Source organism: Flavobacterium collinsii, assembly GCF_902804485.1.
Lineage (GTDB): Bacteria > Bacteroidota > Bacteroidia > Flavobacteriales > Flavobacteriaceae > Flavobacterium > Flavobacterium collinsii.
In genome coordinates this window covers 1-55,321 of sequence record NZ_CADCST010000068.1, presented here as the reverse complement: position 1 = coordinate 55,321, position 55,321 = coordinate 1, and the positions used below count along the sequence as shown (strand labels likewise).

At 36.7% G+C, this 55,321-nt stretch carries 44 protein-coding genes; 25 read left to right on the top strand and 19 right to left on the bottom strand.

Annotated elements, in window-relative coordinates; all coding sequences use genetic code 11:
* Positions 1–786 precede the first annotated feature (786 nt).
* Entirely contained in the window at positions 787–1,020 is a 234-nt protein-coding gene (locus FLA105534_RS06275; RefSeq protein ID WP_173965181.1) for a hypothetical protein, read from the top strand.
* A 101-nt stretch (positions 1,021–1,121) separates the two neighbouring features.
* Here the strand turns inward: FLA105534_RS06275 and FLA105534_RS06270 are convergent, their stop codons facing one another.
* The 3 genes from FLA105534_RS06270 to FLA105534_RS06260 are packed head-to-tail and all read right to left on the bottom strand — an operon-like array spanning position 1,122 to position 6,887.
* Positions 1,122–2,528: an efflux transporter outer membrane subunit gene (locus tag FLA105534_RS06270; protein WP_173965180.1), complete on the bottom strand. Its 1,407-nt coding sequence runs from the start codon at positions 2,526–2,528 to the stop codon at positions 1,122–1,124.
* Positions 2,529–2,546: 18 nt separating this feature from the next.
* Positions 2,547–5,717, bottom strand: coding sequence for an efflux RND transporter permease subunit (locus tag FLA105534_RS06265; protein WP_173965179.1), 3,171 nt, complete (start codon positions 5,715–5,717; stop codon positions 2,547–2,549).
* A gap of 6 nt (positions 5,718–5,723) precedes the next feature.
* On the bottom strand, positions 5,724–6,887 hold the full coding sequence (locus tag FLA105534_RS06260; protein WP_173965178.1) for an efflux RND transporter periplasmic adaptor subunit: 1,164 nt from the start codon (positions 6,885–6,887) through the stop codon (positions 5,724–5,726).
* Between the two features lie 267 nt (positions 6,888–7,154).
* Between FLA105534_RS06260 and FLA105534_RS06255 the strand changes: the two genes are divergently transcribed.
* The 3 genes from FLA105534_RS06255 to FLA105534_RS06245 are packed head-to-tail and all read left to right on the top strand — an operon-like array spanning position 7,155 to position 9,244.
* Complete coding sequence (locus FLA105534_RS06255) at positions 7,155–8,204, top strand: sensor histidine kinase (protein WP_173965177.1); 1,050 nt, start codon at positions 7,155–7,157, stop codon at positions 8,202–8,204.
* Positions 8,201–8,932, top strand: coding sequence for a LytR/AlgR family response regulator transcription factor (locus tag FLA105534_RS06250; protein WP_173965176.1), 732 nt, complete (start codon positions 8,201–8,203; stop codon positions 8,930–8,932). The genes FLA105534_RS06255 and FLA105534_RS06250 overlap by 4 nt, the downstream gene beginning before the upstream one ends.
* Positions 8,933–8,950: 18 nt before the next feature.
* Positions 8,951–9,244 carry a DUF3861 domain-containing protein gene (locus tag FLA105534_RS06245; protein WP_173965175.1) on the top strand — a complete coding sequence of 98 codons (294 nt, stop codon included), beginning with the start codon at positions 8,951–8,953 and terminating at the stop codon, positions 9,242–9,244.
* A gap of 113 nt (positions 9,245–9,357) precedes the next feature.
* Here FLA105534_RS06245 and FLA105534_RS06240 read toward each other — a convergent pair whose 3' ends face one another.
* A complete protein-coding gene (locus FLA105534_RS06240; protein ID WP_173965174.1) occupies positions 9,358–9,621 on the bottom strand; it encodes a DUF2024 family protein in 264 nt (87 codons plus the stop codon).
* Between the two features lie 38 nt (positions 9,622–9,659).
* Positions 9,660–9,893: a thioredoxin domain-containing protein gene (locus FLA105534_RS06235; RefSeq protein WP_173965173.1), complete on the bottom strand. Its 234-nt coding sequence runs from the start codon at positions 9,891–9,893 to the stop codon at positions 9,660–9,662.
* 183 nt (positions 9,894–10,076) lie between these two features.
* Between FLA105534_RS06235 and FLA105534_RS06230 the strand changes: the two genes are divergently transcribed.
* Entirely contained in the window at positions 10,077–10,808 is a 732-nt protein-coding gene (locus FLA105534_RS06230) for a YggS family pyridoxal phosphate-dependent enzyme (protein ID WP_173965172.1), read from the top strand.
* A gap of 30 nt (positions 10,809–10,838) precedes the next feature.
* Complete coding sequence (locus FLA105534_RS06225) at positions 10,839–11,585, top strand: AAA family ATPase (RefSeq protein WP_173965171.1); 747 nt, start codon at positions 10,839–10,841, stop codon at positions 11,583–11,585.
* 1,331 nt (positions 11,586–12,916) lie between these two features.
* On the opposite strand, the gene FLA105534_RS06220 is transcribed toward FLA105534_RS06225, so the two are convergent.
* Both FLA105534_RS06220 and FLA105534_RS06215 read right to left on the bottom strand, forming a co-directional pair.
* Complete coding sequence (locus FLA105534_RS06220; protein WP_173965170.1) at positions 12,917–13,531, bottom strand: thioredoxin family protein; 615 nt, start codon at positions 13,529–13,531, stop codon at positions 12,917–12,919.
* A gap of 3 nt (positions 13,532–13,534) precedes the next feature.
* Positions 13,535–14,008, bottom strand: a complete 474-nt coding sequence (locus FLA105534_RS06215; RefSeq protein WP_173965169.1) for a TlpA family protein disulfide reductase — start codon at positions 14,006–14,008, stop codon at positions 13,535–13,537.
* A gap of 170 nt (positions 14,009–14,178) precedes the next feature.
* On the opposite strand from FLA105534_RS06215, the gene FLA105534_RS06210 reads away from it, so the two are divergent.
* Positions 14,179–14,607: a DUF6326 family protein gene (locus tag FLA105534_RS06210; protein WP_173965168.1), complete on the top strand. Its 429-nt coding sequence runs from the start codon at positions 14,179–14,181 to the stop codon at positions 14,605–14,607.
* A 51-nt stretch (positions 14,608–14,658) separates the two neighbouring features.
* On the opposite strand, the gene FLA105534_RS06205 is transcribed toward FLA105534_RS06210, so the two are convergent.
* The gene (locus FLA105534_RS06205; protein WP_246253175.1) at positions 14,659–15,057 is read right to left on the bottom strand and encodes a hypothetical protein; all 399 of its coding nucleotides are present in this window, start codon (positions 15,055–15,057) and stop codon (positions 14,659–14,661) included.
* A 52-nt stretch (positions 15,058–15,109) separates the two neighbouring features.
* Complete coding sequence (locus FLA105534_RS06200) at positions 15,110–15,427, bottom strand: winged helix-turn-helix transcriptional regulator (protein WP_173965167.1); 318 nt, start codon at positions 15,425–15,427, stop codon at positions 15,110–15,112.
* A 166-nt stretch (positions 15,428–15,593) separates the two neighbouring features.
* On the opposite strand from FLA105534_RS06200, the gene FLA105534_RS06195 reads away from it, so the two are divergent.
* Positions 15,594–16,511: a DsbA family protein gene (locus FLA105534_RS06195; RefSeq protein ID WP_173965166.1), complete on the top strand. Its 918-nt coding sequence runs from the start codon at positions 15,594–15,596 to the stop codon at positions 16,509–16,511.
* A 503-nt stretch (positions 16,512–17,014) separates the two neighbouring features.
* On the top strand, positions 17,015–17,284 hold the full coding sequence (locus tag FLA105534_RS06190) for a PrgI family protein (RefSeq protein WP_173965165.1): 270 nt from the start codon (positions 17,015–17,017) through the stop codon (positions 17,282–17,284).
* A gap of 160 nt (positions 17,285–17,444) precedes the next feature.
* On the opposite strand, the gene FLA105534_RS06185 is transcribed toward FLA105534_RS06190, so the two are convergent.
* The gene (locus FLA105534_RS06185; protein WP_173965164.1) at positions 17,445–17,816 is read right to left on the bottom strand and encodes a SpoIIAA family protein; all 372 of its coding nucleotides are present in this window, start codon (positions 17,814–17,816) and stop codon (positions 17,445–17,447) included.
* 337 nt (positions 17,817–18,153) lie between these two features.
* Here FLA105534_RS06185 and FLA105534_RS06180 point away from each other — a divergent pair, with 337 nt between their 5' ends.
* Together FLA105534_RS06180 and FLA105534_RS06175 are read left to right on the top strand one after the other, a co-directional pair.
* Positions 18,154–18,528, top strand: a complete 375-nt coding sequence (locus tag FLA105534_RS06180; protein ID WP_173965163.1) for a YdeI/OmpD-associated family protein — start codon at positions 18,154–18,156, stop codon at positions 18,526–18,528.
* A gap of 204 nt (positions 18,529–18,732) precedes the next feature.
* Positions 18,733–19,902 carry a DUF4861 family protein gene (locus FLA105534_RS06175; protein WP_173965162.1) on the top strand — a complete coding sequence of 390 codons (1,170 nt, stop codon included), beginning with the start codon at positions 18,733–18,735 and terminating at the stop codon, positions 19,900–19,902.
* A gap of 86 nt (positions 19,903–19,988) precedes the next feature.
* On the opposite strand, the gene FLA105534_RS06170 is transcribed toward FLA105534_RS06175, so the two are convergent.
* Positions 19,989–21,005 carry a LacI family DNA-binding transcriptional regulator gene (locus FLA105534_RS06170; RefSeq protein WP_173965219.1) on the bottom strand — a complete coding sequence of 339 codons (1,017 nt, stop codon included), beginning with the start codon at positions 21,003–21,005 and terminating at the stop codon, positions 19,989–19,991.
* Positions 21,006–21,436: 431 nt separating this feature from the next.
* Here FLA105534_RS06170 and FLA105534_RS06165 point away from each other — a divergent pair, with 431 nt between their 5' ends.
* The 14 genes from FLA105534_RS06165 (at position 21,437) to FLA105534_RS06100 (ending at position 45,433) form a co-directional block, all read left to right on the top strand.
* Positions 21,437–21,886, top strand: a complete 450-nt coding sequence (locus FLA105534_RS06165) for a YhcH/YjgK/YiaL family protein (RefSeq protein WP_173965161.1) — start codon at positions 21,437–21,439, stop codon at positions 21,884–21,886.
* A 200-nt stretch (positions 21,887–22,086) separates the two neighbouring features.
* Positions 22,087–22,899, top strand: a complete 813-nt coding sequence (locus FLA105534_RS06160) for an SDR family oxidoreductase (RefSeq protein ID WP_173965160.1) — start codon at positions 22,087–22,089, stop codon at positions 22,897–22,899.
* Positions 22,900–22,963: 64 nt separating this feature from the next.
* A complete protein-coding gene (uxuA, locus tag FLA105534_RS06155) occupies positions 22,964–24,148 on the top strand; it encodes a mannonate dehydratase (protein ID WP_173965159.1) in 1,185 nt (394 codons plus the stop codon).
* 188 nt (positions 24,149–24,336) lie between these two features.
* Complete coding sequence (locus tag FLA105534_RS06150; RefSeq protein WP_173965158.1) at positions 24,337–25,977, top strand: pectate lyase family protein; 1,641 nt, start codon at positions 24,337–24,339, stop codon at positions 25,975–25,977.
* A 255-nt stretch (positions 25,978–26,232) separates the two neighbouring features.
* Positions 26,233–30,324: a two-component regulator propeller domain-containing protein gene (locus FLA105534_RS06145; protein ID WP_173965157.1), complete on the top strand. Its 4,092-nt coding sequence runs from the start codon at positions 26,233–26,235 to the stop codon at positions 30,322–30,324.
* Positions 30,325–30,537: 213 nt separating this feature from the next.
* Positions 30,538–33,540 carry a SusC/RagA family TonB-linked outer membrane protein gene (locus tag FLA105534_RS06140; protein WP_173965156.1) on the top strand — a complete coding sequence of 1,001 codons (3,003 nt, stop codon included), beginning with the start codon at positions 30,538–30,540 and terminating at the stop codon, positions 33,538–33,540.
* Between the two features lie 333 nt (positions 33,541–33,873).
* Positions 33,874–35,385, top strand: a complete 1,512-nt coding sequence (locus FLA105534_RS06135; protein WP_173965155.1) for a RagB/SusD family nutrient uptake outer membrane protein — start codon at positions 33,874–33,876, stop codon at positions 35,383–35,385.
* Between the two features lie 576 nt (positions 35,386–35,961).
* Positions 35,962–37,143, top strand: coding sequence for a glycoside hydrolase family 88 protein (locus FLA105534_RS06130; RefSeq protein WP_173965154.1), 1,182 nt, complete (start codon positions 35,962–35,964; stop codon positions 37,141–37,143).
* 3 nt (positions 37,144–37,146) lie between these two features.
* Positions 37,147–39,564, top strand: a complete 2,418-nt coding sequence (locus FLA105534_RS06125) for a glycoside hydrolase family 2 protein (RefSeq protein WP_173965153.1) — start codon at positions 37,147–37,149, stop codon at positions 39,562–39,564.
* A gap of 183 nt (positions 39,565–39,747) precedes the next feature.
* A complete protein-coding gene (locus FLA105534_RS06120) occupies positions 39,748–40,875 on the top strand; it encodes a T9SS type A sorting domain-containing protein (protein WP_173965152.1) in 1,128 nt (375 codons plus the stop codon).
* 10 nt (positions 40,876–40,885) lie between these two features.
* Complete coding sequence (locus FLA105534_RS06115) at positions 40,886–42,700, top strand: glycoside hydrolase family 2 protein (RefSeq protein ID WP_173965151.1); 1,815 nt, start codon at positions 40,886–40,888, stop codon at positions 42,698–42,700.
* A gap of 170 nt (positions 42,701–42,870) precedes the next feature.
* Positions 42,871–43,434 carry a DUF2911 domain-containing protein gene (locus FLA105534_RS06110; RefSeq protein ID WP_173965150.1) on the top strand — a complete coding sequence of 188 codons (564 nt, stop codon included), beginning with the start codon at positions 42,871–42,873 and terminating at the stop codon, positions 43,432–43,434.
* A gap of 98 nt (positions 43,435–43,532) precedes the next feature.
* On the top strand, positions 43,533–44,933 hold the full coding sequence (locus tag FLA105534_RS06105; RefSeq protein WP_173965149.1) for a serine hydrolase domain-containing protein: 1,401 nt from the start codon (positions 43,533–43,535) through the stop codon (positions 44,931–44,933).
* A 167-nt stretch (positions 44,934–45,100) separates the two neighbouring features.
* Positions 45,101–45,433 carry a YegP family protein gene (locus FLA105534_RS06100; protein ID WP_173965148.1) on the top strand — a complete coding sequence of 111 codons (333 nt, stop codon included), beginning with the start codon at positions 45,101–45,103 and terminating at the stop codon, positions 45,431–45,433.
* 127 nt (positions 45,434–45,560) lie between these two features.
* On the opposite strand, the gene FLA105534_RS06095 is transcribed toward FLA105534_RS06100, so the two are convergent.
* The 8 genes from FLA105534_RS06095 to FLA105534_RS06060 form a co-directional block, all read right to left on the bottom strand.
* Complete coding sequence (locus FLA105534_RS06095; protein ID WP_173965147.1) at positions 45,561–46,460, bottom strand: carbohydrate kinase family protein; 900 nt, start codon at positions 46,458–46,460, stop codon at positions 45,561–45,563.
* A 236-nt stretch (positions 46,461–46,696) separates the two neighbouring features.
* Complete coding sequence (locus tag FLA105534_RS06090; protein WP_017495627.1) at positions 46,697–46,873, bottom strand: histone H1-like protein Hc1; 177 nt, start codon at positions 46,871–46,873, stop codon at positions 46,697–46,699.
* 436 nt (positions 46,874–47,309) lie between these two features.
* Entirely contained in the window at positions 47,310–47,843 is a 534-nt protein-coding gene (locus FLA105534_RS06085) for a hypothetical protein (protein ID WP_173965146.1), read from the bottom strand.
* 309 nt (positions 47,844–48,152) lie between these two features.
* The gene (locus tag FLA105534_RS06080; protein ID WP_173965145.1) at positions 48,153–48,899 is read right to left on the bottom strand and encodes a rhamnogalacturonan acetylesterase; all 747 of its coding nucleotides are present in this window, start codon (positions 48,897–48,899) and stop codon (positions 48,153–48,155) included.
* 55 nt (positions 48,900–48,954) lie between these two features.
* The gene (locus FLA105534_RS06075) at positions 48,955–50,304 is read right to left on the bottom strand and encodes a glycoside hydrolase family 28 protein (RefSeq protein ID WP_173965144.1); all 1,350 of its coding nucleotides are present in this window, start codon (positions 50,302–50,304) and stop codon (positions 48,955–48,957) included.
* A gap of 55 nt (positions 50,305–50,359) precedes the next feature.
* Entirely contained in the window at positions 50,360–52,384 is a 2,025-nt protein-coding gene (gene pelA / locus FLA105534_RS06070; RefSeq protein ID WP_173965143.1) for a pectate lyase, read from the bottom strand.
* A gap of 5 nt (positions 52,385–52,389) precedes the next feature.
* On the bottom strand, positions 52,390–53,610 hold the full coding sequence (locus FLA105534_RS06065; RefSeq protein ID WP_173965142.1) for a glycoside hydrolase family 88/105 protein: 1,221 nt from the start codon (positions 53,608–53,610) through the stop codon (positions 52,390–52,392).
* 22 nt (positions 53,611–53,632) lie between these two features.
* On the bottom strand, positions 53,633–54,835 hold the full coding sequence (locus FLA105534_RS06060) for a glycoside hydrolase family 88/105 protein (RefSeq protein WP_173965141.1): 1,203 nt from the start codon (positions 54,833–54,835) through the stop codon (positions 53,633–53,635).
* Positions 54,836–55,321: the final 486 nt, after the last annotated feature.

Below are 55,321 nucleotides of genomic sequence, written 5' to 3'. Positions count from 1 at the left end.
AATCCTCTACCACAATTGCATCAAATCTTTAAATTTTTAACTTTGTAAAAAAAAAATAATCCGGGTAATTTTTTTAAAAACCGAACAATTTCAACGTATTGGATAGATGAGAGGAATTCAAAAAAAAATGAAATAAATTATGCCTATTATAACGAAATAGAGAAAATAGATGCTGTATTAAATGCTGGAGCAAGTTATACTCCCTACATTCTTATAACTAAAATTAACGGAAAAACCTTTAAAGTTAGTGTTGATGGTGATAAGAAAGAAATTAAAGCTTTTATTGAAGGTGCACTTAGGGAGTGGAAAATAAAAAGGTAAATTTTAGTAATAATATAGTAGTATTTCGGTAAGAATAAATCTATTTAAAAAATAATATTTTGATAGATATAAATCGCTCATTTTTTTTGGCTAAAGTATATAAGTTAGCAGCTGTTTTCTTTTGTACTTTAATATCTTTTTTAATGTTTTCATGTAATTTTTTTGTTGAAAATGGAGGTTTAGGAACTAGTTTAAATATTGAAGATTCTAAACAAGAAAGGTATTTATTAGTGAATATAAAACAAATCTGAATCCTTATAAAATTAATGATAGTCTATCAATAATTGTAAAATCTATATGGCTAGAATATCAATGGCGATATGCGGGAGAAAAAAGTAGTGAAGCAGAAATAATAAAAAACGATTATCAGTTAATTATAATTACAGATAAAGGTGAACAATCAAAGAGTTGTATGGTTTTATTACTCCCTTATTGGTTCTACAACAGCCTATTTTGTACTCCTTTATGATCAAAAGGAAAAGGTTGATAATTGTAAAATCGACAAATATAAAAGATGTTAATTTTTCTAAAAATACTGTAACGTTATTACTTCGTGGAAAACCTGAAATCTATGATGATCCTATCATCCTAAAAAAGAAGGTAAATGGATTAAATATAAAAGTTGATACAACAGCTGTTTCAACTGGTCCTACTTTTAGAAAATTCTATAAAAGAAACAATGAAGGAAAACTATATTAGATAAAAGGAAGCACTACATCAAATATATGCCCATAAAAAAAGCGCCTCATCAACTGAGGCGCTTTTCGTTTTAAAATTTAAAATAATAGAAGCCGCGAAGACTATTTCCATCCTCCACCTAAAGCACGATACAAATCAACAACAGCTTGCAATTTTTGCAGGTTATCAGTGATTCCGCTTAATTGCGCGGCCAATAGGTTTTGCTCTGAAGTTAATACATCCGTATAATTCGTAGCCGAGCTATATTCTAAAAGCTGCTGTGTAAAATCAACTGCTTTTTCCAGGGCCTTAATTTGTTTTTCTCTTGAATCTTCTTTTTCGACAGCCATTTCATAAGCATACAAAGCATTCGATACTTCCTGTCCTGCTTTTAAAAGACTTTGCTGGAAATTATTCAGTGCCTGTACTTGTTTGGATTGTGCTGTTGTAAGCCTCGCTTTATTCAGTCCCTGATTGAAAATAGGCTGTGTCAACCCACCTATCAAAGAGTAAAAAACAGAATTAGTAAAGAAATCCGTTAGTTGCAGGTTCGAGAAACCCCCACTTGCGGTAAGAGTCAAGCTTGGATAAAAATAAGTTTTAGCCATATTAGTTGTCTCGAACGCTGTTCTGAAATCAAACTCAGCCTGACGAACATCTGGACGGTTCTCTAGCAATTGTGCCGGTAAACCTACAGCCAGATTTTCTGGAATCGTTTGAGTTCCTAATGTACCTCTTTCGATTGCTCCCGGAGCCTGTCCTAACAAAATATTAAGCGCATTCTCGGTTTCGCGAATACTTCTTTTTAAGTCCGGGATCAATACTTCGGCTGCATGTTGATTGGCTTCACTTTGCACTACTGCTGCTCCGGTTACTATTGCACCTTCTTTTAAAGCTTTAATCGTTTCCACATTTTTAATACGACTTTCTAAGGTAGCCTTGGTGATTTCTAATTGCTTGTCATAGGCCAGCAATAAAAAATAGTTGTTAGCAATATCGGCAATCAATTGTGTCTGAATGGCCTGTTTTGCTGCATCAGTAGAAAGATAGGTTGCCAAAGCCGCTCTTTTTGAACTGCTTAATTTCCCCCAAATATCTGCTTCCCAAGAGGTACTCAAACCTAATTTAGAAGTTGTTGTTAAAGTATTGATGTTAATTCCCGGCGGGAAGTTTAGTCCGGCCTTTGATTGTTTGTTATGCGTTACATTGGCATCAATATTCAGCGTTGGGTAATAGGCCAGTTTTGCCTGTTGCAAAGAGGCTCTGGACTGTACTATATTTTCAATCGCATTCTTTAAATTCAGGTTCTGATCCAATCCCTTCTGAATTAAAGCATTCAGTTTTTCATCTTTAAAAACGGTTTGCCAGGGCATACTCGCCATAGTGGTCGAGTCGGCAGCAGCCTGATCCCTATATAACTTATCTGTCGAAATAGTCGACGGACGTTCGTATTTCTTAGTAATCGAGCAGGCACTCAACAGTGCGGCCGCTAACATTACAAGAATATATTTATTTGAACTATGAGTCATTTTTTTTGAATTAAATTATTACTCTTTATGAGCTTCTACCAATTGTACTTCCTCGTCATCGTCACCTTCATCATCATAATTTTCTTTTGGCGGACCACTCACACGCTCCTGCAAACTTTGGAAAATGATGAACAATACCGGAATAACAAATACTCCTAAAATGGTTCCGATTAACATCCCTCCTACGGCTCCTGTTCCAATGGATTTGTTTCCAACTGCACCGGCTCCCGAAGCAAACATTAAAGGAACAAGTCCTAAAATAAAGGCAAAAGAGGTCATCAAAATCGGACGTAAACGTGCTACCGCTCCTTCAATGGCTGACTGAACAATGGGCAATCCTTTTCGGCGTCTCTCGAGGGCAAATTCGACGATCAGAATACCGTTCTTAGCTAAAAGTCCAATTAACATGATCAGCGAAATCTGTAAATAAATGTTACTGTTCAATTTGAAAATAATCGAGAACAAATAGGCTCCTGCCAGTCCAAACGGAATCGAAAACAATACGGCAAAAGGCAAGATATAACTCTCATATTGTGCACTCAACAGGAAGTAAACAAACACCAAACACAATATAAAAATAAAGATGGTCTCACTTCCTGACGCTAATTCTTCACGTGTTAAACCAGAAAATTCATAACCATAACCCGCAGGCAAACTCTCTGCTGCTACTTCCTGAATCGCTTTAATAGCATCACCGGAACTATAACCCGGTTTTGGTGCTCCTGTAATCGAGATCGACGTAAACAAATTAAATCTTGAAATCGATTCCGGCCCGAATACCCTGGTCATTTTTACGAACTCGGTAATAGGTGCCATGGTTCCGGCACTGTTGCGTACAAATATTTTATTCAGCCCCTCGGTATTGGTTCTAAACTCCGGAGAAGCCTGAATCATTACACGATACTGTTTACCGAATTTATTGAAATTAGATGCGTACAATCCTCCATAATATCCCTGCATGGTTGACAAAATGGTATTGACCGAAACTCCTGCATCTTTGGCTTTCGCCAAATTAATATCCATCATATATTGAGGGAATCCCGGATTAAAAGGAGTCGTCGCATATTGTATCTCCGGACGTGCCGAAAGCTTGGCCAGAAATTCATTGTTTACTTTATAGAATTCAGCCGTACTGTGGCCTCCTTTGTCTTGTAACTGGAATTCAAATCCCCCACTTTGTCCAAATCCCTGAATAGTTGGCGGTGAAATAAAGAAGATATTAGCTTCGCGAATTCCGCTTGTTTTAGCAAACAACTGTCCAATTACATCATCGACACTCAGTTCACGGTCTTCCCAGCTTTTCAGCCTCACAATTACCATACTATAAGCACTACCTGCACCCGCTGTAAAGTTCTGACCAACGATACGAAGGGTATTTTCTACTCCCGGAATGGTGTGCGCTATACTGTCTACTTTTTTCGCCACTACATCTGAACGTTCCATAGAGGCTGAAGGCGGTAAACTAATGTTTGCAAAAACTACTCCCTGATCTTCTGCCGGAACGAACGCTGACGGGGTTGTTTTCATCATATAAAACAAGGCTCCCGCAGCAATAAGTATAGAAGCCAGTACGATCCATTTTTTAACAGAAAGGAACTGAACAGAACGTTTGTACTTTTCGGTTACATTGTCAAATGCAACGTTAAATGAAGTATAAAATCTCTGAATGAAGCTCTGATGTTTATGATCGTCAGCATGTGGTTTTAAAAGCAAAGCACATAAAGCCGGACTCAAAGTAAGGGCATTGACTGCCGAAAGAATAATTGCAACCGCCAGTGTAATACCAAACTGCTTGTAGAAAACTCCTGTAGAACCTGTAATAAAAGTTACGGGAATAAATACCGCCGCCATTACCAACGTGATCGAAATAATGGCTCCCGAAATCTCGTTCATGGCGTGAATCGTAGCTTTCTTAGCCGATTTATAACCATTATCGAGTTTGGCATGCACCGCCTCGACGACTACAATCGCATCATCGACCACAATACCAATCGCCAGAACCATCGCAAATAGCGTCAGCAGGTTAATCGTAAATCCGAATAAATTCAGGAAGAAAAATGTACCCACAATCGCAACCGGAACGGCAATCGCCGGAATTAAAGTCGATCGAAAATCCTGAAGAAAAATAAATACAACTATGAAAACCAGAATAAAAGCTTCTATCAAAGTATGGATTACTTTCTCAATTGAGGCATCCAAATTCTCATTAACATTGATCAGTACGGTATATTTTACTCCTTTAGGGAAGGTCTTTACGGCTTCGTCAATAAGCTTTTTAGAATTGTTAATTACGTCACGTGCATTCGAACCCGGCGTCTGACTAATTGCAATACCAACAGACGGACGTCCGTTTGTTGTACTTGTAGAAGAATAACTTAAAGAACCCAATTCTACTTTTGCCACATCTTTTAATCGCAGCAATTGTCCGTTTCCGGCTGATTTGATTACGATATCTTCAAATTCTTTTGCGCTTGTTAAACGACCTTTGTATTTGATTACATATTGAAAAGCCTGATTTCCGTTTTCCCCAAATTTACCCGGTGCAGCCTCAATATTTTGTTCTGCTAAAGCTGCCGAAACATCACTTGGAATCAATTTGTACTGCTGCATCACATCCGGTTTTAGCCAGATACGCATCGAATAATCCCTTGAACCGAAAACCGTAACATCTCCTACCCCTACTACACGTTGAATTTGTGGTACCAGGTTGATCTTAGCGTAATTTTGAAGAAACGTTTGATCGTAAGCTTTATCATCACTATATAAGGAGAAAATTAATAAGTTACTACTTTGGCTTTTGGTTACAGTTACCCCGGCCTGAGTTACCTCAACAGGCAATAAACTAGTAGCTCTGGAAACCCTGTTTTGTACGTTTACGGCAGCTAAATCAGGGTCTGTACCTACTTTAAAGAAAATTTTTATAGAAGCATTACCATCATTAGTCGCCGTAGAAGTCATGTAGGTCATGTTTTCTACACCGTTAATTTGCTCTTCAAGCGGAATTACGATACTTTTTAGTACCACATCTGCATTGGCTCCGGTATAACTTGCCGCTACATTTACGGTCGGTGGTGCAATGTCCGGATACTGCGCAATAGGAAGTGCTGCCAGCCCCAGTATACCCAGGATTACGATAATAACCGATATTACCGTAGAAAGTACTGGTCGTTGTATGAATATTTTAAACATTTGTTGTTATTTTAAGTCCGCGTAAACAGTTTCTGCATTTTGGTTCAGAGCTTTAATCTCCGTTCCGTCTTTAAGTGCTGCCACTCCTTCCAGAACAATCTGATCTCCGGTCTGCAAACCACTTTTTACGACATAATAATTTCCTGCCGTATTTTCTAAAACTGTAATATTTGTATTTTTCGTTTTACCATCTTTTCCAACTACCACAGCAAACAATTTATCCTGAAGTTCAAAAGTGGCGCTTTGAGGAATGATTATCGCTTCGTTAACTTCATTCGGAATTCTGACTGTAGTACTGTTCCCGCTTCTTATGATGCTTTTCGGATTGGAGAAACGTGCTCTGAACGTAACCGAACCTGTTTCTGTATTGATTAATCCGTTTACCGTTTCGATACGTCCTTTTTCGCTGTAAGCCGTACCATCGGAAAGAAGCAATGAAACCGGAGGCATTTTTTTAATTTTGGCTGCCAGTGAAATTCCCGGATCTGTGTTTTGAGTAAAATTTAAAAGTTTTTTTTCATTAACCGCAAAATAAGCATACACGTTTCCGATACTTGAAACTGTTGTCATAGGGTCAGTCGTGTTTGAGCTTACTAAGCTTCCCAGACGAAACGGAATAGATCCCACAACTCCGTCAACAGGACTGGTTACAGTAGTATATCCCAAATTCGTTTTCGCATTTACCAGACTGGCATTGGCCTGCGCCAGTGTTGCCAGAGCCGATTCATAAGTATATTGTGCCGATTCCAAATCGTACTTACTAATGATTCCTTTTTCAACCAATGGTTTTACTTTATTTACAGCCAGTTTTGCTGCACTTAAGTTTGCCTGAGCGCTTTTTATACTTGCGGCTGCTGTACGAACTTCCTGCTCATATTCCGGAGCACTTATTTTAAACAAAGCTTGTCCGGCTCGAACCACCGCACCTTCATCAACAAAAATCTTATCAATGTACCCTTCAACCCGAGGGCGAATTTCTATATTTTGCTGTCCCTGAATACTGGCAGGATAATCTGTATATAAAGTCGCCGATTTAGGTTCTAAAGTCAGCGTTTTATACTCTTTAACTTGTGGTGCACCTCCGGCCTGAGCCGCTTTATCATTTTTGTTTCCACACGAAGTGATGATAATAGATGCTGCTAGAATACTTAAAAAAGATTGCTTGTTCATTTTTATGGAATGTATGATTATCTATTTATTAAGGAACAAAAGAACTGAAATAGTACATGCAAAAATTTTACAATAGACGAAAAGCCTGCTGCAATCGATAAAGATTAGATGAGAACCGATGGAAGATGTTCCCTTATAAATAAGTATTTTTGTAATAGTCTCGTCGGCTCTAAAATGGTTTTTACGGATTGTGAATCTGTTTTGGGCGATTGGTTTTATCAACTGTTCAAATAAAATGTAATATTGCCCTTAAAATCACAACTTACAATGGCAACCCACTTTTTTAAACCCTTTATGTCTACCGGATTACACATCCTGGCCTGGGTATTATTAGGATATATGCAACTGTTTTACATACCACTTACCTGGAATATTGCACTTCCTCAAATATTCTGGTTTTGGCAATCTATTGTCCTGGTCTTTATTCTTGCGATTTTCTACTACAATGCCAAGGTAATTGTTCCTAAAACAATCATTAAGGACAAGATAGGCCCATTCTTATTGTGGGTTCTCTGCATCATTTTTGCTATGCAGCTACTGTCCTATTTTTATAACCTGAATACCGATTTACATAATAAACTCGCAGCGCTTATACGATTTAAAAGATACAGAAACACTTATTTCGATAACTATATTTTTAGTCTCACCTTATTAGTTTTAGCAATCAGCACCAGTTACGCTATGCTGCTACATTGGCAAAGAGCTGCACAGCACAAGCAAAAATTGGAACAGGATAAAACAATGGCCGAACTGGCAATGCTGAAAGCGCAAATTAATCCGCACTTTTTCTTCAATTCGCTTAACAGTATTTACTCACTTACCTATACCAATATCGAGGATTCTCGTAGTGCCCTCCATACTTTAAGCCGAATGATGAGATACCTTCTTTACAGTACCGAAGGCGAACGAACGACCTTATTAAAAGAAGTTGATTTTATGAAGGATTTTATTGCTTTGATGAAACTCCGTGCCAATAGTAAACTGACTATCACAGGAGATATTCCGGAAAAAATTCATGACTATCCGATTGTTCCGATGCTGTTATTACCTTTGGTTGAAAATGCCTTTAAACACGGTGTACATGCGACAGACAAAAGTGAAATTCATTTTATACTGAAGCAAAATAAAACCCATCTTGAATTTGAAGTCGAAAATACCTTTTTTGAAAAAACAGCTTCTACAGAACAGGGAGGAATCGGGTTAACCAATACCAAACGTAGATTGCACCTGATCTATCCCAACAAACATACTTTGACCGCCGGTATTGACCAAAACGGAAAGTATAAAGTAAACCTGCAAATAACTTTAGAACAATGATTGTATTAAAATGTATCGCAGTAGATGACGAACCGCTAGCTTTAAAACTGGTGGAAACCTTTATAGAACAGACTCCTTTTTTACAACTGGCTTGTAGCTGTGATAATGCCGTAGAAGCCATGAGTTTGATACGGGAACAACAGCCGGACATTGTTTTTCTGGATATCAATATGCCGAATTTAACCGGTATGGAACTCGCCCGCCTTTTACAGGAACAACCTGGCTCCTTACCCAAAATTATTTTCACGACAGCTTACAACCATTATGCTATTGAAGGTTATCGTGTAAATGCTGTTGATTATCTTTTGAAACCCTTTAGTTATGAAGAATTTTTAAGGGCTGCCAACAAAGTTTTACAACTGTCAGAAGAAGCATCCGGTCAATTTCAAACGATTACAGCCGATGATGAATTTATTTTTCTGAAAGTTGAGTACCAGTGGGTTCGAATTTCATTAAAAGACATATTGTATATCGAAAGTCTGAAAGATTACGTAAAAGTACATCTCGAAGATTCTCAAAAAGGATTAATGTCTTTGATCTCCTTAAAAGCGTTGGAAGAAAAATTACCTTCCTTAAAATTTATGCGAATCAATCGGTCTTTTATTGTTGCACTCGATAAAATAAATGCCATAAGCAAGAATTCAATATTTATCAATAAAACCGAAATAACAGTTGGTGAGCAATACAAAGAAGCCTTTAAAACCATAGTAGACAAATGGTTGAAATAAATTAAAAAAAATAATATCATGCAAAAAAGATCCAACAAATATTATCTGACTCTAAGCTTAAAGGAATATGCAAACGGTGAAACTGAACCTGCAAGAGAACTGGGGATAGAATTTGATAACCACGATGAAATATTTGGTATCATCGAAAAAATAAAAGAAAAAAACTTGTTTGAAAATCCATACGAAGCCACACAATTTGCACTTGGTCTGAAACTATTTAGCGAAATCAAACTGAAGCATCGCAACAACCCTCTCTTTGATGAACTGAATGAAGTATTTCCTGTTTTTATGAAAAAGCTAAAAAGTTTGTAACTTAAAGTATCACGAGTAATTTATTTTAACACATAGAAACATAGATACTATATCTATAAAAAAGGCTGAAACTTTATTGTTTCGGCCTTTTTTATACAAAACTAAAGAATCAATTAATTACAGTTCTCCATTTCGATAATCGAAAATCCCTGTTTAAGAATCTGACTTTCCACAGCCTCAGGAGCTTTGTCAATATGACAAAATTTACATTCTTTCGAGGTCAGCGGCTGACCGTCCTGTGCAACTGTTTTAAGATACATTTTGCCATATTCAAAAATCTGACTTTCATCAACGGTACGTTCGTCAACCAGAATATCAAAATGCATTACTGTTCCGTCTTTTCGGGTTACATAGGTATCCCACACTGCTATCTTCATACTTATTTACGTTTTACAAATCACATCTCACAGTGGATCTATCCAATCACATCCGCAATAGAAGCACCAAAATTAATATGAAGCACATTCCCGTTTGGTGTGACCAAAGCCGGAACCGATTGCAATCCTGCTTTTTGAGCTTCTGCAATTCTGGATTTATCGATACCCAGATTAACAACTTCAACCTCAGTAGGATTAATTAAACTTAAAATATCTTGTTCTGCACTAATACAAACCGGACAGCCGGCATGATAAAAAATTGATTTACTCATTTTAATTTGTTTTAAATTTGACTTTATTGTCCGTACAAAATTACTGCGCTTCAGGATCAGCTAAATAATCCAGTTTTTTCATTTATAGTCCTAATCTGGTCCAGTTTACATCCAATCTGGACTATTACTTATACTAAAAACTGGATCTTTTAAATAGATTTCCGTACCTCTACTTTTGTCCTCATGAAAGAAGATGTGATATTTAATTTGAAACAGGTACATCAGCGTATTGAAAATGCCTGTAAAAGTTCTGGCAGAAATGTGTCAGATGTCAGACTATTACTAGCTACTAAAACTGTTACAGCAAATAACATTCAAATTGCGATCAAAGCGGGAGAAACACTTATTGGTGAAAATAAGATGCAGGAATTACGCGATAAGAATCCGGTATTGAAGGATTTAAAAATAGAGCGTCATTTTATTGGTCATCTTCAAACCAATAAAGTAAAAGATGTTCTTAAGTACGTAACTTGCATTCAGTCTCTTGACCGATTAAGTTTAGCCAATGAACTAGACAAACAATTACAAAAGGAAGGGCGAACGCTTGATGTTTTTATTCAGGTAAACACTTCTTTTGAAGAAAGTAAATTTGGTTTACCTCCAACAGAAGTGATTTCATTTATTCAAAAAATAAAACGTTACGAAACCCTAAAAATAAAAGGTCTAATGACCATTGGATTATTAGATGTAGAAAAAGAAAAAATGCGTCCGTCTTTGCGTTTACTGCGAAAAATCAGGGATGAAATTTATGCCGCTGAACTTGAAGGGATCCCTAATTTACAACTTTCAATGGGAATGTCGCAGGATTTGGAACTGGCTATTGCTGAAGGGTCAAATATAATAAGGGTTGGAACTGCAATTTTCGGGAATCGCTTTTTAGGAAAAGAAATCTGGAACGAAAATATTGCAGAATAAAGTCTAATTTTGCATCAAATAAAATCTCAAATGAATCTGTACGAACTTGTTGTAAACGATACTGAAAAAATAGCACTGGATGATTTACTTTTCAGCCCGGAGAATAAAGCTACACTCCTTCAGACCATAAAAGAACATAAATATATCGAGGAATTAAAAAAGTACAATCTAAAAGTAGATCATAAAATACTATTGCACGGGCATTCTGGCTGTGGCAAAACCACTACTGCAAAAGCCATTGCCAATGCTTTAAATAAGAATATCGTAATCGTTAACCTGAGTACTATCATCGATTCGAAAATTGGTGAAACCTCCAAAAATGTAAAAGCCATATTTGATAAAGCAATTCGTGAAAGAGCCGTTTTATTTTTGGACGAATTTGATCAGATTGGTAAAAGCCGCGACAGTCAGGACAAAGATGTTGCCGAAATGAAACGCCTTGTTAATACTATAATTCAACTGATTGATTATCTTCCGACAGACAGTTTACTTATTTGTGCAACTAACTATTACAGTAGTATCGATACAGCTTTGCTTAGAAGGTTTCAAATCAAACTGAAATTTGAAATGCCAAATGAAGAAGAACTGAATCGCTATTATAATAAATTACTTACCGATTTTCCAGTTCATCTTCAGGAAATTCCACTTAAATACAACATATCCTATGCCGAAGCCAAAGACTATGTTCATACCACAATGAAAAAACAAATCATTGCCGGACTGGAGCTACAGGAGCAGCAAAAAACAGAATCAGTAGAGAATATTGTGGACTGTTAAAAATCATTCCGTTTATTAACGATAGCAACTCCTCAGTTTTCAAACATTGTATTGCAAATAGAAGCATCATTTTATTATAGGTGTTCGCAACGAATAAAAATGGGTTTAAAGCCCAAAAGCACCAACATAGTGCAACGCACTATGATCTAAACCAATGCTACCTATAGCCCTGAAAGGGAGTGGGCAAGCAGGGATAATATTAAGGTTTTAACGATAGAACTTCTACTTTAGAAAATTCTTTGCAAAATTAAGATAAGTGTTTTTTTTCTTTTGGGGGTCTTGGCTTACGCCCTTTCAGGGCTTGGGCATTCATCTCCATTAGTCATGATGCTTTCGCAACATGCTTTTGCTAAGGCTCTTTCAGAGCAATAGGTTTCGAATACTTAGGATTGGTTATTTTTTTAGAGCAACTAGGCTTTCATTCTTTCAGGGCTTAAACAATCATCATCATTAGTCATGATGCTACGCAACATGCTTTTGCTAAGGCCAGAGCGAACGGTTTCGAATACTTATGTCTTAAAGATCGTACTATATTTCGTAGGCTACTAAAAATTATTCTGGTTATCGAAGTTCGTAACTCCATAGAATTCTAGCGTTTTATTGAAAACAGAAGTATCATTTTATTACTTCTTATTTATAAAATTATTTCATTCTAATATAAACACTTGAAACAGCTAAAAATGGGCTGAAAGCCTAAAAGCACCAACATAGTGCAACGCACTATGATCTAAACCAATGCTACCTATAGCCCTGAAAGGGAGTGGGCAAGCAGGGATAATATTGAGTTTTTAATAAAGAACTTCTACTTTAGAAAATTCTTTGCAAAATTAAGACAAGTGTTTTTTTTCTTTTGGGGGTCTTGGCTTACGCCCTTTCAGGACTTGGACATTCATCTCCATTAGTCATGATGCTACGCAACATGCTTTTGCTAAGCATCTTTCAGAGCGAACGGTTTCGAATACTTATCTCTTAAAGATCGTACTATATTTCGTAGGCTACTAAAAATTATTCTGGTTATCGAAGTTCGTAACTCCCTAGAATTCTAGCGTTTTATTGAAAATAGAAGCATCATTTTATTACTTCTTATTTATAAAATTATTTCATTCTAATATAAACACTTGAAACAGCTAAAAATGGGCTGAAAGCCCAAAAGCATCAACATAGTGCAACGCACTATGACCTAAACTAATGCTATCTATAGCCCTGAAAGGGCGGAAGCAAACAGAAAATAATATCGCGTTTTTAATAAAAACCTACCACTTTAGAAATACCATAAAAAAATACCTCAGTAAAAATGAGGTATTTTTTTATGAGTGTGGAATCCTTAAAAATTAAGCTTTCACTTTTCTTTTTACGGTACAGCCAATTTCTTTGGTTTGTGTAATTGCCGGTTTTTGATTACTTTTTAATGCAGTAATCACATCTTCGGCATATTTTGTTTTTTCGGTTTTAGTTCCTTCGGGATCGTTATCGATTGCTCCCACATACTCTACAACATTTCCTTTAGCGGTTTTAGAAACAATAAAAAGATGTGGGGTGCGCTTTGCTCCGTATTGATCGGTAATTTTTTGTCCGTCATCAAATAAATAAGGAAATGGATACTTTTTATCTTTCGCTAAGTGTTGCATTTTCTCATAAGAATCCGCTTTTGAAGCTTCCGGATCATTTGGATTAATCGCAATTACAGGATAACCTTGTGCTTTGAACTTTTTATCCAGTTCAATTATTCTTTGTTCATAAGCCACTGCATACGGACAGGTATTACAGGTAAAAACAACGATATATCCTTTTGCTTTTGGAAAACTTGCAAAAGAAACTTCTTTTCCGTCTACGTTTTTCAATTTGAAATCCGGAGCGGTCTCCCCGGCTTTAAGTGTTGTGGTCTGAGCCTGAGAAAGCATAAGACTAAACAAAAACAAAGTGACAGTGATAATAAACTTATTCATAATTTACAGTTTTTTATATTCAGTTAATAATTGGTCATAGGTAAATTCAGATTCTATAAATTTTCTTTTATCTTCTTTAATAAATAGTGTTGCCGGAATACTTCCCGACCAACCAGGATCAATACGATCAATATATTCTTGTGGACTGCTTTCGTTTAACAGAAAAACTTCATTTTTCAGGTTTTTCCTTTTGACAAACGGAATTACGTTCGAATTTAATTTTGATTTGAAATCGACACTTACCAATAAAACAGCTAATTTATCTGATTTATAATCAGCTTTCAGCTTTTCAAAATGAGGCAGTTCTTTAATGCAGGGAGCACACCAGGTGGCCCAGAAATTAACGACATAAGTACTGTCTTTTCCGTTCTTAATTCTTTCGTTTAACTGATCTATATTCAACAGTTTTACATTTTGACTATAACCACTCACTGACAAAACAAATAAAACAAGAATTCTTAAGACGTTGATTTTCATATCCGTTAGTACTATTTTTATTTTTGTCTTACAAATATAAACGAATGCCAATTTACTTTTTGTTAATAAAAGTTTAATGATTCCGGCAAAATTTTCTTTTGGTCAAATTCACAAAGCTGTAAATTGTAACAAAACAGTAAAAAATTCGTCATACCACAAAACCAAAACCTATGGATACCAATCAGAATACCAGAAACTTAAAAGATTTCGAAGTCAATATCAGAATAAAACTTGCCTTTCTCTGGACAGCAGTAACTTTGTGTTATTTGTATGGAGATTATTTTGAATTGTACATCCCCGGAAAAACAGCCGGACTTGCAAGTGGTGACAATTTGCTAAACAGTCCAATGAAATTACTTTCTGCAGCTGTTTTACTCGCTCTGCCTCCTCTAATGATATTATTATCTATCTTTTTAAAACCAAAAATAAATAGATTTCTCAATATTTTATTTGGAATATTCTTTACCTTGATCATGCTGCTTATTGCAACTAGCTCACTAACAGCGTGGAAAAGTTTTTATGTTTTTCTGGCCCTTTTTGAAAGTATCGTTACGACCATAATTGTAATTCTGGCGTGGAAATGGCCAAAGGCAAATTAATCAAAAAAAAAATTAGAAGTCTTATAATAAATTGGGAACTATAGAAGTGTACTACTTTCTTATTGTTAAATTTACATCGTTAACAAACAGAAGTGCCTCCATATTACTCATATTCGTCATTGATAAAACACCGTTTTTATTCTCGTTTACCCCATTAATTCTAAAACAATACTCATCTCCGTCCTTATCCATCAAGGTCAAAAATTCAACACTATCATCAGAATTATTCTGACAGCTGTTTGAAATAGTGTATCGGTACATTACTTTGAAGGTATTTTTATCGTAGTTAAAAACTTTTCCGTCTGCGGTAAATACCCATCTTGTATTTCTATTTGCGTCGGCAAACCAGGTTCCTACAATTCGTTTAGCCGAAGAATCCTGACTTTGATTGTTCCCGGAGATTGTAGGGATTTGCAATAACAACAAAAAAATTAGTAATAGCTTTTTCATAATTTATATCTTTTAGTAGTTTGCTTTGAGTAGACTTTCAAAATACCCTGAACTATCCTTGAGAAAAAACCTCCAATTGCTTAAAAACCGGAATTAAAGATGCTCCTTTCTCAGATAAATTATATTCTATATGCAAAGGTTTTAACTGAATTACCTTTTTATCTAAAATTCCAAAATCTTCCAGTTCACGAAGTGCTGTCGCAATAGATTGTTTATTAGCTCCTTTTATTTCTCTTAAAAGTGCATTGAAACGTAAAGGACCATTAACAGCCAACAAAAAAATCTGTGGTTTCCATTTGCCGGAAAGCAATTTTAGAAGCCCTTCTGCAGGACATTCCTTCTCTATTTCTGATTTATTTTGTGTAGTCATATTTTTTAGACTAATTGACTTGTGATTATAGATGAGCGAACTTTACAGTAAAATTATAAAAATTTAAAACTGAAGCGTAAATTTAAAACAGTTATTTATGAAAAGACTGTCGCTATTACTAATTCTGATTTTCAGTACGAACTGTCAATCGCAAATAAATTCAAAAATGAGTGCAAGCAAAACAAATCCTCTATTATGTGATCCCGAAACCGGAACATGCGAAATGCCCGCTAATGAAAAAACATATGAAAACAGCGCCATTCCGACAGAAAATAAACCTGTAAAAATTATTTATTACACAGATCCGATCTGTTCTTCCTGCTGGGGAATTGAGCCTCAATTGAGAAAATTAAAACTCGAATACGGTACTTATATTGATATTGATTACCGAATGGGCGGTTTACTCCCGGATTGGTCCTACAATAGCGGGGGCATAAGTAAACCGTCAGATGTAGCACATCATTGGGATGCCGCAAGTTTACATTACGAAATGCCGATCGACGGAAATGTATGGATCGAAGATCCGCTCGATTCTTCTTACCCGTCTTGTATCGCTATGAAAGCAGCACAAATTCAGAGCAAAGATAAAGCTGTAAAATTCATGCGAATTCTTAGGGAAAAATTATATCTGGAAAAGAAAAACATCGCTAAATGGGAAAACATTTCTGAAGCTGCCAGTCTTGCCGAACTCGATACGAAAAAGCTAAAATCAGACTATGAAGGTGATGCCAAACTTCTTTTTCAGGAAGACCTGAATTATGCAAGAACCCTTGGCGTAAGAGGCTTTCCTACCCTGTTTTTCTCTGACGGAACTAACAATCAGCTAACGGTTTACGGCTCTAAACCTTACGCTTCTTATGAAAATGCGCTATTAGCTTTGTACCCCGAAGCCAAAAAGAAAAAAATTGCCAATGAAAATCCATTATCCCTTTTTGAAATTTATCCGACTCTTGCTCCAAAAGAATATGCAGTCCTATTGGATATTTCTTATGACGAAGCGAAAGACATTTTAGAAAATTTATTTAAAAATGGAGAATTGAATAAAAAGTCTATCAAAAACGGAGTGCTTTACAGTAGAAAATAGCTCCTTTAAAAACCAATAATCCGAATGGCGATAATGATCGGGACAACCACTTAAGACAAAACTTGACACAATCCTTTTATGGGTATAGCCCCCTTAAAACTCTAAAATTTTTGCCAAATATACCCCCTAACCGTTAAGAAATTAAACTTAACGGTTATTTTTGTAAATTAATATCTGTAATGAAATTGTATAATAAAAAAGTAAAACTATATAATTGTAGTAAACAGAATTGCAGTAATTTTAAATCATCGGGTATTGTCATATAAAATATACGACAGATATTATTTTAGCCATTATATCACAATTTCCTTATAGTCCTTCTATAATTATAAAATTTTGCTAAATGATGGGCACGGTTATAATCTGGCAGGATTTTCGCTTGTTTTTTGAACAAGTATTTGCGGGAGTCTTTTTTGATTGCAATTAAAATAAAAAACGAAACGGATAGTAAAAGTTATCTGCATAAATAACAAACAAGTTTAATTAAATAAATTAGTATAATCATGGAAAAATTAAATTTTATAGATCCTCTATTACACGGAATTACCCCAAAACCAGCCTCTAAGCTTTCTGTAAAAAATTTGATTTTCGCAGGTGTAGGAACACTTTTAGCAGGTGCTCTTTTAAAAAAAGCGGGACAAAATAAAACCGCAGCCGTAGTTGGAAGCCTTGCTGTACCCTTATTGGCAACAGCTTGTTACAAACAAATTTCGAAAACTACTAAAGCCAAAAGAGATCGTAACGTAAGTAGTGGTATCGAATACAATCATTAGGTTTCGTTTGTTTCAGGTTTCGATCCTGATAACTATCGAACTTATTTCAATATATATAAAAGTTTAGCCACGAATTCATGAATATTGCTTTGTTTCATCAAACAATCTTTCATGAATTCCGGGCTACTTTTTTTTAGCTTAAAACCGACACAAAATTCTACTATATATTAATATTCCCTTCCACCCAATTTAGTGCTTTATTAAAGGATTCTCTTTTAAAACCATGAAATTCACCCGGAACGATATGACTAAATCCATTAGTAAAAGAAATAATCTCTTCAGAATCTGAAATAATAGCGGCTCTATTCCACTTTCCAAGATGTTTTAATCCCAGTAAAGCTTCTTGCAGCCATTCGCCTGATGTAAAATTTTCGATATCAGTATCCAATACCAGTAAAAAGTTGATTTCGTTGGTTTGCTTTACTAAATGCTCTACTGCGGGAATCACTACATTTAAAAAATCTCCTGTTGTTAGCGCTGCCAATGCCCGAAAAGCGACAATATTGTCTGTTGTATCAATTTGATGTATCATACTATTTTGTTTTGAATGGTTATTAATCCTGACTTGTTATCTTTCTCACATCTGAATAAGAGATCTTTCCAAAATACTTACAGCTTACATTTCAAATAGCATATACTCCCATCTCTCTATACTTTTCACATGCCAAAATCTCCTAAACAACAAAGGTACAAAGGTTTACAATGTGCACCACAATTTACAATCTAAAACCTTGACAGCCATTGCATTTATTTCTCCTAAGATGCTGAAGATACTGACTGTTTAGAAAACACCATTCGGATTCCCTAAAACTTTCCTCGATTTGCGATTTAAATTCATTAAATTTAGTTCCATTTTCAATTCTTAACTTATGGAAACAAAAGACGGAAGAATAGCAGTTTATGCCAAAACCCGAAAAGAATGGCGTGATTGGCTGCAGGAAAACAGTCAGATCGAAAAATCAGTCTGGTTGATTTTATACCACAAAAAAAGTAAAACCGAAAGTGTAAATCTTATCGAAGCTACAGAAGAAGCCTTGTGTTTTGGATGGATAGACAGTTTATGCAAAAAACGGGATCCCGAAAGTTACTACTTAACTTTTACGCCAAGAAATCCTAAAAAAAGCAAATGGAGCCAACCCAATAAAGACCGGGCAGAACGAATGATTGATGAAGGGTTAATGACCGAATACGGTCAGCTTTGCATTGATCTCGCCAAACAAAATGGCAAGTGGGAATCCGTTTAAAAAGATAAATAATCCATTAAATTATAATTAATAACTTTCCAACGAAAGAAATCTATGTTTCTATGTGTTCAAATCAGCATGCCCAACAAATAACTGATTAACAATAATTTGTATATTATTACTCCTAATCTGTATTTTTAAGTTCGATTTCATTTGTAAATTTATATTTCAAAAAACATCTCAGAACATTAAAAAAATTAAATCTTGAAAAAATACATTCTCTTTACCGCGATTCTAACAAGTAGTATCACCATTCATTCCCAAAATAAGATTATCACGGTTACCAACTCTCTACCTATGGATCGTGAATTTGAAACAATTGACCTGACCCAAAAAATTCTCGATTTCCCTACCGGAGTTAAACTGGAAGATTGTGTTATTAAAGAGATTGGCAGCAATACACTCTTAACAACTCAGACTGTTGATAACGATGGTGATGGGACAATAGATGTATTGTTGTTTCAACCCAAAATAAAAGCTTCATCCCACAAAGATTTTGAAATTTTAATATCCGAAAATCCATCAAAAGAAGCAACGGTAAGTTGTTACTCAAGATTTGTTCCGGAACGGACGGATGATTATGCCTGGGAAAATAACAAAGTCGCCTTTAGAACGTATGGTCCTGTCGCCCAGAAAATGGTGGAAGACAAGATTCCCGGTGGAACGCTAACCAGCGGAATCGACGCCTGGCTCAAAAGGGTTGAATATCCCATCATCAATAAATGGTACGAAAAAGCAACTAACGGAACCGGAACGTATCACAAAGATACCGGCGAAGGTTTAGACAATTTTCATGTAGGCGACAGTCGCGGTGTAGGCGGAATAGCAGTTAAAGTCGATGGCAAATACTATTATTCTAAAAACTTCATCAGCTGGAAAACCATTACTACAGGCCCACTCAGAACCAGTTTTATACTGACTTATGCCAATTGGGATGCGAAAGGCAACAAAATTACCGAATCGAAACTCATTAGCCTGGATTACGGGAGTTACCTATCTCGCTTTGAAATTAGCATTACAGGAACGAAATCCGTGGCGGCAGGATTAACACTACACGATAAAAAAGGAACGATAGGAACCAATACTAAAGAAGGTTGGATAAGTTACTGGGAGCCTATTGACGATTCTGAAATCGGAACCGGAATTGTAACTCCAAAGAATACGTTGACAAGTTTTGATCATCATGTTACCAATGAAAAAGATTTGAGCAACCTTTATGGAAATATCGAGATAAAAAACAATAAAGCGATTTACTATGCGGGGTTCGGATGGAAAAAAGGAAGCCCTTTTCAGACGGAAAAAGAATGGGAAGCTTATTTGAGTACGTTTGCCCAAAAAATAAATAATCCGCTTTTGGTGAAGGTCAAAAAATGATTTTTTTTCTAAAGGTTTAACCTATTTTCGAACCCGACAGGTTTTTGAAACCTGTCGGGTTTGCTAAAAAATCTACAGAATCGATCTTAAGAACCTTTCCGGTTTGTTGGTACATAATTTTCTTTTAAAATAATTTCTAACGGAATGTAATGCGTGTCTTCTACCGCTTCCTGTAAGACCAATTTTTTATACAAATAATGAATTCCCATGTACCCTTGCTCTTCCGGCCTTTGGTTGATCAAAAAGTCAATTACACCTTTGTTCAGGTATTCGATATTTTTTTCCAATAAATCATACCCAATTATCCGAACGCCTTTTATATTGTTTTCTTCTAAAAATTGGGCAACGATGTGCGCTCTCGAATTCGGTACAAAAACACTGTTGATTCCTTCAAACATATTCAAATTCAATTGATCGATTCCGGAATCTTTTAGGGTCACTTCTGAAAATTTAAAATTCTTAAGGTGCTCCTGCCCCTTAAAAAACGAATGAAATCCAGCAATGCGCTGCAAATATACCGAGGTACTTTCGATCTCTCTGGTAATCTTAAAAATCAGAACCTGTCTTTCATTTTTTACAGCAAAACTAATTAATCTTCCTGCTAGATAACCACTCTGAAAAGCATCCTGCCCTATGTAAGCATGAGCTGTACCGGAATCAATATTAGAGTCAATCATCACTACGGGAATACTTGTCTTCTTATATGCTGTCAGGAACTGAATAGACTCTTCATAGAAAATAGGAGCAAACAATAAACCGTCACATTCAAAATCCAATACTTTCTTAACAGCCTCTTTGAACGAAGTCGTATTAAAATCATATAAGAAATAGTCCAGAACAATGCCAAATTTACCGAACTCTACAGCTGCCTTTTCTATACCCGCAATCTGACTTTTCCAGTATTCCAGATTTTCATATTGAGGTAAAAATACTGCAAAATGAAATTTTTTATTCAACGCCAGATTACTGGCCAAAATATTTCGTTTGTAGCCATACTCCTCGATAATAGCATTTACTTTATCTACATTTTCCTGAGCAACCTGCCCCCGATTATGGATGATTCTGTCAACAGTTCCTGGGGAAACGTTAGCCAGTTCCGCGATTTTTTTTATAGTTATGATATTGCTGATTTTTAAGTTAAATGATTTTGCTAATCACTTCAAATTAATATTTTTTTTATCAAAAACGAGTTGTTTTACCTAACTTTTTATATACATTTGTAAAATACCGTGTGCGCACACGCAAATATACACATGTGTATTAAAAAATCATAGCATTAAGTAAAAATAATAGTATGATTTGCATTTTTAACGGATTTAAGAGTATTTCTCTGATCTGTTAAAAAGTAAGGTTGGTAGTTAAAAAAAAAGCTTTTGACCTTTACTGACATCAGAATCAAAACAGAGCATAACAATATAATTACCAGTATTTTACAACAAACTACATAAAGCAAAAAACAAATTAGTAATCGCTTCTAAATCAATTCAATCAAGGATGAATCCAGGAGCTTAAAAAACATAAAAACCAAATAACAATGATTGTAGATTCATTACAAAGCGCGGCAAAATATTTCAGCCTGCATCCTAATTTTAAAAAAGCATTCGACTATGTAAACCAAAATAACATCAGTACTCTTGAAGAAGGTACTTTTGAAATTGGCGAGGGCTTAAAAGTAATTGTGATAGTTGGCGAAGGCACAACCAAAGAAGAAAGCATAAAAGGATTTGAATGTCACGATAAAAATATTGACATCCAGATTTCGATCAAAGGACCGGAGACTTTTGCATGGAAACCCAGAGAAAAATGTATTAGTCCAAACGGAGATTATAATGACGAACGCGATGTTCGTTTCTTTTATGACAAACCGGATATGTTTTTTGAATTACAGGAAAAACAGTTTGCGATTTTGTTTCCCGAAGATGTTCATGCGGCAATGATTGGCGAAGGAACACTTAAAAAAATTGTGATTAAAGTAAAAATTTAGAACAGGAGTATTATTCAAAACATCATTGATGTTATTGCTGAACAAGGGGGCATTTGTTGTATTCCTCATCAGAATTATGAAGTAATCGAAAAAAGCTCTCGAAATAATCCAAACGATCAGACGGTAACAAATAACCTCATCCCTATTTAAAAACACTTTTTTGTTCACCGGACAAAAATCTATAAATCATAAAACTTTACATGGACTCAATATTTAATCTAAAAGGAAAAATTGCATTAATTACAGGTGGTGCCGGAGTATTGGGAAGTAATTTTGCCAACGTTTTGGCCAAGCAGGGCGTTATTACTGGAATAGTCTCCCAATCTATCGAAAAAGCCAATGCCACCGTAGCCGCAATAGAAAGTAATGGCGGAAAAGCTTTTGCCATTCAGGCGAATGTTTTAAACAAAGAAGAACTGGAAAAAGCCAGAGATTTTATTGTAGAAAAATACGGCCGTCTCGATATTCTTATCAATGCAGCGGGAGGAAATATGCCGGGAGCTACTATTAGACCTGATCAGGCAATTTACAATCTACAGACCGAAGATTTACAAAAAGTAATCGACCTGAATATTATTGGAACGATGTTACCATCACAAGTCTTTTCGGAACTTTTTGCCCAACAGAAACAAGGAAATATCATTAATATCTCATCGGCATCAGCACAGCGACCTTTAACGAGAGTGGTGGGATACTCCGCTTCAAAAGCTGCGATCGACAATTTTACGCAATGGATGGCAGTAGAACTGGCGTCTAAATATGGCGAAGGAATCCGTGTTAATGCTATTTCACCCGGTTTTTTTATAGGAGAACAAAACCGATCTCTATTATTGACTCCGGAAGGAAAACTAACTCCAAGAGGCGAAAAAATAATTGAACATACTCCAATGGGAAGGTTTGGAACTCCGGAAGACATCGATGGAGCCCTTTTGTTCTTGTGCAGCGACATGTCAAAATTTGTAACAGGAACGATTTTAAAAGTAGATGGAGGATTTGCTGCTACCAGTATTTAAAATAGAAAATAAACGCTTGCCTGGTTTTCAAAATCATGTAGAAAACTTATAAAACACTTAAAGAATGGAACAAACGTTAAGATGGTTCGGACCAAATGACCCGGTTTCTTTACAAGATATTAAACAAACCGGAGCCACCGGAATTGTAACCGCATTACATCATATTCCCAACGGACAAGTTTGGAGTATTGAAGAAATTTTAAAACGAAAAGTCGAAATTGAACATGAAAATGGTGATTCTAAAAAAGGGATATCAGGATTAACATGGTCCGTAGTCGAAAGTATTCCGATTCACGAAGACATTAAAAAACAAAGCGGAAATTATCTGCAATACATTGAAAATTATAAACAAAGCATTTTAAATCTGGCTTTGTGCGGCATCAAATGCATTTGTTATAATTTTATGCCAGTTCTAGATTGGTCCAGAACCGACTTAGCCTATGAAGTTGCTGATGGCTCAAAAGCATTACGATTTGATATTAATGCTTTCGCGGCTTTTGAATTGTTTATACTAAAAAGGCCGGGAGCTGAGAAAGAATACACCGCAGATCAAATTAAAAAAGCAACAAAATACTTTGAAGCCATGACAACAGCTGATAAGGTAAAACTACAGCAAAACATACTGGCAGGACTTCCGGGTGCCGAAGAAGCGTATAGCATAGAAGATTTTCTGGCGACTTTAAACACTTATAATCATATCGATAGAAAAACGCTGAAGCAAAATCTTTTCTTCTTTTTAAAACAAATTATTCCGATTGCCGAAAGCAAAGGTATTCTCATGGCTATACATCCTGACGACCCACCCTACCCGATTCTTGGATTGCCGAGAGTTGTAAGTACCGAAGAAGATTTAATGGAATTGATGGCTGCTGTCGATTCAAAATCAAACGGATTCACGATGTGCACCGGTTCTTATGGAGTAAGAGCTGATAATGACTTGCCCGGAATCGTAAGACGTCATGGCGACAAAATGAATTTTATTCATCTAAGAAGCACCCAAAGAGATGCCGAAGGCAGCTTTTACGAAGCCAATCATCTGGAAGGTGATGTAGACATGTATGAAGTTGTAAAAGCAATTCTCGAAGTTGAAAAAAGAAACAACAGTCAGTTGCCCATGCGTCCGGATCACGGTCATCAAATGCTGGACGATTTGAATAAAAAAACAAATCCCGGATATTCTGCTATTGGCCGTTTAAGGGGATTGGCCGAATTGAGAGGATTAGAAATGGGGATTGTGAAGTCTTTATAAAATAATCTCGCAAAGACGCAAACCTTTTGTTTCTCGCAGATTTAAAAAGATTTAAGCAGATGAATGCATTTATAGATTTTTAATAATTGGATGTGCTCAGTCTCCATGAAACATTGTACAAGCATACATAAAAAACTTTGCGCCTTCGCGACTTTGCGAGAAACTACCTAACCAAAATAACCACAACCATGAATACCCAAACCATCCTGATTTGCTGCAGTTTTTTTGTGTCTGGCTTTGTATTTAGTCAACAGACTCCAAAAATACTAACCGATTCAAAAAACAATTACCTTCCTGACTTCAGTTATGCAGGATATCATTTCGGCGAAAGCCAAATTCCGGAAAAATCAGGAAAAATCATTAACGCCACCGATTATGGCGTAAAAGCAAATGATGGACTAGACGATTCAAAAGCGCTGTTGAAAGCCATAGAAGCAGCAAATGACGTTCAGGGCAATGTAATTTTGCAATTGCCTGCCGGAAGAATTATTGTAAGTGCTGTTTTATACCTGGAAAGAAGCAATTTCATACTTCGTGGTATGGGTTCAGGTGAAAAAGGAACCGAAATATATTGTCCGAGACCCATGATGTATTTCAAAGATCCGGAATCCTTGGCGGAACTTCGTGAATATTTAACCACATTTGATAAAAGACAACGCGAACCCGAAAACAACATCGACCTCCCTTTTTCCCAATATGCATGGTCCGGCGGAATTATCTGGACCCAAATTCCGAAGGAACGAGTAAAATCTTATCTCGATAAATACGAACCAACTCCAAATCCTTTGGCAAAAGTAAATTCCGGAACCATAGGCGAGCATACTATCAGTGTTTCCGAAGTAAAAGGAATCAAAGTTGGGGATATACTCGAGTTACAGCTGTTCAATAAAGACGGTGAAAATGGCGAAATCATAAAAGACTTATATCAGGGCGCTCCTGTAAAACCGGGTTCACACCATTGGAAATTTCCAAAACTGCCAATTGTCAGACAACAGGTTGAAATCACCAAAATATCAGGTTCAAAAATTACCATCAAAACGCCACTTACGATCACTATAAAACCAAGTTATCAGGCACAATTGGTAGAGTGGAAACATTTAAGCGAAGTTGGAATCGAACAACTGCATTTCACCTTTCCGGATATTCCGAGAGTCGCGCATCATGTAGAACCCGGAAACAATGCCCTATTCTTAACAAGACTTTTCAATAGCTGGGTCAAAGATGTGGTCATTACGAATGCCGATAGTGGAATTCTGGCCGAGGAGATTGCCAATGTTACCATTCAGGATATTGTTACCGATGGACCACATTTGTCTCATTACACCGTTACTTTAGGTGGTGTGCATAATGTATTGGTCAGGAATCTTAAAATTTACAACAAAGCGGTTCATCCTTTAAGTTTCAACACTTTTGCAACAAAAAACGTCTATCAAAACTGTGAGATTTTCACCAACGCTCTTTTAGACCAGCATTCTGGAGCCAATCATCAAAACTTATTCGATCAGATCACTGTACACCTACAACCGGACAAAAACAACAGTTATTATTTGTTTGGAGGCGGAGGCGCCGATTACTGGAAGCCTTCACATGCACCATTTAGTGCGTTCTGGAATCTGAATGTTATGGTTGAAAACCCGACTGAAATAACCAAACCAATCTTGCTTTACGGCATGAAAGATGGTCCTTTTGCCCGGATTATAGGTGTAAATGGTAATGCCAAATTTGAGGTAAAATATGATCCCGACGCATATGTTGAATTCTTAAATACGCCTATGAGTAAAATTCCTTCCTTGTATGATTATCAATTGCAAAGGCGCGTGAAGAAATAATCTCGCAAAGGCGCAAAGTCGGAGAGTCTTTTTTAAGCATACCGTTTGTCATTTGGACGAAGGAGAAATCACACTAGAAACTCGACAAAGAAAGGACTCTAGTTACGGAGTTACTTAATGAGATTTCTCCTTCGTCGAAATGACATACAGTGCCGAAAAACTTTGAACCTCTGAACCTTTGAATCTTTGAACCTCTGCACCTTTGCACCTTTGCACCTTTGCACCTTTGCACCTTTGCACCTAAAAAAAACCGCTATGAAATACAAAATAGCCTTTCTGCTACTCTTTTTTATTTCCGGAAATATACTTTCCCAAAATAAATACCGCCTCAAAAACATCTCGACTACTGACGGTCTTTCGCAGAGTTCCGTTATTGTAATTCATCAGGATAAACTGGGACAAATGTGGTTGGGTACCCGTGACGGACTCAATAAATACGATGGCAGTAAATTCACCATTTTTAGGAATGATGTCACCAATAAACATTCGATCAGCAACAATGATATTTTATCCATTGAAGAAGACAATAGAGGAAAAATCTGGGTGGGGACCTACAACGGGCTCAACTGTTACGATCCGGTCAATAATCGTTTTACGCGATATTTACATACCAAAACCAATCACACCATAAGCAGTAATGCTATCTGGTCGATCAAAGAAATTGGAGATGAAATGTGGTTTGGGACTTCAAAAGGAATAACTATTTACAACAAAAAGACAAATAGATTCACTTCGGTTTTTCACTCAGATACTGAAGATACAACGGTACCAAGCAACAATATTATCACGATACACAAAAGCAAAAAAGGCGAAATCTGGATCGGAACGACCAAAGGTTTATGCAAACTTATCAGCAGAAAAAACGGAAAATATATCTTTAAAAATTATCCTTTAAATTCTGTAGACCAGCTGAATGTTGTCGCCATTACAGAAGATGCTTCGGGTAATTTGTGGGTGGGAACAAAAAACAAAGGCCTTCTAAAACTGGACAAAAATGCCAATGCATTTGTTTCCTTTTTACCTGATGAAAAATACAGCGAAATCAATGCGGATATCCGATCACTGGCGATTGACAAACAAGGTTCCTTATGGATTGGTGCTTACGACGGAATCTACATTTTAGCAAAAGACAACAGCCTCCAAAAAATAAACAGCAATAACAACAGCAACGGAATTGATAAGGTAAAATCGATATTTATTGATCGAAAAGGCTCCGTGTGGATTGGCTGCTACTACAAAGGCGTAAACATTTGGGATATTTCAAATGTTAATTTCTCCAACTACAATCAAAATTCTAAAAAGATTCCTATGAGTTTTGATGTGGTAAGTTCGATTGTTACTGATAATAATCACAATGTCTACTTTGGAACAGAAGGTGGCGGCATCACGATTTTCAACAGAAACACCGAAGCAGTTAGTTATATCAACAGTCAAAGTGGCAAAAACGTCAAAAATGATATCAAATCCATGTGTCTTTCCGCTGATGTTTTATGGATCGGAACTTTCTCGAAAGGTCTGTCTGCCTACAACATTAATTCAAAAAAAATTGAAGACCACCGAATCGCGCCCGATTTAAACACTCTACTCAAAGAATCCGGCGTATATTCGATCAAAGCCGAAGGTAACGACATTCTCTGGATTGGGACTTTTGGAAAAGGTCTGATTCGGTACAACATCCTTTCCAAAACCTTTGAAGTTATTGGAAATGATACTTCCCAACCGGAATATTTAACCAACAACATTGTGCGAACGATGCTGGTCGATGAAAAAAAAGCAATCTGGATTGGCACTCAAAACGGATTAAACTACATTCCGTTAAACAATTCCACTTCAAGAAAATACAGCATCAAACATTACTTTTTTGACTCTTCTTCCCTATCCGGTGACGATATTCTAACGTTATTTCAGGACAGTCAAAAGAAAATCTGGGTGGGAACAAAAGCCAAAGGGCTTCATTATTTTGATGGCAAAAAATTCTGTAAAATCAATTTAAAAGTTGGAAATACCATTATTACTTCCATTCATTCCATCCTTGAAGACGATGACAAAAATCTATGGATTAGTACCAATCAAGGCATTATAAAATACAATACCATCCAGAAAACAGTTGTAATCTACGATCAAAAAGATGGTTTGGCGAGCAACGAATTTAATGATAACTCAGCTCTAAAACTCGATTCTAATAAATTCTACTTCGGGAGTCCGTCTGGTGTGACCTTTTTTGATGCAAAAAAAATCTCTCTGAACCACTATGCTCCTCAGGTATTAATTACCAATTTGAAAATCAAAAACGAAACCATACACCCCAATGATTCTATTGGGATTCTGAAAAAAAGCATCACCTATACCAAAACCATCACACTGGATTACGACAAAGCCAATTTCTCGATTGATTTTGCGATTCCAAATTACATTCGATCCAAAAACAACCAATACAGCTATCGTTTGGTGGGATTGGAAAACAACTGGACGACAACCAAAAATTCCGAAGCAATTTTTGCCATTCAGAATCCCGGAACCTATACTTTTGAAGTTCGCGGCGCCAACAATGATGGGGTATGGAATAAAGTTCCAACAACCTTAACCGTCATTGTAAACCCGGCTCCCTGGCGCAGTATCTGGGCATTTTTACTCTACGGAACCATAATTGGACTAGGCATTTACGGTTTGATTTGGATCATGAAATCGAAAACGGCACTAAAACAAAAACTGGAACTCGAATATATAGAAACCAAACGAATAGAAGAAAATAATCTCGCTAAACTGGATTTCTTCACTAATATTTCACATGAATTTAGAACGCCATTGACTTTAATTCTGGGCCCTTTACAGCAAATTCTGGCCAATTACAACGGTACGAATGAAATGTACAAAAAACTGCTGGTTATCGAAGGAAGTGCCAATCATCTTTTAAGTCTTATCAATCGTCTGATGGATTTTAGAAAACTTGAAAATCATCAGGTGACGCTCGAATCAGCAGAAGGAAATATTGTAAAATTCACCAAAGAGATTTTTCTTTCTTTTATCGAATATGCAAAAGATGGTGGTTACCACTACACTTTCGAATCTACAGAGGAAGAAATCCCTTTGTACTTTGACCGTTATAAACTGGAACGTGTTTTTTACAATTTAATTTCCAATGCCTTTCGATACACCCCGAAGGGCGGAAACATACATCTTAAGATCACACATGATCGTGAAAATCTTTTTATAACCGTAGAAGATTCCGGAGTTGGAATCGCAGCCGAACATATTGATAAAATATTTGATCTGTTTTACGAAGTTCCAATGCACAACAACGTGCAGAAAAGCTATAATAAAGGAACCGGAATTGGTCTTTCGATCGTAAAAAACATCGTAAAACTACACAAAGGAAACATCGAAGTTAGCAACAAACAGACCGGTGGTGTCGTTTTTAAAGTAATACTTCCATTGGGCAAATCTCATCTTTTAGACCATGAAATTATAGAAAACTTTCAGATCAGTGATGCTATCGAGCAATACAGTTCTCAACTCGAACCGTCAGAAACAATTGAGCGCGAAGATATTGCCGATTTTGTGGTGAATGACGAAAAACAAACCATTCTACTTGTTGAAGATCATAAGATACTCCGCTCGTTCATGAAAAATCTCCTCAAAGATGAGTATAATATCATTGAAGCTGAAAATGGAAAAGTTGCGTTTGAGAAAGCCCTGCAGCATGTTCCTAATTTAATTATCAGCGATGTCATTATGCCTGAAATGGTAGGTACTGAGCTTTGCTCAAAAATAAAAGAGAATTTAAAAACCAGTCATATTCCTGTTATCCTGCTCACTTCGAGAACTTCACTGGTGTATAAATTTGAAGGACTGGAAAGCGGAGCCGACGATTATATCAGTAAACCTTTTAATTTAACTGAATTTAAACTTCGTGTCAAAAATTTGCTAAATTCAACCGAACGTTTGAAAAACAAATTTTCAAATGAAGACGGTTTTAATCCTTCAGAAATTACCGTTTCTTCACTCGATGAAGAACTGCTGAAAAAAGCTTTTAAAATTGTAGAAGAAAACATTTCGAACGAGCAATTCGACATTCCGTTTTTCTGTACTGAATTAGGGGTCAGCCGAACCATGTTATTTTTAAAAATTAAAGCCTGGACGAACTATACACCCAACGAATTTATCCACGAAATACGAATGAAACGTGCCGCTCAATTGTTAGAGCAAAACAAATTAAACGTCTCCGAAGTGAGTTATAAAGTGGGATTTAATAATCCCAAATACTTTAGTAAATGTTTCCAGAAAAAATACGGAGAAACGCCAACGCAGTTTTCGGATAAATTTTCCAGGTCATCTGTAATTTATTAAGAAATCCTCTATTTTAAAGGGATAAAAAAGGGTATCTGTATTTTTAGATACCCTTTTTTGTATTTCTATATCCTTCGTGCCTCCTACATTTGTCATTATGAAAACCCAAAAAACAAAATTCATATTACTGCAAATTGTGTTTATATTGCTGATAATAGGAATGAGTTTATTGCTTTTTTATTTTATCTAACACTAACCTAAAACCAAAAATGAATGTTTACAAACCAAATTTTAAAATCGCTTAAATGGTGTTTGCTGGTCTATTTTTTACTGGTAAATATTGTGATGAATGCACAGGAAAGAAAAGTCACCGGAAAAGTTACTTCCTCCGAAGACTTACTCGGACTTCCTGGTGCTAATGTTTATATCAAAGGATCTTCAGTGGGCGCATCTGCAGACATGGATGGAAACTATACTGTTATCGTTTCTGAAAAAAATGCCGTATTAGTCTTCAACTTTATAGGATATCAAACGATCGAAATTCCGGTAGGCAATAAAACCGTAGTCAATGTCAGTTTAAAACCGGATACCAAAAATCTCGATGAAGTAGTCGTTGTTGGTTATGGCACCCGTAAAAAGAGTGACATTACAGGTTCAGTATCTTCGGTGACAGCCAAAGAACTAACAGCCTATCCGTTATTAAATGCAGAGCAGGCATTACAAGGCCGTGCTGCGGGAGTTTCGGTACAATCCAATAATGGTGGTGAACCGGGTGCTCCCGTAAAAATCAGGGTTCGTGGTGGTACTTCTATCAATGCAAGTGGAGATGCACTTATCGTGGTAGACGGTTTTGCCGGTGCATCGATGCCTGCCCCTCAGGATATTGCTTCGATAGAGATTTTAAAAGATGCTTCAGCTACTGCCATATACGGATCAAGAGGTTCAAATGGAGTAATCATGGTCACGACCAAAAAAGGAAAACCGGGAGCTCCTGTTATCGAATTCAGTAATTCCACTTCCGTACAGTCTGTCAACAATAAATTGCATTTGTTAAATGCTGATCAATTTGTAGCGTATCGAAAAAGTTTCACCACACACACTGCGGCAGGTTCTGATACCAACTGGCAAGACATCATTTACCGCGATGGATTAATTTCTAACTCCCAATTGTCTTTTTCAGGCGGGTCAGATAAAATAAAATACTATGTTTCAGGGAATTATTTCAACCAGAATGGAGTTGTCATTAACTCCGGAATTGACAAATACACCATTGTAAGTAATCTTGAAGCCGATTTGAGCGACAAGTTTAAAGTGGGGCTGAATTTATTTCAAAGCAAACAAAATAAAGAAGGAATCATCAGTCAGACCAGTGCGGGAGGAACAGGAGCCGCGGGTGTAATTGCTGCAGCTTACCGTTTTATGCCCGACAAAGGAATTTATAATGCCGACGGAACTTTTACCACCACAGCACCTATTGGAGATGATATCGACAATCCGTACGCGACAGCTATGGAAAACATTCTGGAGGTCATCAATATTACCAACAGAAGTAACTTCTTTGCATCGTATCAACTCACCAAAGATCTTAACTTCAAAACCACATTAGGATTAACCGAATCCAACTCGCAAACCGGAAGATATATTCCATCCACCTTAATCGCAGGAAAAAACATTAAAGGAGAAGCTTCTGTAAACAATACCAGATTCTCTTCTTTTTTAACTGAAAATTACCTGACTTTCAAACGTGAAATCGTCGATAAAGGAATCCTTACGGTACTTGGAGGTTATTCTTATCAAAAAAACAGAAACGAAAATTCATACGCTGCCGCAAGAGGTTTTTTAACGAACACCAACTCCTATCATAACTTAGGTGCAGGAACCGTATTTTTAAAACCCGATTCAGGATTATCAGAAACAGAACTGATCTCGGCTTTCGGAAGATTGAATTTTGATTATGCCGATAAATACCTGTTCACTTTTACAGCCCGTAGAGACGGTTCGTCAAGCTTTAGTAAAAATTACAAATACGGAACCTTCCCTTCCGGAGCAGTTGGCTGGAATATCGGTAAGGAAAACTTTCTGAAGGACAGCAAAACGGTTTCAAATTTTAAATTGAGAGCCAGTTACGGAGCCACCGGAAACCCATCGATTGGGGCTTATTCTACCCTTTCGAGATTCTCTGAAATTTATGATGTAAGCGGAGACGTAATTGTAAATGCGGTTCAACTGACTTCTTTAGACAATCCGAACTTAAAATGGGAGACTTCTTACCAGCAGGATTACGGAATTGATCTCGGTTTGTTTGATAACCGAATCAGTATCACAGCCGATTATTACAAAACAATTACCAAAGATTTATTGTTCAACCGACCTTTACCGGGCGTTTCAGGAATTGCTTCTCAGCTTCAAAATGTTGGAGAATTAGAAAATAAAGGATGGGAATTGGGTATCAATACCAAAAACTTTATTGGCGCTGATTTTACATGGTCGACGAGTTTCAATATCTCTTCCAACAAAAACAAAGTGTTGAAATTAGCCGATGACAAAGATCTTTTAATCAACTCTACACCGGGTCATTTCCTTGCTACCGATTCTCAAATTTTAAGAGTCGGACAACCAGTCGGCTCATTCTTCGGATTTGTTTACGACGGTGTCATTCAGCAGGGAGAAACAATTCTGCCAGGGAATTTTGAAACGATAGCCGGAGGAGAAAAATTCAAAGATGTAAACGGTGACGGCAAACTGGATTCAAACGATAAAACTATCATAGGAAACCCAAATCCTGATTTCATCTTCGGACTTAATAACGACTTCACGTATAAAAATCTTGATCTGAATATTTTCTTTCAGGGATCTGAGGGGAATCAGATCTTAAATTATACCCTGATGGAACTGGCCTCAGGAAACAATAATGCAACAACCGAAGTTCTGGATGCCTGGACACCAACCCATACAGATACCAATGTGCCAATTAATGCGGCAAGAACGAAAAGAGTAACTTCAAGATTTGTATATGATGCAAGTTACATTCGACTGAAAAACATCTCTTTAGGCTATAGTCTCGATGATAAAATTGTATCCAAAATGGGATTGAGTAAAGTTCGTTTTTACATCAGTGCTCAAAACTTATGGACCATTACCAATTACCCGGGTTCTGATCCGGAGGTCAATTACCTTAATGACACCAATGCCAGAAGCAACACCAACTTAGGATTGGATTATGGAAGTTACCCGAATGTGAAAACATTCACTTTTGGTTTCAATTTAAAATTTTAGTTTAAAAATGATCTTAAACACATCGAAACATAGATTAGTATCAAATTGCCGCGATAAAAATTTGCCACAGCTAAAATAGTATCACAGATTTTTAATCCCTTTAATCTGTGGCTAAAAAAATCTGCGAGATCTGCGAGAGAAAAAATTAACACATAGAAACATAGATTTTTTACTCCCACAATTATAGATCATTCAAAAAAATCAAGATTTCTTCACATAGCTTTACGACAATGCTATGAGGTAATATTAAAAGTGAAATGCCTTTTAAAAGCCCCTATAAACTATGTCTCTATGTGTTAAAATTATTACACCAAATACCTAAAAAATAATATTATGAAAAAATATATAGCTTTTCTTTTCCTGGGAATATTCGCTTTTGGATGTTCCGATTTAGAAGAAAAACCGGTGGGAATCATTCGTCCGGAAAATTTCTTCAGCAATACTGACGACCTACAGGCTGCTGTAAACGGAGCTTTTGCCAACATTGCCCACAATAATTATTGGGGAAGAGAATTTACAATTGCCTTAATGTTACGCGACGACATGGCCGATATTGGCGACAGAACCACTCAGGCCGCCCGTATCGATGTGAATGATTTTACGATGAATGACACTAATGGTCTGGTAGCAAACTTCTGGCCGCAATCATACATTATCATCACTGCTGCCAATCAGGCCATCGAAGGTGCCAAAAAAACACCCGGTGATCCTGCAAAAGTAAACGCTATTGTAGCTCAGGCCTATTTTGCACGAGCTTTTGCCTACTATCATTTAGTTCGCATCTTTGGAGATATTCCCTACATCGACTTTGTGGTAAATGACGTTTCGCAGGTAAATTCCTTAAGCAGAACAAAACAAGCCGATGTTTATCCGAAGATAATTGCCGATCTGGAATTTGCCAAACAATGGCTGGAAGACAAACCAAAAGTAAAAGCAGTTCCCGGAAAAGGTACCGCCGCAGGTTATCTCGCCTCTGTCTATTTAACCCTTGGAAACTATCAAAAAGCCTACGACGAGGCTAAATATGTTATTACCAATGAAGCAAAATTTGGCTTGGGACTGGACGCTGATTTTCAGGATTTATTTAATGCCACAAAAACAGCAGCACTTAAAGAGCCTTTGTTTACAGTTGATTTTAATAATTTGACTTCAGGAAACTACGGTCAGGATTATACTGCTTTTTTTACTGGTTCTTTGAAAGACGAGTCATACAGCTATGGACAAGGATTTTCTGTAGCCGTTCCGTCTTTAAAAGTATTCAACGATTGGGACAAAAGAGATTACCGAAGAGCGGTAAGTTTTGACACCATCATCAGAAAGAAAGTGGGCAATAATTTGCAAATCTTTCCTTCGAGTGATAACGAGAAAGCGCCACGCCCACATATTGCTAAATACTATCGTTTTCCAGGAAAAGCGGGTGCCAACGGAAGAACTTCACAGCACAATTACATCACGATGCGTTTTGCCGAGGTACTCCTGACAGCGGCCGAAGCCTTAAATGAAATCACTCCCGGAACTGCAGAAGCAGACGGTTATGTAAACCGCGTACGCGCCAGAGCCAGAAATAAAGCCGGGAAACTGGTTTCCTTTCCTGCCAATGTAACACCGGGTTTATCTCAGATTGCTTTCAGAAAAATGGTTATCGACGAACGCAGATTAGAGCTGGCTTTTGAATATGTAAGATGGTACGACATCAAAAGACTCAAAAATGGTCCGGAAGTATTTGGTCCGACTGGTTTTGAACCGCACGCTAATTTTGATCCCAACAAAGATTATTTATTTCCATTACCGGGAACTGAGTTAGCGATCAACCCAAACTTAAAACCAAACAACCCTGGTTATTAAAAAGCTTTACGCCTATTATTAGGAATTGGCATAAATCTTAAGAAAGTTTGCCACAGATTAAAAAGATTAGCACAGATTTTTAATCCTTTAATCTGCGAGAAAAAAATTAACACATAGAAACATAGATTTTATGCTGCAATTATAGATAGTCTAAAAAAATCAAGATTTCCTCGCATAGCTTTACGACAGCGCTATGAGGTAATATTAAAAGTGAAAATGCCTTTTTTAAACGCTCCTATAAACTATGTCTCTATGTGTTAAAATCATACACAACAGCTTAAAGCAATCAGTATAAAATTGCTATGATTAAAAAATAAAAATCTGCCAGATCAGCCACCCGAGCCATAGCGAATTGGCGAAGCAAATCTGCGAGAGAAAAAATTAACACATAGAAACATAGATTTTATACTGCAATTATAGATAGTCTAAAAAAACCAAGATTTCCTCGCATAGCTTTACGACAGTGCTATGAGGTACTATTAAAAGTGAAATGCCTTTTAAACGCCCCTATAAACTATGTCCCTATGTTTTAAAAATAAATACAACAGATTAAAAAAATCAAAATAAAACTTACATATGAATAGAGTTAGTTTCTTTACTTTAATCCTTGGGTTTGCATTGCTTGCAACAGCTTGTAAATCCGAGATTAATTCTCATCCAAAAAACACTTCAGCAGCCCACCACCTTCTCGAAACCCGATACAAAATGCTATTGGATTATCCGGTTGATTCGATGGCGATGCCCAGAAGCATGACCCTCAAAACCAATCTCATTAGAAAAGTTCCTTCAAGAGACTGGACAAGCGCATTCTTTGCCGGAAATCTTTGGCAATTGTATCGCTTAACAGGAAATGCAGACTATAAAAAACAAGCCGAAAAATGGACGCCTTTCAGTAAAAAAGAAAGCGTTAACAAAGGTTCCCACGATGTTGGTTTTAAAGTCTATTGCAGTTATGGAGAAGCGCTAAAAGTGGAAAACAAACAAGAATACAAAGATGTAATTGTTAAAGGTGCTGAAACTTTATGCAGCCGTTTCGATCCAAAAGTCGGAGCTATTCGTTCCTGGGATTTCAACAAAGAAATTTGGGACTATCCGGTGATCATTGACAATATGATGAACCTTGAATTGCTTTTTGAAGCCACCAGATTATCCGGCAATAAAAAATATCAGGACATCGCTATCCAACACGCCAATACCACTTTAAAAAATCAGTTTAGAAAAGACAATAGCTGTTATCATGTTATTGATTACAATCCGGTTTCAGGAGCCGTAAGAAAAAAAACGACCCTGCAGGGATATAACGACGATTCTGTTTGGGCACGCGGACAGGGCTGGGCCGTTTATGGATTCACCATGTCGTATCGTTATACAAAAGATGCGGCCTACCTCAAACAAGCCGAAGCCACAGCACAATTTTTTATGACCAATAAAAATTTGCCGGAAGACGGTATTCCGTATTGGGATTTTAAAGATCCGGGCATTCCAAACTCGGCACGTGATGTTTCTGCGGCAACCATCATGGCTTCAGCCCTATATGAATTGTACGGTTATACTAAAGACAACCGTTATCTGGCTTTCGCCAACAAAATAATCGCGTCTTTACATTCCGACAAATACATATTAGACCCAAAAATAAACGCCCCATTTTTATTAAATCACAGCACTGGAAACTGGCCAAAACACGACGAAATTGACGAATCGATTGTCTATGCTGACTATTATTTTCTGGAAGCATTGTTAAGAAAAAAAGCCTTATAAGCCATGAAAAAACTACTGTATCACTATCAATCATTTTCGATTATAGCTTTTCTTGCTTTTCTTTTGTCTAGTCACAATAATACTCTTGCTCAGACGAAAACCAACCTCAACGAAAACTGGCTGTACTTAGAAAACAATACCTCCAATCCTGATCAGGCTAAAAAAGCAGACAACTGGAGCAAACTTAACTTACCACACACCTGGAACGCCGAAGATGCAACCGATCTCAACCCGGGCTACCGACGTGATGCCAGCTGGTATCAAAAGAAACTGAATCTTGCTAAAATCGACCCGAATCAACGTTATTATTTATATTTTGAAGGATCGAATGTAACTACAAAAGTATATATCAACGATACCGAAGCCGGTGGACACATCGGTGGTTACATTGGATTTACAATTGACATTACACCTTTTATCAAAGAGGGAAATAACGAAATTCTTGTTCGGGTAGACAATAGTTATGATATCGAAATCATCCCGTCTCAAAAAAGCGATTTCTTTATTTATGGCGGTATAACACGTGACGTTTGGTTATTATCGAAATACAAAAATCATATTGAGGATCTGAAAATTACCACTCCTCAAGTTTCTGCCAAAAAAGCATCCTTGAATATTGTTGCTAAAACCATCCATTCTGATACTGCAAAAGAGCTAACCTTAACCGTGATTCTTAAAAATCCGAAAGGAAAAAAAGTAGCTGGTAAAACCATTCCGATTACAGCCAATATTTCAACAATAACATTCGACAATATTAAAAACCCAGAGCTTTGGGATATTGATACCCCAAAGCTATATTCAGTTATAGCAATTTTAGCAGAGAAAAATCAAATCAGAGACAGTGTAAATGAAAAAACAGGTTTCAGATGGTTTGAATTTAAAGATCACGGACCATTTTATCTCAATGGAAAACGACTGCTCCTTCGGGGTACGCACCGCCATGAAGAAGAAGCCGGCGTGGGAGCTGCCATGAGCAATGCACAGCATCGTGCCGATATGGAATCCATCAAAAAAATGGGAGCCAATTTTGTTCGTCTTGCCCATTACCCGCAAGACCCAGAAGTTTATAGGGCCTGTGATGAACTTGGTCTTTTGGTTTGGGATGAACTGCCTTGGTGTCGCGGTGGAATTGGTGGCGAACTCTGGCAAACCAACACTAAAAATATGCTGGCAGAAATCATCAATCAAAACTACAATCATCCGAGTATCATTATTTGGTCCTTGGGGAATGAAATGAACTGGCTGCCGGATTTTCCTGATGGAGATAATGCAGGCCGAACAAATGTATTCCTGAAAGAATTAAACGACATCTCCCATAAAATGGATCCTACCCGAAAAACAGCGATTCGAAAATACTATGAAGGTTCTCAAATTGTCGATGTCTTCTCCCCTTCGATCTGGTCGGGCTGGTATTCCGGGAGCTACAAAAGTTATCAAAAAGCAATCGATGTTTACAAAAAAGAATACAAACACTTCATTCATGCCGAATATGGCGGTGACAGTCATGTGGGCCGTCACAGCGAGAATCCGGTCACAGGTGAAAACATCATAAAAGCCGAGGGCTGGGAAGAAGCCATAGTGCAAACCAAAGTAGCTAATATTGCTCAAATTGGTGACTGGAGCGAAAATTATATCGTTGATTTATTTGACTGGCATCTGCATATATCCGAGAATGACCCATCGTTTGTGGGCAATATTCAGTGGGCATTCAAGGATTTTGCAACGCCTTTACGCCCCGAAGATGATATTCCGTACATGAATCAAAAAGGACTGACAGACCGAAACGGAAACCCAAAAGATGCCTACTATGTTTTTAAAAGCTACTGGAGTAAGGAACCTTTTGCGTACATCGAATCGCATACCTGGACCGAGCGTCAGGGTCCTGAAAATACCCCTCGCACAATTAGTGTTTTTAGCAACTGTGAAAAAGTAACTTTATTTCATCAGCAAAAATCACTGGGTGAAAAGAAAAGAAATCTGTCGCTGTATCCTGCAAATGGCTTGACTTGGGATGTAAACTTTTTAAAAGGAGAAAACATTCTGATCGCGGTTGGAGAAACAAAAGATGGAAAAAGAGTCACAGATACTTTAAAAGTGAACTACCGTTTCAATAAAAATGATACGGCTACGGCACTGCAATTGTCCAGCGAAAAATTAAAAAACGGCAATTATCTCGTGACGGCAATTGCAATCGATCATAACAACTTACGCTGTCTGGATTACGAAGAAAGCGTTTATTTTCAATGCCTGAAAGGTGGAAAAACCATGAAAAATCAGGGAACTCCCACCGGAAGCGAGTCTATAAAAATGGCCAATGGAAAAGCATCTATTGAAGTGGTTCCGGACGGTTCCGGGATTCCGATTGAAATGACTGCATTGAACCAGAGTTTTAAAGGAGAATATTTGAAGATTGCCAATTAATTTAAAATTAGGAAAATCTCGCAAAGACGCGAAGATGCAAAGTTTTTTTTGCCACTGATTACATAGATTAAAGTGATTTTTATTTCACACAGATTTCCATAGATTTTTAAAGAGTAAATTTAAAGACTCTGAAATACGCATTTACTTTGAATTAGAACAAAATTGCAAACTAAAAAACCAATTATGAAAAATACAATATTTTACAAAATTGCCTTAGTACTAATCAGTTTTGCGGGCCATACACAAGTTACTTTAAATGCTGACGGTCCGGGTGGTGTTGGAACTTATGAACTCATAACAAATGCACTGGCTCCTGGTACAGCAAATGGTGCCATCGAGGCACCGGACGCCATACATCCCGGTTTTGGACCTCATATTACCGAAGTTTTTGATCCTGAACTGAATAAAAATGTTTTTGTATTTCACGCACATGTGAGTAACACTCCTCCGGACAATGAACCCGTGGCCGGAAAAACAGACAGACAGCGTGTAGAAATTAAATCGTACAACCCCTCACCTGATAATCTAAAAGGAATAATCGGTGAAACCGTACGATACAAATGGCGCTTTAAAATTCCTGTTGGATTTAAACCAACCACCAGTTTTACACACATTCACCAGGTTAAAGCTGTAGATGGCGACGACGACGATCCGCTTTTTACAATAACCCTCAGAAAACTTTCAACCGGAGCAACGCGTTTAGAATTGCTTTATGACGAAAATGCTGCAACGGCAACCACTAAATACGCTTTACCTGCCTTATCTTTATTTGAAGGTGTATGGGTCGAAGCTACCGAAACGATCAAAATTGGTATCAATGGAACTTATGCAATGGTCATCAAAAAAGTCAGCGACGGAACTGTGTTGGTTGACTACAGCAATTCAAATGTGCAAACGATCCGGCCTGCTTATACAGCTGCCAACGGAACTGTTTATACAGCCAACTCTTTTATCAGACCCAAATGGGGAATTTACCGCAGCCTCACTGATATTGCCAACATGAGAGACGAAACTCTCCTTTTCTCCGATTTCAGTATTGAGGAATTGACGACTTTATCAGCCGAAGTACATTCAAAAGTAAAAATGGATATCCAATTCCCCAATCCGGTAGGTGACAGACTCGAACTCTCAGAAGCTATTGTAAATCAATATAGCGGAATAAGGATTTATGACAATAGCGGTAAACAGGTCGCTTCTTACGACACAATTCCCGAAAACATTAATGTGTCGTCTCTACCATCAGGGCTTTACCTTATAAAATTCAAAAAAGAAAACACCTTTTCAAAAGGTGTAAAAATGATTAAGAAATAAAATTGTATCAATGAAAAAGCTAATCACTTTAGTGCTACTCGCCTCATCCATTTTTGGAGTAGCACAAAACCTGATCTCCAATGTTCCTAACCGAAATACCACTTCATTAAACGGAGTCTGGAATTATATTGTCGATCCATACGAAACAGGCTACTACAGCTTTCATCACGACGAATACGACAAACAGGCCAAACCTTCAAATTCAGCCTTTTTTAATAATTATCATGCGGCAAACAAACAGGAACTGGTTGAATATGATTTCGATAAATCAGCTCAAATCAATATTCCGGGGGACTGGAATTCTCAGGTTCCGGAATTAAAATACTATGAAGGAAACGTATGGTTCAAAAAATCTTTCAATTACGATTTACAAGCCAAAAAGCGTCTTTTTGTATATTTTGGAGCTATTAATTACAAAGCCGATGTTTATTTAAACGGGAAGAAACTAGGAAGACATGAAGGAGGTTTTACGCCATTTAATTATGAAATCACTTCCATTGTAAAACCAAAAGACAACTATTTGGTCGTTAAAGTCGACAATACACGCCACAAAGAAGATGTTCCGACGATCAATACTGATTGGTGGAATTATGGCGGAATTACCCGTGATGTAACGTTAATCGAAGAGAATGAATCGTTTGTAGAAGATTACCATATTCAACTCAAAAAAGGCAATACTGCTTTGATTTCCGGTTTTGTAAAAATCAACAACTTCAATTCGGCACAAAATAACATAACCCTATCAATTCCTGAATTAAAGATTCATTACAAAGGAAAAATTGGCGCTGACGGCATCCTAAACTTTGAAATTCCAGCGAAGAAAATCTCCTACTGGGCTCCCGAAAATCCGAAGTTATATGAAGTGATAATCGATTATAACGGACAACAATTAAAAGATACCATTGGTTTTAGAAGCATTGAAACTCAGGGAGACAAAATCCTCCTGAATGGTAAACCAATCTTTCTACGCGGAATTTCGATTCATGAAGAAAATGAAAAAGGTGGTCGTGCCCATACCGAAGAAGATGCTTTGCGTCTTTTAAACTGGGCAAAAGAACTGGGCTGCAACTATGTGCGTCTCGCCCATTATCCGCATAACGAAAACATCATCAGAGCAGCCGATAAAATGGGGCTCATGGTTTGGGAGGAAATTCCGGTGTACTGGACGGTTGAATTCACCAATACAAACACCTACAAAAATGCCGAAGAGCAATTGACAGCGGCTATTACGAGAGACAAAAACAGAGCCTGCATCATCATCTGGTCGATGGCCAATGAAACCCCTATTTCGGATGCCCGAAATACATTCATCAAAAATCTGGTGGATCACACCAAATCTTTAGACAATACCCGACTCATCAGCGCGGCTTTACTGACGCAAACCGGAGCAGACGGTTTTGGAACAATCAATGACGAAATTGGTCAGTATCTGGATCTTATTTCTTTCAATCAGTACTTAGGTTGGTATGGCGGAAAACTGGAAAATGCCGAAAAGATTTTCTGGAAAACCAAATACAACAAACCTGTGATTGTCTCTGAATTTGGAGGTGATGCCAAACAAGGCCTTCACGGTGAAAAAAACGAACGATGGACAGAGGAATACCAGGAATACCTGTACATTCAAAATCTGAAAATGATCGAAAACATACCACATCTGAGCGGCTTAAGTCCGTGGATTCTGGTCGATTTCAGATCGCCAAAACGACTTTTACCCGGAATTCAGGACGGATACAACCGAAAAGGACTGATCTCCAATGACGGAAATAAAAAGAAAGCCTTTTATATTATGCAGAATTGGTACGCAAAGAAGAAAAAAGAATATTAAAAAAATTTCCTTATAAAATGATAATTTAGGAGAAAAAACAGCTGCATTCTATGTCATTCTAAATGAAACAGAAGAACCGTTAGCAATTCATTAACAAAAAACAAACTTTAATTATATGATTTTTCTTCATTATTAACTTACTTTGTAGCTATTCTAAAAATTGTAATTCTATGAAAAAATTAAGTTTAATGGCAGTTACTTTATTTGCTGCCTTTACAGTTCAAGCACAGGATGTAGTGAAATTTGCTCCGTTAGACGCAAGTCCGGTCGACATTTCGTATTTCCCGAATAAAGCCGTAAAATTCAAAAAAACCGATAATCCTGCTCCGGCGATTAAGGTTATTTACGCAAGACCTTCTGCTAAAGGACGTGCTATTTTTGGTGATTTAATTAAATTTGGGGAAGTTTGGCGTGTAGGTGCTAACGAAAATACCGAAATCAAGTTTTACAAACCGGTTACTATTGGCGGAGTAAATATTCCTGCCGGAACTTACAGTTTGTTTGCCATTCCTGAAAAAGACAAATGGACCATCATTATCAATAAAGAAATTGATTTGTGGGGTGCCTACGCATACGATGAGAGTAAAGATATTGCAAGAGTAAGCGTTCCGGTAAAACCGGTATCCAATACAATCGAAGCCTTATCGATTGCTTTTACGGCTCAGGGCGCTGTAGCGAATTTAGTAATTGGCTGGGACAAAACAACTGTTGAAGTTCCAATAACTATTAAGTAATTGTTTAGCGACAGAACGATATACAAAAAGAGACACTAGTTTTAAATTAGTGTCTCTTTTTTTTTCACTCATTAACATTAACCTCAAAACCAAAAAAGATGAAAAACACCTATTTATTCTTGTTTTTTTTAGGGGCAATTTGTGTCGGACATTCCCAACAAAAGTTCAAAATTACCTATGAACAGCTAAAAGAATACGAAGGCCTTTATGAGTACCAAAACAATACCACACTGCAAATCGCAGCTTCACCAAAAGATACGATTTTGTATGCAATCATCAACGAAAGCAAATATGCACTGACGCCTTCAGAGAAAGATACTTTTCTAAACAGTTCTAATGAAAAAGTAACTTTTGTACGCGATAAAACTTCTATTCTCAACGGCTATACGACTGATGGAAAGACGTTCAAACTAATCAATAAAAAAGTCATTTTCCCCAAAGAAATGTGGTACCCCAGACTCAATGTACCCAAAGATTATGTATACCTGTACCAACAACCCAAAAAAGAGAATGACGGTCTCATTACCGGAAGCATTGACAATACAGGGCTGGACAAAGCATTATTGGGCGAAATGATGCGAAAAATTGTCAACGGTTCGTACCCAAACGTTCACAGTATCCTGATTATTAAAGATGGGAAATTAGTTTTTGAAGAATATTTTTATGAGTACAACAAAACCAAATTGCACGAAATGCGCTCGGCAACCAAAAGTTTTGTTTCGGCACTTACCGGAATCGCAATTGATAAAGGATACATTAAAAGTAAAAAAGAAACGGTACTCTCCTATTTCCCTGATTACACTTTTAAAAACCTCAACGAAGACAAAAGACAAATTACAATTGAAAACCTGCTTACCAACCAAAGCGGACTCGATTGTGATGTAAGCAATCCGAAGTCTGCGGGGGATGAAACAAGCATGAACTCTTCTGATGACTGGGTTCAGTTTACACTTGATTTGCCCATGATTGATGTACCCGGAGGCAAAGGAATGTACTGCTCCGGAAACCCCATTACACTTGGTAAAATAATCGAAAAAGCATCCAAAATGCCTTTGGCCGATTTTGCAAAAGAAACGCTTTTTAAAGAACTCGGCATTAAAAACTTTAAATGGAATTTTAAACCTGATGCTTCAAGTGCCGAAACTTTCTGTCAGGTTTATTTAAACTCCAGAGATATGGCTAAATTAGGTTTGTTGTACCTCAACAAAGGAGTTTGGAATAGTAAACAGCTAATCTCTAAAGAATGGATCAAGGAATCTTTAACTAAACACACCGAGATTCAGGGTGTTAATTATGGTTATTTATGGTGGCTTAAATATCTGGAGGTCGATGGCATCAAATATTACGGAGCAGCAGCACAGGGAAACGGTGGTCAGAAAATCTATATCTGGGAACAGCAAAACATGATTACCGTTATTACAGGAGGAAATTACAACTCACAATCCTCAAGTGACGAATTGATCCAAAAGTATATTTTAAAAGCTTTTAATAAAAAATAATTTTACGATTGGGTTGTCAAGTTTAAGCGAAAAGCCAGTCATAATTAACTTATTTGTATTCAATTAAGTATTTCATTTATTTTTTCATCCGGTTATACTTTATACGATGAAGTTTTGTAATTTTATGAATATCAAAGAATTTAATTTTTAACTTAATCAAAAAATAGATGGGAAAATTTGTAATTACTAAAAGGGCCAATGGTGAATTTCAATTTAATTTAAAAGCTGGTAATGGGCAAACTATTCTAACAAGTGAAGGTTATACTACGAAAGCGGCCTGCTTAAACGGAATTGAATCTGTCAAAACAAATTCGCAAAACGACGGGAAATTTGACAAACTGGAATCCAAAAGCGGAAAACCTTATTTCAACTTAAAAGCCACTAACGGTCAGATTATTGGATCAAGCGAAATGTATGAAAGTACTGCCGCCAGAGATAACGGAATTGCATCGGTAAAAACAAATGCACCTGAAGCTGCTACAGATGATCAAACAGCATAAATACGATACAAAATAGTAACTAAATGGGGTCTTTCAACCCCATTTTTTTGTTCTAAACTTTTTATAATCCAGATCTCTCCGAATTTTTCTTTGTAACGACAAAATTCTTCTTTCAGTTTTTTTTATGTCATCTGCCAATAAGCAGGCTTTCGATTTTTGAAAGTGGAATCTCAGGATTCGCTCCCGGTGAAGCGGCAACTAAGGCTCCTGTGGCACATGCAAAATCAATTGCATATTGAGGTGCTTTCCCGGTAAGCAATGCCATAATTAAAGCCGCTAAAAAAGAATCACCCGCTCCTACCGTATCTACAACTTTTACAGCATATCCGTTATTCTCATACAATTGGTTTTCCCAAAGTAATAATGCACCATGTTGTCCTCTGGTGACGCAAATAGCATTGGTAGTGGTCTTCCCGGCAATAAAATGAATATTCTCTTCCAGTGTGGTGAAAGTCGAATGCAGTGCCGGAGCAATTTCTAATAATTCTTCATCATTGAATTTGATAAAACTGGCCGAATGCATCAAACGCTCTAAAATCTCATACGAGTAATGAGGTTTTCTTAGATTGACATCAAAAACTTTATAAACATTTGTCTGTAATAATTCTCCGAGGGACTTCCTTGATACAGCATCCCGACAAACCAGGCTTCCAAAAATCAGAACATCTGCATTGAGTACCCGATTTCTCGCAAAATCAGTCAGCATAATTTTGTCCCAAGCCGCCGGATAATGAATAATATAACTCGCCGAGCCTTTATCGTTTAAACTTACTTCAACCAAACCGGTCGGAAAATCTTCTGACTTACTAATCGCCTCCGTTTCAAGTCCTAGTTTTTTAACCTGATTGATGAGGACAGAACCGTCTTCATCATTACCTACACAGCTAATCATTGCTACTTCACAACCTAACGATTGCATACGCAAGGCGACGTTGAGTGGTGCACCTCCAATTTTTTTTTCGGTAGCAAAAACATCCCAAAGCACTTCTCCATAGGCTACCGCCTTAAGATTTTTTACGTTACTCATCCTAACAATTTTATATTAACAGACTTGTTTACTACATTACAACATCTATTTTTCTTTTAAAATAGAATAATCACAAACTTGCTTCTCCACAGATTCGATGTTATTGCAATATAATGATAAAAAGCTTTGGATATAATTAGAATCAGGTTCAAAAGTTTGGAGTCCTAAAAAATATTTTCCATAAAAAAACCTCGTTTAAAATTCATTAAACGAGGTTTTTTTTTGAAATAAAAATATTATTTTTTAGATTCTTCGATAGAAACTTTTCTAAACTCTTTTAAAAGTTTTTCAATTTCTAAAGTTGATTTACGTGCTCTTGGTCCAGCAGCTTTAACACCTTTTTCAGTTAATGATTCAGCCTCTGCTTTAAATGTTTCAATTTCGGCGTTGATTTTTACTAATAGATCGTTCATGCTTATAATTATTAAATTAAGACGCAAAAATAAAAGTTTGCTTGGGAGTTACAACACTTTTGCTGTTAAATTTATCCCCATTTTTCGGCCCTTAACTTAACAATAAGTTTACTTCTTTACTTTTTAGCATTCCATTTTTCACAATAAACTAATAGTCAATAGCTTATTTTTCAGACCCGACAATTCCTGTCTTGTAGGGCATTCAAAAGTATTTTTTAGAAAATTTCATTTTCCCTCTTCAAAACATCAAAAAAGCAACTTTTTGTTCCATCCTATAATGGTAATTTGCTGTTTTATTGGAGGAAATCTATTAAAAATGCGCCTAAACGAGACCAAAACACTTCAAAAATGATCGTATTTATGAAGAACAGGCATCCTATAGAAGTGCTTCTTTTCTTTCTCGACTTTTACATTTGCTAAAAGTTGTCTAGTCAGATCAAATTCTTTCTACATGGGTTACATTACAATCTATAAATGCAATTAACTCTGCTATTTTATGATCACAATTATCTTTGGTTGAAATAGAAATGATATATCCGTTTCTATCCCTAATGTATAGTAAAAAAAGGTCTTTGGTTAGAATCGCTTTCTCAATCTGACACCATCGATGCGTAAATCCTCCTAAAGGAGAATGTACTCCTATAACTGAATTCGTAAAACTGAATTTATACCTGCGCACAAAGCCTTCAAATTTCAATAATTTTTTGACCAGACGAAAGGTTACTTTACAAATTGCATTTACGATTAGATAGTGAAAAAACAGAAAGAAGATCACGGAAAATAAGTTTCTAATTATCCATTGGAAAAAATCATCGTTATTATCCCAATCCAAAAAAACAATTACCAACAAGATGATTGCCAAAAAAAACATTACTCTTTTTTTGTACAAATCTTTGAAATACATTTTATTCAAATTACGTATCTCTGCAATATTCAGATCAAATTCTAAAGAAAAAGTAGAGGTACCCATGTGCTTTTAGTTGTATTATTTTTTAGTGATTAATACCTCTTTGTTCCCTCCCTTCTCTTCCTAAAAAGTGAAGAAACAATAAAGTTTGCAGCAAATTTAATTGTAACTTTTCTCTTCGGGCACCGCTAGAAGCCATTAAACTATCGTGATAAGCCAAATCTGCAATTAATTCACATAAAAACTGTTTTTTTGACTGTATCATAAGCTCTTACAAATCTTTTTAAGTTACTTTACAAAGACGCATAAACAAAAAAAGAGAGAATCTCAGTTCTCTCTTTTTTGAAAATCATCCACTTAAAGGTTGTCTTTTTATCTAATCTCTTTTTTTAGCAAAGCTAAGGCAGGATCAGTTGCTCTCTTAATTTGATTGATTACAATTTGAGCAATCTCTGTAGCTCCTTTTAATGACAAATGAGTATCATCACTCTTATCTTTATCATAATACGTATTTTCACCGGCTTTAAAATGCAAATGCAACTGTTTCGATTTCTCAGGTCCGTAAGTCTGTTCCAATATTTCTGTAAAATATTCCAGATCAATAAAAGGAACTTTATACTCTTGAGCTACCAATCTGGTTTCGAGAGGATAATCTCCGTGTGTAGACACTAAAACTCCTTTCTCGTTAAAATTGCGCCTTGCTATAGAAGTTAATAATACAGGAATTGCACCTTTTTCCCGGCTTTCTTTCACAAACTTAGTCAGGTTGTACCTGTAGCTCGTATGGGGATTTGTGTATCGGATTGAATCTTCTATCTTTTCATCATTATGTCCAAACTCAATAAAAACATAATCTCCTTTTTTAAGCTTCTTATAAATAGAATCCCATCGTTTTTCGTTGATAAAACTTTTTGTACTTCGCCCGTTTACTGCTTTATTCTCCACTCTGACATTCCCGGTAAAGAAAGGCTGTAGCACCTGTGCCCACCCATGTTCGGGATTACGATCAGGATCTTTTTTATTGGCCATTGTTGAATCTCCAATAGTATAAAGTGTTGTTTTTTGAGCAAAACACGCCATTGAAAACAAACAGATAATTAGCAGATAATATTTAGTCATTTGATTTACATTTAACTCTTTAAAAAATCTTAGCAACTCAGAACCTCAAAAAAAACTACTTCGCTGCTGTTGGTACCGTTGCTTTTTCTCCGATAACCAACTCATTGAGCAGTACATTTTCGGCATTCTCACTCGAAATGGCATTTTTTGCCCATTTGATATCGATATTATTTAACGAAATGTTACGAACTTTTTTATCCGGAAATCCCTGAATTACAATTCCAGATGCTGTGGCTTTATTACATGTAATATTCGAGAAAGAAATATTGGATATATCAGATTGGAAGCCTCTTCCTTCCCCATGATAATTGGCGGTGATATACAAACAATCTTCTACCTCATCCAGCTTTATGTTTCGGACAAATACATTTCTGATGAAACCACCTCTGTCTGCATTAGTCTTCAGATAAATACCTCTTTTTAAATAACCTGTCGTTTTACAGTTCTCAACAAATACATTTTGAACTCCTGCCGACATTTCACTGCCAATTACTACCCCGTGAAGTCCTTTGAAATTGCAATTTCTGATCACAATGTTTTCACTTGGTGTTGCCAAATTTGCCCTTCCTTCATGATCTCTTCCGGCTTTGATAGCCACATTATCATCACCATTATCAAAGCTTACATTTTCAATTAAAACATCTTTTGCATACTCCGGATCAATCCCGTCGTTATTGTAATTCAATGATTTATATCGCACCCCACGCACAGTGATACTTTGCGATTTCAATAAATGCAAACACCAGAAAGGAGAGTTTTCAATTCGAATATTTTCGACCAAAATGTTTCTGCAATTAAAAAACTGAATCATTTGCGGACGTAAAAAATATCCTTCCCCAAATCTCCTGTCTTTCAAAGCTACGTAGTTATGATTCATGTCACGGCTTCTGTTTTTTCCGTCACCTTCCTTCGCTTTAAAACTTTTCCAAATCTTACCTCCTTCACCGTCAATGGTTCCCTCGCCTGTTATGGCAATATTAGAACATTCAAAAGCATAAATCAACGGGCTGTAATTGTAAAGCATGGTACCTTCCCAACTCGTTAGGACCATTGGTAAATAATCTGCCGGAGTATCACCGAATTTAATTTTTGCTCCTTTTTCTAATTTAAGATTGACATTACTCACAAAATGAATCGGGCCATTTATTTTATAGATTCCTTCCGGCACAATAATCGTCCCGCCATTATTCTTTTTACACAAAGCCATCGCTTTATCAAAAACGGATTTATTGTTGGTAATGGAATCCCCTTTTGCACCCAATTTTAAAACATTAACCTGATACGAAGGAAATACAGGAAGCTGAATTCGATTAACTATTGAATCTACTTTTGCTGACGGAAATTCGGTATGCTGAGCTACAGAAATCCAGGTGATTAAGAGGAAAATAACGTATTTAAAGTTCATGTTTTTTTTATAGGTTCTGAGGCGCTAAGGTACTGAGGTTCTGAGTTTTTCTCTATTACTTTACATTTGTCAGGCCTGAATACCAGTTGGGAATTGAGTCTTTCAAAATGTTATCTATCGTATATTTTTCAGCTTCTTTCTTCTCAAGCTGATGCGACCACGAAACTCTTTTTGCAGACGAAGCTCCTTCGCCTTTGCAATTGTATTCGGCATAAAAAGCTGTTTTTTCCGCTTCGGGTTTCGACCAATTTTCCCATCCTTCCGGTCTGATATGTTTTGCCATATCGCAACTGATATAAACTGTTTTGGCATAAATACGCCAGGGTCTTCCTAAATAAACTGCCGTTGCCGCGGGTTCAGCTGTAAGTTTGCAATCTTTAAAAACAAAACCAAAAGCTGTTCCTTCAGGTGTTGAAGCAGCAGTAATATAAGAGTTTTTGATACTGTGAATTTCGCAATTTTCAAATAACGCTGTTGCACTTCCAAAGATAAAATCGGTAGTTCCTTCAATATAACAATCTTTGATATACTGTTTGGCTTCCTTTCCCGACAAGTACAAAGTATCCTGATTTCCGAGAATATTACAGTTAGAAATCTGAGCTCTATTTGCTACAACAGACAGTGCAATAGCTTGACCGTTATCACCCGAAGCATTTTTGATGGTTAAATTGGATGCCGAAAAATCATCACCTTCCACTAAAAGGGTATAGGTATTAAAAGTGCTGTTTCTCCCGATGTTAATCTTAGAGAAGTTATCATCAAAAGTAATGATCGTATTTTCTTTGCTTTCACCAATTAGAGCCACTTGACTATTCCATTCGGGAATACGGATTTTCTCCTTGTAAGTTCCGTTTTTCACAAAAACAGTTACCTTTTCATAAGGAAAAGAAGGACACGCATTTATAGCATCCTGAATTTTTGTAAAATCACCCGAACCGTCTAAAGCAACGGTAATAAAGTTGTTCTTTTTCTTATCTGATGATTCTTTTGCCGAAATTTTTAAGCCGTTTTTTGCAGCCCAGGCCGGATATTTTTTGAGTACTTCTTTGGGTGCGTCAGAATACCAGGAATAACCGTTTCGTCTTTCAGCACCAATCTCATCTATCGATTTTTTCCTGATTCCGTCGCGATCGCAAAAGAAGGGTTCATTGGTAGAAAGATCCATAAATCTCGCCCAGATCGGGGCCGCATTTTGCGTTACAATCATTTTTTTATCGATCACTTTTCCGGCGTCATTTAAAACACGCTTTTCTTCCAGGTTCGTGATTTTTGTTTTTTCAAACCAAAGCTTTGCGCTTTGTACTGCTGTAATAATTTCAGAAGAAGGCTTTTCGATTGACATTAAAAGCAATACAATTTTTGCGGATTCATAACCGCTTAACGATGCCAATTCAAATGCTCTTGCATTTGCAGGTGCAAAAGTAACTTCATCATGTTGTGCGCACCAGGCAGTTAAAACACCGTTTTGTTTGTATTGTGTTTTTAAAATGCAGTCGATTCCTTTCTCGAAAGATGCTTTTGCTTTTTCAACCACTGCTTTAGAAGGTTTTATACTAAAATAATCCGTTTCCTCACCCACTTGTCTAATGGTGTTTAGGATGTTCACCATAGAATCGTCATTGTAAGTAATGTGAGTATAATAGCCTTTTTTTAAAGGGTAAAACTGAGGCCATCCCCCATTTTTATATTGGGCTTCCAACAAATAATTTAGTCCGTTTAAAAACGATTCTTTGTATCGATCGTCTTTTACCTGCGCGTACATTTTAGACATGAAAAGCATCTCCTGACAAGTTGCCCCATTGTCTGTAGTCGTTTCTGCAGTTGTTTTTTTAAGCTTCAGTAAATCCTTTTTCTGCTCCGGCGTTAATTCATTCTGCATTTGAATGTTCTTTGGCCACCCGCCTACCTCTCTTTGGTAGAGCAATACATTCTCTGCTATTTTTTTTGCTTCATCGGTACCAAACCAGACTGCATCGTTTTTCTTAATAATATCCGGCCAGTTTTTATAGGTATTCTGCGCCTTTACTCCTAAGCAAATACTGAACAAAGTCAATACAATGTATTTTTTAATTGAAATCATTTATATTATCTGTTTAATTCGACAGCTGCCAAAATAAAGGGTCCCGTCGCTTTAGGATCGTTGTCTTTTTTCTTTTCGTTTACATAATAGGTGTACGAACCATCACGATAAGGATTACCTCCCAAGCCCGCCACCTGACAAGCTTGTGTAAGTGTAATTCCACCATCAGCATCTACCTTTATCAATTGTCTGGTTAAACCGTCAAAAGCTTTATTAGCCAGGTTTTTATATTTTGCAGGCAGGTATCCTTTATTGGCTCCTTTTGCAAAAGCATAAGCAAACATTGATGATCCTGAGGCTTCAAGATAGTTTCCTTCTGCACCGCCTTTATCTGTCACCTGATACCATAAACCTGATTTATCCTGATATTTGGCTAAAGCAGCCGAAACACTGTTTAAGTATTTAATCAGTTCTTTTTGTTTTGGATGGTTTTTCGGGAAATAATCAAGGGCATCAACAAGCGCCATTGCATACCAACCCAAAGCTCTTGACCAAAAGTTTGGAGAAGTTCCGTTTTCTTTATTCGCCCACGGCATTTGTTTGCTTTCATCCCAACCATGATACAATAATCCGGTTTTTGGATCTGTTGCATGCAATTGAATTAACTCAAATTGTTTTGCAACATCGTCAAGATTTTTTCCTCCTTCAAAAGTAACGGTATATTGTGCATAAAATGGTTCTCCCATATACAGACCGTCCAGCCACATTTGATTTGGATAGATTTGTTTGTGCCAAAATCCACCACTTGTTGTTCTTGGCTGTTCTGCTAATTGTTTGCGTAATAGTTGAAGTGCTTTTAAATATTTTTCTTCTTTGGTAGTTACATAAGTAGGAAATAACAAACGTCCTGGTACAATTAAGTCAATATTGTATTTGTCTAACTCATACGTTTTGATTGTGCCATCATTTTGAACAAGAGCATCCACATAGCTTTTTACATAAGCTGCATATCTGGGATCCGGATTTTTTTTGTACAATTCTCCAATAGCATGCAAAACCAATCCATGAACATAATCCCATTTAGGCGTTTTCGAATCATCAATCATATAACTTTCAGGGTGGCGTTTCATTAAAGTCAAAGTCATTTTATCAGACCATTTTAAATCTTTACCGATGACGATTTCCTTTTTTGACGCTTCCTGTGAAGTCACTTTACAACTTGTAAAGGCCATCAGACAAACTAAAGCCACTGCTGTAAAATAACCCTTTGTTCTATTATCTTTCATTTTAAAATATATTTAGATTCTACTATTTTTCCAATTCTAATGCACTCAGCAAAAAGGCTGCAAGCGCTGGTGAGCTATTGTCCTTTGTTTTGCTTTTACTATAATAATCATTTGTTCCGTCTCGAAATGGTTTTCCTCCTAAACCCACATTCGAAGATACATTTGAAATAATGATGTGTCCCTGATTGTCTTTGGTTACAAATTCTTTTAAATAGGCCTCAAATGATTTTTCTGCTGTCTTTTTATACTCTGATTTCAGGTATCCTTTATCCGCTCCTTTCGCTAAAGCATAAATAATCATGGCTGATGATGAAGATTCTAAAAAATTTCCATTTATTTCGGGCCTATCAGCAATCTGATACCATAAACCTGACGCGCTTTTATACTGCACGGCACTCTTTGCTATTTGATTCAGATATTCTATCAGCACTTTGTATTTAGGATGTGCTTTTGGATAATACTCCAAGGTTTCAACCAAAGCCATCATATACCAGCCGCTAGCCCGTCCCCAAAGGGTTGGCGAAGTTCCTGTTTGTGGATTCGCCCAAGCGATTTCTTTGCTTTCATCCCAAGCCTGATAAACCAAACCTGTTTTTTTATCTACCAAGTGCGTATGCACCAATTCAAATTGCTTTGCAATATCGTTTAAAGCTTTACCATTTTCAAATCTAACCGTATACTGGGTGTAAAAAGGTTCGGCCATGTACAAACCATCAATCCACATTTGATTGGGATAAATTTGTTTGTGCCAAAATCCGCCACTTGCTGTCCTCGGCTGGTTTTCAAGCTGATTTCTTAATTCTTGTATTACTTTTAAATAACGTTTGTCTTTTGTTTCGTCATAAAGATTGAACAATAATTTTCCGGGGTTAGCACAATCGATATTGTACTCGTTCCTCTCATATTTTATAATATTCCCGTCAGTATCAATCAATTCATCTGCATATCCTTTAATGTAATTGAAGTATTTTCGATCGTTTGTTTTCTGATATAATTTTTCAAAAGCCGACAATACCAATCCCATTTTATAGTCCCATTTGGGTTTTTCGGTTCCATCGATCTGCCATGCTTTCGGGTATTTGTCCAAAATAGTAAGTGCCGTTCTCTGTGACCACTTTAAATTGTCGGGCAAGACGTTATTTTCAGTCGCCTGCCCTATTGTTTTAGTACTGAAAATCAACAGTAAAACAATCAAATTGATTTTTATAAAAGTCGGTTTAAGCATAAAACTAATATTCTGGCAGTAGGTCTTTTTTACCACCGATTAAAAGGATTAAAATGGATTAGGTTAACTTGTGTATTATTATTTTTCTCGCAGATATCGCAGATCATACAGATTTTTTAATCTTTCTAACCCTTTTAATCTGTGTCTTTTTTTTAAACACATAGAAACATAGTTTATTAGTTTTTAAAAAAGGCGTTTCACTTTTACTCTAAATCACATTAGTTTGCTATGTGAATAAGCAAGATTTCTTTGTAATCTTTGAAACAATTAAAAAATTCTATGTTTCTATGTGTTTAATAATTTTTCTCGCAGATTACGCAGATTTTCTAATCCTTTTAATCTGTGGCTCACTTTTCAAATTACTCTTTACTCTTTACTCTTTTACTCTTTACTCTTTACTCTTTACTCTTTTACTCTTTACTCTTTACTCTTTACTCTTTACTCTTTACTCTTTACTCTTTACTCTTTACTCTTTACTCTTTACTC

Coding starts and splice junctions, on each gene's coding strand:
- FLA105534_RS06140 (WP_173965156.1), top strand. CDS start 30,538: ATGTTTACAAACCAAATTTTAAAATCGCTTAAATGGTGTTTGCTGGTC.
- FLA105534_RS06210 (WP_173965168.1), top strand. CDS start 14,179: ATGGATACCAATCAGAATACCAGAAACTTAAAAGATTTCGAAGTCAAT.
- FLA105534_RS06225 (WP_173965171.1), top strand. CDS start 10,839: ATGAATCTGTACGAACTTGTTGTAAACGATACTGAAAAAATAGCACTG.
- FLA105534_RS06205 (WP_246253175.1), bottom strand. CDS start 15,057: ATGAAAAAGCTATTACTAATTTTTTTGTTGTTATTGCAAATCCCTACA.
- FLA105534_RS06105 (WP_173965149.1), top strand. CDS start 43,533: ATGAAAAACACCTATTTATTCTTGTTTTTTTTAGGGGCAATTTGTGTC.
- FLA105534_RS06215 (WP_173965169.1), bottom strand. CDS start 14,008: ATGAAAATCAACGTCTTAAGAATTCTTGTTTTATTTGTTTTGTCAGTG.
- pelA (WP_173965143.1), bottom strand. CDS start 52,384: ATGATTTCAATTAAAAAATACATTGTATTGACTTTGTTCAGTATTTGC.
- FLA105534_RS06085 (WP_173965146.1), bottom strand. CDS start 47,843: ATGGGTACCTCTACTTTTTCTTTAGAATTTGATCTGAATATTGCAGAG.
- FLA105534_RS06200 (WP_173965167.1), bottom strand. CDS start 15,427: ATGACTACACAAAATAAATCAGAAATAGAGAAGGAATGTCCTGCAGAA.
- FLA105534_RS06165 (WP_173965161.1), top strand. CDS start 21,437: ATGATTGTAGATTCATTACAAAGCGCGGCAAAATATTTCAGCCTGCAT.
- FLA105534_RS06260 (WP_173965178.1), bottom strand. CDS start 6,887: ATGAACAAGCAATCTTTTTTAAGTATTCTAGCAGCATCTATTATCATC.
- FLA105534_RS06060 (WP_173965141.1), bottom strand. CDS start 54,835: ATGCTTAAACCGACTTTTATAAAAATCAATTTGATTGTTTTACTGTTG.
- FLA105534_RS06160 (WP_173965160.1), top strand. CDS start 22,087: ATGGACTCAATATTTAATCTAAAAGGAAAAATTGCATTAATTACAGGT.
- FLA105534_RS06150 (WP_173965158.1), top strand. CDS start 24,337: ATGAATACCCAAACCATCCTGATTTGCTGCAGTTTTTTTGTGTCTGGC.
- FLA105534_RS06220 (WP_173965170.1), bottom strand. CDS start 13,531: ATGAATAAGTTTATTATCACTGTCACTTTGTTTTTGTTTAGTCTTATG.
- FLA105534_RS06075 (WP_173965144.1), bottom strand. CDS start 50,304: ATGAACTTTAAATACGTTATTTTCCTCTTAATCACCTGGATTTCTGTA.
- FLA105534_RS06255 (WP_173965177.1), top strand. CDS start 7,155: ATGGCAACCCACTTTTTTAAACCCTTTATGTCTACCGGATTACACATC.
- FLA105534_RS06100 (WP_173965148.1), top strand. CDS start 45,101: ATGGGAAAATTTGTAATTACTAAAAGGGCCAATGGTGAATTTCAATTT.
- FLA105534_RS06110 (WP_173965150.1), top strand. CDS start 42,871: ATGAAAAAATTAAGTTTAATGGCAGTTACTTTATTTGCTGCCTTTACA.
- FLA105534_RS06090 (WP_017495627.1), bottom strand. CDS start 46,873: ATGAACGATCTATTAGTAAAAATCAACGCCGAAATTGAAACATTTAAA.
- FLA105534_RS06250 (WP_173965176.1), top strand. CDS start 8,201: ATGATTGTATTAAAATGTATCGCAGTAGATGACGAACCGCTAGCTTTA.
- FLA105534_RS06190 (WP_173965165.1), top strand. CDS start 17,015: ATGGAAAAATTAAATTTTATAGATCCTCTATTACACGGAATTACCCCA.
- FLA105534_RS06235 (WP_173965173.1), bottom strand. CDS start 9,893: ATGAGTAAATCAATTTTTTATCATGCCGGCTGTCCGGTTTGTATTAGT.
- FLA105534_RS06185 (WP_173965164.1), bottom strand. CDS start 17,816: ATGATACATCAAATTGATACAACAGACAATATTGTCGCTTTTCGGGCA.
- FLA105534_RS06080 (WP_173965145.1), bottom strand. CDS start 48,899: ATGACTAAATATTATCTGCTAATTATCTGTTTGTTTTCAATGGCGTGT.
- FLA105534_RS06065 (WP_173965142.1), bottom strand. CDS start 53,610: ATGAAAGATAATAGAACAAAGGGTTATTTTACAGCAGTGGCTTTAGTT.
- FLA105534_RS06095 (WP_173965147.1), bottom strand. CDS start 46,460: ATGAGTAACGTAAAAAATCTTAAGGCGGTAGCCTATGGAGAAGTGCTT.
- FLA105534_RS06145 (WP_173965157.1), top strand. CDS start 26,233: ATGAAATACAAAATAGCCTTTCTGCTACTCTTTTTTATTTCCGGAAAT.
- FLA105534_RS06245 (WP_173965175.1), top strand. CDS start 8,951: ATGCAAAAAAGATCCAACAAATATTATCTGACTCTAAGCTTAAAGGAA.
- FLA105534_RS06265 (WP_173965179.1), bottom strand. CDS start 5,717: ATGTTTAAAATATTCATACAACGACCAGTACTTTCTACGGTAATATCG.
- FLA105534_RS06115 (WP_173965151.1), top strand. CDS start 40,886: ATGAAAAAGCTAATCACTTTAGTGCTACTCGCCTCATCCATTTTTGGA.
- FLA105534_RS06230 (WP_173965172.1), top strand. CDS start 10,077: ATGAAAGAAGATGTGATATTTAATTTGAAACAGGTACATCAGCGTATT.
- FLA105534_RS06240 (WP_173965174.1), bottom strand. CDS start 9,621: ATGAAGATAGCAGTGTGGGATACCTATGTAACCCGAAAAGACGGAACA.
- FLA105534_RS06195 (WP_173965166.1), top strand. CDS start 15,594: ATGAGTGCAAGCAAAACAAATCCTCTATTATGTGATCCCGAAACCGGA.
- FLA105534_RS06120 (WP_173965152.1), top strand. CDS start 39,748: ATGAAAAATACAATATTTTACAAAATTGCCTTAGTACTAATCAGTTTT.
- FLA105534_RS06125 (WP_173965153.1), top strand. CDS start 37,147: ATGAAAAAACTACTGTATCACTATCAATCATTTTCGATTATAGCTTTT.
- FLA105534_RS06270 (WP_173965180.1), bottom strand. CDS start 2,528: ATGACTCATAGTTCAAATAAATATATTCTTGTAATGTTAGCGGCCGCA.
- FLA105534_RS06130 (WP_173965154.1), top strand. CDS start 35,962: ATGAATAGAGTTAGTTTCTTTACTTTAATCCTTGGGTTTGCATTGCTT.
- FLA105534_RS06180 (WP_173965163.1), top strand. CDS start 18,154: ATGGAAACAAAAGACGGAAGAATAGCAGTTTATGCCAAAACCCGAAAA.
- FLA105534_RS06135 (WP_173965155.1), top strand. CDS start 33,874: ATGAAAAAATATATAGCTTTTCTTTTCCTGGGAATATTCGCTTTTGGA.
- uxuA (WP_173965159.1), top strand. CDS start 22,964: ATGGAACAAACGTTAAGATGGTTCGGACCAAATGACCCGGTTTCTTTA.
- FLA105534_RS06275 (WP_173965181.1), top strand. CDS start 787: ATGATCAAAAGGAAAAGGTTGATAATTGTAAAATCGACAAATATAAAA.